49 protein-coding genes and 1 pseudogene are annotated in these 57671 nt (G+C 47.5%); 26 read left to right on the top strand and 24 right to left on the bottom strand.

Annotated elements, in window-relative coordinates; all coding sequences use genetic code 11:
* The first annotated feature begins 212 nt into the window (after positions 1-212).
* The 4 genes from MHM93_RS07710 to MHM93_RS07695 all read left to right on the top strand — a co-directional run bounded on the left by MHM93_RS07710 (position 213) and on the right by MHM93_RS07695 (position 7136).
* Positions 213-1451, top strand: a complete 1239-nt coding sequence (locus MHM93_RS07710) for an AAA family ATPase (protein WP_239448570.1) — start codon at positions 213-215, stop codon at positions 1449-1451.
* 9 nt (positions 1452-1460) lie between these two features.
* A complete protein-coding gene (locus MHM93_RS07705) occupies positions 1461-2426 on the top strand; it encodes a transcriptional regulator (RefSeq protein WP_138508203.1) in 966 nt (321 codons plus the stop codon).
* Positions 2427-2568: 142 nt separating this feature from the next.
* Complete coding sequence (locus MHM93_RS07700) at positions 2569-5613, top strand: DEAD/DEAH box helicase (RefSeq protein WP_239448569.1); 3045 nt, start codon at positions 2569-2571, stop codon at positions 5611-5613.
* A 170-nt stretch (positions 5614-5783) separates the two neighbouring features.
* On the top strand, positions 5784-7136 hold the full coding sequence (locus tag MHM93_RS07695) for a DNA recombination protein RmuC (RefSeq protein WP_239448568.1): 1353 nt from the start codon (positions 5784-5786) through the stop codon (positions 7134-7136).
* A gap of 9 nt (positions 7137-7145) precedes the next feature.
* On the opposite strand, the gene MHM93_RS07690 is transcribed toward MHM93_RS07695, so the two are convergent.
* Positions 7146-7292 carry a hypothetical protein gene (locus MHM93_RS07690; RefSeq protein ID WP_239448567.1) on the bottom strand — a complete coding sequence of 49 codons (147 nt, stop codon included), beginning with the start codon at positions 7290-7292 and terminating at the stop codon, positions 7146-7148.
* A 130-nt stretch (positions 7293-7422) separates the two neighbouring features.
* Between MHM93_RS07690 and MHM93_RS07685 the strand changes: the two genes are divergently transcribed.
* Both MHM93_RS07685 and MHM93_RS07680 read left to right on the top strand, forming a co-directional pair.
* Entirely contained in the window at positions 7423-9120 is a 1698-nt protein-coding gene (locus MHM93_RS07685; RefSeq protein WP_239448566.1) for a phosphate ABC transporter substrate-binding/OmpA family protein, read from the top strand.
* A 50-nt stretch (positions 9121-9170) separates the two neighbouring features.
* Positions 9171-9767 (top strand): hypothetical protein, encoded by a 597-nt coding sequence (locus MHM93_RS07680; protein ID WP_239448565.1) that lies wholly within the window; start codon positions 9171-9173, stop codon positions 9765-9767.
* Positions 9768-10059: 292 nt separating this feature from the next.
* Here the strand turns inward: MHM93_RS07680 and MHM93_RS07675 are convergent, their stop codons facing one another.
* A complete protein-coding gene (locus tag MHM93_RS07675; RefSeq protein WP_022943532.1) occupies positions 10060-11664 on the bottom strand; it encodes an isocitrate lyase in 1605 nt (534 codons plus the stop codon).
* Between the two features lie 216 nt (positions 11665-11880).
* On the opposite strand from MHM93_RS07675, the gene MHM93_RS07670 reads away from it, so the two are divergent.
* Entirely contained in the window at positions 11881-14064 is a 2184-nt protein-coding gene (locus MHM93_RS07670; RefSeq protein ID WP_239448564.1) for a malate synthase G, read from the top strand.
* 57 nt (positions 14065-14121) lie between these two features.
* Here the strand turns inward: MHM93_RS07670 and MHM93_RS07665 are convergent, their stop codons facing one another.
* From MHM93_RS07665 to MHM93_RS07650, 4 genes are all read right to left on the bottom strand, one after another.
* Positions 14122-14847: a YebC/PmpR family DNA-binding transcriptional regulator gene (locus MHM93_RS07665; RefSeq protein ID WP_045980020.1), complete on the bottom strand. Its 726-nt coding sequence runs from the start codon at positions 14845-14847 to the stop codon at positions 14122-14124.
* A 119-nt stretch (positions 14848-14966) separates the two neighbouring features.
* On the bottom strand, positions 14967-15569 hold the full coding sequence (locus MHM93_RS07660; protein WP_045980021.1) for an HAD-IA family hydrolase: 603 nt from the start codon (positions 15567-15569) through the stop codon (positions 14967-14969).
* A gap of 124 nt (positions 15570-15693) precedes the next feature.
* Entirely contained in the window at positions 15694-16182 is a 489-nt protein-coding gene (locus MHM93_RS07655) for a DUF6702 family protein (protein WP_239448563.1), read from the bottom strand.
* Positions 16182-18608 carry a M1 family metallopeptidase gene (locus tag MHM93_RS07650; RefSeq protein WP_239448702.1) on the bottom strand — a complete coding sequence of 809 codons (2427 nt, stop codon included), beginning with the start codon at positions 18606-18608 and terminating at the stop codon, positions 16182-16184. Before MHM93_RS07650 ends, MHM93_RS07655 begins: the two co-directional genes overlap by 1 nt.
* Positions 18609-18964: 356 nt before the next feature.
* Between MHM93_RS07650 and MHM93_RS07645 the strand changes: the two genes are divergently transcribed.
* From MHM93_RS07645 to MHM93_RS07630, 4 genes are all read left to right on the top strand, one after another.
* Positions 18965-19204, top strand: a complete 240-nt coding sequence (locus MHM93_RS07645; protein ID WP_022943526.1) for a hypothetical protein — start codon at positions 18965-18967, stop codon at positions 19202-19204.
* Between the two features lie 69 nt (positions 19205-19273).
* On the top strand, positions 19274-20491 hold the full coding sequence (gene sbcD / locus MHM93_RS07640; RefSeq protein WP_239448562.1) for an exonuclease subunit SbcD: 1218 nt from the start codon (positions 19274-19276) through the stop codon (positions 20489-20491).
* The gene (locus MHM93_RS07635; RefSeq protein WP_239448561.1) at positions 20481-24143 is read left to right on the top strand and encodes an AAA family ATPase; all 3663 of its coding nucleotides are present in this window, start codon (positions 20481-20483) and stop codon (positions 24141-24143) included. Before sbcD ends, MHM93_RS07635 begins: the two co-directional genes overlap by 11 nt.
* Positions 24144-24221: 78 nt before the next feature.
* On the top strand, positions 24222-24890 hold the full coding sequence (locus tag MHM93_RS07630; protein ID WP_239448560.1) for a class I SAM-dependent methyltransferase: 669 nt from the start codon (positions 24222-24224) through the stop codon (positions 24888-24890).
* Here the strand turns inward: MHM93_RS07630 and MHM93_RS07625 are convergent.
* The gene (locus MHM93_RS07625; protein WP_022943522.1) at positions 24859-25260 is read right to left on the bottom strand and encodes a response regulator; all 402 of its coding nucleotides are present in this window, start codon (positions 25258-25260) and stop codon (positions 24859-24861) included. The genes MHM93_RS07630 and MHM93_RS07625 overlap by 32 nt on opposite strands.
* Positions 25261-25337: 77 nt before the next feature.
* Positions 25338-25871, bottom strand: coding sequence for a hypothetical protein (locus tag MHM93_RS07620; protein ID WP_138508193.1), 534 nt, complete (start codon positions 25869-25871; stop codon positions 25338-25340).
* A gap of 168 nt (positions 25872-26039) precedes the next feature.
* Between MHM93_RS07620 and MHM93_RS07615 the strand changes: the two genes are divergently transcribed.
* Positions 26040-26552: a lipocalin family protein gene (locus MHM93_RS07615; protein WP_239448559.1), complete on the top strand. Its 513-nt coding sequence runs from the start codon at positions 26040-26042 to the stop codon at positions 26550-26552.
* Between the two features lie 124 nt (positions 26553-26676).
* On the opposite strand, the gene MHM93_RS07610 is transcribed toward MHM93_RS07615, so the two are convergent.
* From MHM93_RS07610 to MHM93_RS07600, 3 genes are read right to left on the bottom strand one after another with little or no spacing between them, the layout of a single operon-like run.
* Positions 26677-27018 carry a DUF3325 family protein gene (locus MHM93_RS07610; RefSeq protein WP_022943519.1) on the bottom strand — a complete coding sequence of 114 codons (342 nt, stop codon included), beginning with the start codon at positions 27016-27018 and terminating at the stop codon, positions 26677-26679.
* Positions 27015-28580: a PepSY-associated TM helix domain-containing protein gene (locus tag MHM93_RS07605; protein WP_045980028.1), complete on the bottom strand. Its 1566-nt coding sequence runs from the start codon at positions 28578-28580 to the stop codon at positions 27015-27017. The genes MHM93_RS07610 and MHM93_RS07605 overlap by 4 nt, the downstream gene beginning before the upstream one ends.
* Complete coding sequence (locus MHM93_RS07600; RefSeq protein WP_022943517.1) at positions 28577-28897, bottom strand: hypothetical protein; 321 nt, start codon at positions 28895-28897, stop codon at positions 28577-28579. Before MHM93_RS07600 ends, MHM93_RS07605 begins: the two co-directional genes overlap by 4 nt.
* A gap of 270 nt (positions 28898-29167) precedes the next feature.
* On the opposite strand from MHM93_RS07600, the gene MHM93_RS07595 reads away from it, so the two are divergent.
* From MHM93_RS07595 to MHM93_RS07580, 4 genes are all read left to right on the top strand, one after another.
* Positions 29168-31333 (top strand): glycosyl transferase family protein, encoded by a 2166-nt coding sequence (locus MHM93_RS07595; protein ID WP_239448558.1) that lies wholly within the window; start codon positions 29168-29170, stop codon positions 31331-31333.
* Positions 31330-34308, top strand: a complete 2979-nt coding sequence (locus tag MHM93_RS07590; RefSeq protein ID WP_239448557.1) for a hypothetical protein — start codon at positions 31330-31332, stop codon at positions 34306-34308. The genes MHM93_RS07595 and MHM93_RS07590 overlap by 4 nt, the downstream gene beginning before the upstream one ends.
* Positions 34302-35138, top strand: coding sequence for a DUF4434 domain-containing protein (locus MHM93_RS07585; protein ID WP_239448556.1), 837 nt, complete (start codon positions 34302-34304; stop codon positions 35136-35138). Before MHM93_RS07590 ends, MHM93_RS07585 begins: the two co-directional genes overlap by 7 nt.
* A 78-nt stretch (positions 35139-35216) precedes the next feature.
* Positions 35217-35780 (top strand): uracil-DNA glycosylase family protein, encoded by a 564-nt coding sequence (locus MHM93_RS07580; RefSeq protein WP_138508186.1) that lies wholly within the window; start codon positions 35217-35219, stop codon positions 35778-35780.
* Here the strand turns inward: MHM93_RS07580 and MHM93_RS07575 are convergent.
* Positions 35772-36260: a MarR family transcriptional regulator gene (locus MHM93_RS07575; protein ID WP_239448555.1), complete on the bottom strand. Its 489-nt coding sequence runs from the start codon at positions 36258-36260 to the stop codon at positions 35772-35774. The genes MHM93_RS07580 and MHM93_RS07575 overlap by 9 nt on opposite strands.
* A 77-nt stretch (positions 36261-36337) precedes the next feature.
* On the opposite strand from MHM93_RS07575, the gene MHM93_RS07570 reads away from it, so the two are divergent.
* Both MHM93_RS07570 and MHM93_RS07565 read left to right on the top strand, forming a co-directional pair.
* Positions 36338-37312, top strand: a complete 975-nt coding sequence (locus tag MHM93_RS07570) for a catalase family peroxidase (protein WP_239448554.1) — start codon at positions 36338-36340, stop codon at positions 37310-37312.
* The gene (locus tag MHM93_RS07565) at positions 37305-37832 is read left to right on the top strand and encodes a cytochrome b (protein ID WP_239448553.1); all 528 of its coding nucleotides are present in this window, start codon (positions 37305-37307) and stop codon (positions 37830-37832) included. The genes MHM93_RS07570 and MHM93_RS07565 overlap by 8 nt, the downstream gene beginning before the upstream one ends.
* Positions 37833-37838: 6 nt before the next feature.
* On the opposite strand, the gene MHM93_RS07560 is transcribed toward MHM93_RS07565, so the two are convergent.
* From MHM93_RS07560 to MHM93_RS07550, 3 genes are all read right to left on the bottom strand, one after another.
* Positions 37839-38309 (bottom strand): RES family NAD+ phosphorylase, encoded by a 471-nt coding sequence (locus MHM93_RS07560; protein WP_045980036.1) that lies wholly within the window; start codon positions 38307-38309, stop codon positions 37839-37841.
* Complete coding sequence (locus MHM93_RS07555; RefSeq protein ID WP_022943508.1) at positions 38306-38749, bottom strand: antitoxin Xre/MbcA/ParS toxin-binding domain-containing protein; 444 nt, start codon at positions 38747-38749, stop codon at positions 38306-38308. Before MHM93_RS07555 ends, MHM93_RS07560 begins: the two co-directional genes overlap by 4 nt.
* A 163-nt stretch (positions 38750-38912) precedes the next feature.
* Complete coding sequence (locus tag MHM93_RS07550; protein WP_239448552.1) at positions 38913-39767, bottom strand: carboxylate/amino acid/amine transporter; 855 nt, start codon at positions 39765-39767, stop codon at positions 38913-38915.
* A gap of 252 nt (positions 39768-40019) precedes the next feature.
* On the opposite strand from MHM93_RS07550, the gene MHM93_RS07545 reads away from it, so the two are divergent.
* Entirely contained in the window at positions 40020-41072 is a 1053-nt protein-coding gene (locus MHM93_RS07545) for an efflux RND transporter periplasmic adaptor subunit (RefSeq protein ID WP_239448551.1), read from the top strand.
* Complete coding sequence (locus tag MHM93_RS07540; RefSeq protein WP_239448550.1) at positions 41072-44176, top strand: efflux RND transporter permease subunit; 3105 nt, start codon at positions 41072-41074, stop codon at positions 44174-44176. The genes MHM93_RS07545 and MHM93_RS07540 overlap by 1 nt, the downstream gene beginning before the upstream one ends.
* A 48-nt stretch (positions 44177-44224) precedes the next feature.
* On the opposite strand, the gene MHM93_RS07535 is transcribed toward MHM93_RS07540, so the two are convergent.
* The gene (locus MHM93_RS07535) at positions 44225-44785 is read right to left on the bottom strand and encodes a short-chain dehydrogenase (RefSeq protein WP_239448549.1); all 561 of its coding nucleotides are present in this window, start codon (positions 44783-44785) and stop codon (positions 44225-44227) included.
* 132 nt (positions 44786-44917) lie between these two features.
* On the opposite strand from MHM93_RS07535, the gene arfB reads away from it, so the two are divergent.
* On the top strand, positions 44918-45331 hold the full coding sequence (arfB, locus tag MHM93_RS07530; protein WP_022943501.1) for an alternative ribosome rescue aminoacyl-tRNA hydrolase ArfB: 414 nt from the start codon (positions 44918-44920) through the stop codon (positions 45329-45331).
* A gap of 99 nt (positions 45332-45430) precedes the next feature.
* Complete coding sequence (locus MHM93_RS07525; RefSeq protein ID WP_239448548.1) at positions 45431-46471, top strand: nitronate monooxygenase; 1041 nt, start codon at positions 45431-45433, stop codon at positions 46469-46471.
* Between the two features lie 26 nt (positions 46472-46497).
* On the opposite strand, the gene MHM93_RS07520 is transcribed toward MHM93_RS07525, so the two are convergent.
* The 7 genes from MHM93_RS07520 to MHM93_RS07490 all read right to left on the bottom strand — a co-directional run bounded on the left by MHM93_RS07520 (position 46498) and on the right by MHM93_RS07490 (position 54029).
* Positions 46498-46914: a hypothetical protein gene (locus tag MHM93_RS07520; RefSeq protein ID WP_138508177.1), complete on the bottom strand. Its 417-nt coding sequence runs from the start codon at positions 46912-46914 to the stop codon at positions 46498-46500.
* Between the two features lie 296 nt (positions 46915-47210).
* The gene (locus MHM93_RS07515) at positions 47211-48236 is read right to left on the bottom strand and encodes a DUF2955 domain-containing protein (RefSeq protein WP_239448547.1); all 1026 of its coding nucleotides are present in this window, start codon (positions 48234-48236) and stop codon (positions 47211-47213) included.
* Between the two features lie 15 nt (positions 48237-48251).
* The gene (locus tag MHM93_RS07510) at positions 48252-49268 is read right to left on the bottom strand and encodes an HlyD family secretion protein (RefSeq protein WP_239448701.1); all 1017 of its coding nucleotides are present in this window, start codon (positions 49266-49268) and stop codon (positions 48252-48254) included.
* Positions 49269-49321: 53 nt separating this feature from the next.
* Complete coding sequence (locus tag MHM93_RS07505) at positions 49322-49786, bottom strand: MarR family transcriptional regulator (protein WP_239448546.1); 465 nt, start codon at positions 49784-49786, stop codon at positions 49322-49324.
* Positions 49787-50133: 347 nt separating this feature from the next.
* Positions 50134-50973, bottom strand: coding sequence for a DUF4198 domain-containing protein (locus MHM93_RS07500; RefSeq protein ID WP_239384434.1), 840 nt, complete (start codon positions 50971-50973; stop codon positions 50134-50136).
* A complete protein-coding gene (locus MHM93_RS07495) occupies positions 50970-52037 on the bottom strand; it encodes a PepSY-associated TM helix domain-containing protein (RefSeq protein ID WP_235418391.1) in 1068 nt (355 codons plus the stop codon). The genes MHM93_RS07500 and MHM93_RS07495 overlap by 4 nt, the downstream gene beginning before the upstream one ends.
* On the bottom strand, positions 52038-54029 hold the full coding sequence (locus MHM93_RS07490) for a ligand-gated channel protein (RefSeq protein WP_239448545.1): 1992 nt from the start codon (positions 54027-54029) through the stop codon (positions 52038-52040). It abuts the gene before it with no gap.
* A 120-nt stretch (positions 54030-54149) separates the two neighbouring features.
* Between MHM93_RS07490 and MHM93_RS07485 the strand changes: the two genes are divergently transcribed.
* Complete coding sequence (locus tag MHM93_RS07485) at positions 54150-55076, top strand: LysR family transcriptional regulator (RefSeq protein WP_022945249.1); 927 nt, start codon at positions 54150-54152, stop codon at positions 55074-55076.
* 33 nt (positions 55077-55109) lie between these two features.
* On the opposite strand, the gene MHM93_RS07480 is transcribed toward MHM93_RS07485, so the two are convergent.
* A complete protein-coding gene (locus MHM93_RS07480) occupies positions 55110-55559 on the bottom strand; it encodes a hypothetical protein (protein WP_239448544.1) in 450 nt (149 codons plus the stop codon).
* A gap of 188 nt (positions 55560-55747) precedes the next feature.
* On the opposite strand from MHM93_RS07480, the gene MHM93_RS07475 reads away from it, so the two are divergent.
* The 3 genes and pseudogenes from MHM93_RS07475 to MHM93_RS07465 form a co-directional block, all read left to right on the top strand.
* The gene (locus MHM93_RS07475; RefSeq protein ID WP_239448543.1) at positions 55748-56434 is read left to right on the top strand and encodes an AHH domain-containing protein; all 687 of its coding nucleotides are present in this window, start codon (positions 55748-55750) and stop codon (positions 56432-56434) included.
* A complete protein-coding gene (locus tag MHM93_RS07470) occupies positions 56431-57024 on the top strand; it encodes a hypothetical protein (protein ID WP_239448542.1) in 594 nt (197 codons plus the stop codon). The genes MHM93_RS07475 and MHM93_RS07470 overlap by 4 nt, the downstream gene beginning before the upstream one ends.
* Before the next feature lie 187 nt (positions 57025-57211).
* Positions 57212-57412 (top strand): annotated as a pseudogene (locus MHM93_RS07465) (group II intron reverse transcriptase/maturase); the annotation flags it as partial.
* Positions 57413-57671 lie beyond the last annotated feature (259 nt).

Genomic DNA, 57671 nt, shown 5'->3' with positions numbered 1-57671 from the left:
GATAACAGTAAGTTACCTATCTATTTTGCAACCTTAGCCTATTACTACCTATATATTTAGACCTATTTACCCTACTTATTACCTTAAGGGATTTATTCTTAAAAAATTTCTTTGATTTAATTTCAACCAAAAAATAGAATGTCGTCTAAAATATATGTTTACATGTAAAGTAGTGGACATTATACTAAAGCCTCAAATTTAGGGAAGCTAGTATGACAATCAAACAAAGTGCGCTAAAAACATATCAGTTATTGAAAGCCACCGCCGATGTAGCTGAAAAGTCATTAGAAGGGCGAATACAACATTATCGCGCTCACCTTAAGTCAGAAGAAAAAGAGCTGCGGACATACACCCAAAAAGCGGCCGCCGATTTGTTAGGCTGTAATAACCGAACCTTAAAGCGACGTCATGATCAGGGCGATTTTGATCATATTGAAATACGCCGAGGTGCAAATGGTCATTATGCTTATACGTTGTCAAACATCTACGCCATGGCCGAAGTCATGGGCATTGATGCCGACCACCGTGATAAAGATGATAAATTGCAAGTCATTGTTATCAACTCCTTAAAAGGAGGATGTGGCAAAACCACAAGCATGGTGAATATAGCTGCTGCATTGGCCACCACTAACATTAAACGATATCGAATAGGTATCATCGATCTTGACCCTCAGGGCTCCTCTTCTAGCTTCTTTCCCCCTAGTGAGCCAGATCCCATTACCGTTGGCGATCTTATGCGCAATTGTATCGATTTAGAAGAAAATGAAACCTGGGAACAAATCGTCAGCGATGCGTTTCTACCAACGCACATCCCTAATATTCGTGTCCTGCCATCAGGTATGGATGACTTCTATTTTGAGCATGAAATAGCCACTATTTTGCGCGAAAGTGCCAACTACGACCAAACGCGGCATTACCATAAATTGCTTGAAAAGGTTATTGAGCCGGTAAAAGATCAGTTTGATATCATCCTAATTGATACCGCTCCATCACTTAACTTTATGTTTTACAACGCGTTAATGGCCTCAACCTCCATGCTTATCCCGGTCCATCCTGAGGCTGTAGACTTTGACGCAAATAATAAGTATCTCAAGCGCTTAGGTGAGATTTATCACACTGTCGCGGCGCTCGGTCACGATGGCTGGGACTTCATGCAGTTTTTGGTGACCAATTACGTCAAGGGGAACCATTCGCAGCGAGATATTGTTAAGGATGTTCGCTCGGCCTTTGGTCGTCAGGTGATGAGCTACCCCATTAACCACAGCAGCGCCATTACTGCTAGTTCATCATCGTTCAATACCATATTTGATCAGAAAACATCAGATAGCTTGGCAAGTAGAGAATCGCTAGTAAAAGCGCAGGAAAACATTAAAGATGTGGTCGATGAATTAGAGATGTTAATACGCTCTAATTGGCCGTCCACTCAGTCTCAGTTAGAGGCGACTAAGTAAGGCACTGTCATGGCAAAAAAACGTAAAAATGATACTCGAATAGATCCGTTCGCAACAGCGGTAGAAAATAGCAGCCTTGATCAACTTTTAGAACAAGCACAAGCCGGTGATGTTATTAGCATGCCAGCACCGAGCGATCCGCAGCGTACAATTCGCTTAACGTGTGAGGTGATCCCCCACGCTGAAATAGAGCAGCGTACCAAAGTTTATGGTAAAAACCGCCGAGTTCAGGCCCTGCTGACCGAGAAGTCTGTGGCTGACATTTTACCCGCGATTGCAGAAGATGGACGCAACCAGCACCCGGCTTTGGCTTGGGAGCATGATGACGGTTTATTTGTGCTGGCGGGTTCTCGTCGCCGTAAAGCCTGTATTCTCGCAAAAGCTGACTATTTGGTATTAAGCTCTGCAGACTTCAACGATGAGGACGCCAAAATACTCGCGGTTTCTTCAGATCAGTATATTGCGCCAAGTTTGTGGGAGTTGGGGCAAGCATATGTATACACCCGTGATGAGTTACAGCAGCAAGGTAAAAAAGGTTCTTATCGCGAAATAGCGGCCCTCGAGGGAGTGTCACACACCGCTATCGCGGATGCCATAAAAGCGTATGAGTGTCTTCCTCACGATGTTTTGGCGCTCTACCCTACTGCCAACTACGTCGGTCGCGAAGTCGCTAAGAAACTGATTCAAGCCAAAGAGAAAGACGCAGAAAGCTTTAATGAGCGTGTTAAACAATGCAGTAGCCATTTTAGCGACCAGCATTTTGACAGTGACGATAAGGCGGCATTAGCCGTTACTAAGTATTTGTGCGATGTTGAGCAGGCTGGAAAACGTACGCAAGATATTGATTTAGGGAATGATTTTGTGCGTGTACAAAAGCATACTAAAAGTGGTGATGTAACCATAAAAATCGATAATAAAGTGCTAACAGATAAACGCTTTGCACAGTTGGCGAAAATGCTAGAGAGCTTTAATTAGCCATCATTCTTTATAAGTAAGCTCCAATCGGGGCTTACTTTTTTAAACCTTTGTACCTATTTTGTTGGTTCCTCACTAGTTCATACTTTTTCCTTCCCTTTAAAGGCGATATACTGGCATATTTGAGTTCCCGAGTAGGTCCATGGCGTCGTCGTTAACCAAAGAGGATTTATTGGCTGTCTTTGCTGAAGTGAATGAGCAACAGCAGTTTACATTTCCACTTTCCGAATTGGCATTAAAACGATTATTCACCAAAGGTGTGTATAGTCGTGCTCAGCAAATGTTGCGAGATGAGCAAGTATTGTGGGTAAAGGCAAACGATGACTACACGCAAATCGATGCCCAAGTGATGGACGACGATGGAACAACTTACGATCAGCAGATTCGTCTCAATGTCACAGCCCAAGTCGTTGATGTTGAAGCGCACTGCAGCTGTGATGCTAAAGTCCGTTGTAAGCACGTGGCCTCGGCGTTACTGCAGTTGAAGTTACAAAGCCAAGGTGATTATGCTCATCAATACCGTATCGAAGACTGGTTTAATGAGATAAAACGTGATGGCTCTGCGTCTGATGTGCAAAATCACGGAATTGCCTTTGAACTACATCCTCATCATCAGCAATTAACTTTGACGGCTAAAATCGCGGCACTAAATGAAGATAATGAATACACCCAAGGGCGAGCGTTAACCGAACAACAAAGCCACGCCCAAGTGACACCTAAAGGGGTATGTGAGCAAGACTTTCGGCTGTTTTCTTGGATCCGCTCACAAAACCAGCCTGGCAAGTTAACCCTTCACTCCCAGTGGGGTGAAAGAGCACTTTTGCAGCTACTGAGTAACGCTCAGCTGTTTTTTGAAAAGGAGCGTCAGCCGTTACAACTGGGTAAGCCTATAGCGCTTAGTTATCAATGGCAGGTTAAGAATGATATTGCTCAGCTGCGCGCAAATCATCCTAATTTCAACGCCGAGCGGGTATTACCGACTTCCCCACCTTATTACGTTAATACTGCGGAACACCAGGTACATGCTTTGCAAACTCATCTTAGTGCAGAGCAAATACAGGCGTTAGCACGCTTTCCTCAGGCCGAAGCCAGTGAAGTCGACGAGCTGGCTAAACGGCTAATGAAAACGCTTCACCTGAGAACTTTGGTGAATCAAAAAAAAAAGTTAACTCCTTACTTTAATCTGCAATTTTTAACTGCCCAGGTGCCCTATAAAGTCCGTCTAGTGGCAAAGGAGAAAACGCCAGCGGCAACCGCACTGCAAAATTTAGGATTGCAACCATGTAAAGCCCCTTTACAAGATGAGTATTTATTCATTCCGCGTTCGCGCTTACATCAACAGCAGTGGCTGTTTGAATTGAATAGCCAAGTGCAGGCGCTGGGCGGTACAGTGACAGGCCTTCCCAAAGCTGATGTGAAGAACACCAACTCAGCGCGCATTATCGCGCAGGTAAACGCGTTGCACGGCCATCGCTTAGAAGTGCAGTTTGTTATTAACCATCGCGCTAAGGACTATCCATTGACCTTAGCGCAAATGCAGTCGGTGTCAGCCTATACCACCCAGCATTACTTTATTGCAGTAGAGGAACGTTACTTTACTATTACTGCTGCCACTGCTGAATGTATAAGGCAGTATCTTGCCCGTTTTGCTCGTGGCAAACATCAGCCGCACTGTACGCTTCCTCGCAGTCTTTATCAGCAACTACAACAAGAACAATCATTTGAGTTGCAAGTGGATACTCAGTTGCAAAAGTTGCTCGCTCCGGCCACCTTGAAGTCGCTGAAAAAGCCGCAATTACATCACAGCGTTACTTTGCGAGAGTACCAACACTCAGGCGTTAATTGGCTGCAATTGCTCGCTGCACAAGGTTTAGGAGGGGTATTAGCCGATGATATGGGGCTAGGTAAAACATTGCAGGTTATTGCCTTCCTGAGCACCTTAGAAAATACTGAAAAGCCCCACTTAGTCTTGTGCCCAACGAGCTTAGTCGCGAATTGGTACAACGAAATTCAACGCTTCTGTCCGCATATGGATGTCGATGTGGTTATCGGACACAACCGTACCGCACAATTACAGCAGCTAAATTTTAAGAATGTTATTGTCACAACCTATACGCTATTTAAACGTGACTTTGCGTTTTATCACGGTGTGCGATTTAACACTGTGGTGTTAGACGAAGCGCAGGCGATAAAAAACGCGCAGTCGCAGTTAAGCATCAAGGCCAAGCAGTTACAGGCCCAAACACGAATCGCACTCAGCGGCACACCCTTTGAAAACAATTTGCAAGAGCTCAAATCGGTATTTGACTTTGCTTTGCCCGGGCTGTTAGGCAGCGACGCTCAGTTCAAAAGTAACTTTCTCGAAGCCACTGATGGCCTAGTAGCGCTGCAAGAGGCCATAAGACCTTATTTGCTGCGCCGAGCGAAAGCTGATGTGCTCTGCGAACTACCTAGCAAAACTGAGCTGGTAAAACAGCTCGATATGTTACCCGCACAAGCTCAGGTTTATCACAATTATCACCGCGCTTTACACGATAAACTCACCCATTTAGTGGCGCACCAAGGGGTGGGAAAAAGTAAGTTACAGTTCCTTGATGCACTGTTGAAACTTCGTCAAATTTGTTGCCATCCGCAGTTGGTTGATGACGCGCACGAAGCCAGCAGTGCGAAGCTACAGTGGTTAGCCACGCATTTACCGCATATGCTCGCTCAGGATCATCATGTCATTATCTTTAGTCAATTTACCTCAATGCTGCGTTTAATTGCCAAGCAATTGACCGACTTAGAGATTGATTACGCGATGCTCACCGGTCAAACTCGTGACCGCCAGCACCAGGTGGACGAGTTTCAACAAGGACATAAACGCGTGTTTTTAGTCAGCCTTAAAGCAGGCGGCAGTGGCTTAAATTTAACCCGCGCCGATACAGTGATCCATTTTGACCCTTGGTGGAATCCCGCTGTAGAGCATCAAGCAACGGACCGCGCTTATCGCATGGGTCAAGATCGATCCGTCTTTGTGTATAAGTTAATTATCGCCGACTCCGTGGAACAGCAAGTGATGTCTTTGGCAGATAAAAAGCGTCACTTGGTTGATGAGTTCTTAAATACGAGTTTGTTGGTAGATAAAAAAATTGATGATAATCAACTACTTGAGATGCTTAACTTACAAAATGAAGAAAAAGCATAATTTCTTTTGAACTTTTGGCTGTCGCCAGACTCTATTATTATGCTTGTTAGACAAGCACCCTATGTTGATTTCCCTGATTATTATGAATTGGCCAGCTTTGATTTAGCTGGCTTTTTTTTGTCTGGGATTTGCTATTATCAAGCCAACAGCATTATTTTTGCGAGAAAGGTATGTTCGCGTCACTTTCCACTACAGCATTATTGAGCCTAGGTTCCCTCGCCTTTGTTATTCCTCTTTGCTTGTTCCTAGGAGTCAGGGTATCACACTATAAAAAGCGCAATGAGCACACACAGCAACAGCTTTTAGCGCAACAGCAATATCATCAGCAGCAGCTTGGCGAACGAGATAATCGTTTAGAACGAGAGCGTCAGGAGGCGCAGCAACTGCAGCAAAAGTTAACCCTTGTTCATGGCCGTTATGAGTCATTGAAAGCGACGCTAGAGCAAAAAGAAGCGCACTTTGAGCAGCAACTGCAGTTAGTCAAGGATTCTAAAGACCAACTAAAACAAGAATTTAGCGCGCTCGCGCAACAAGTCTTTGAGGATAAATCACAGCAGTTTAAAAGCCTTAATCAGCAGAGCATGGAGCAGATATTAAAACCAGTACAAGGCGAGTTAAAAGGTTTCAGAGATAAAATGGAGCATATCCACTCGCAAGAGCTGCAACAACGAGCAGCACTTAAAGCCGAGTTAGTACATCTACAAAAACTCAATCAATCTATTACCGAACAAGCTGAGCGTCTCTCTACGGCCTTACAAGGGCAAAAGAAAACCCAGGGTAACTGGGGTGAGTTAATGCTAGAAAACGTCTTAGACAGCGCTGGACTGCGTCTCAATGAGGATTATCGACGCGAAGCGAGCTTTGATACTCCAGAAGGTCGCTTCCGTCCCGACGTGGTGGTCTATTTGCCACAACAACGCCATATTATCGTCGATGCCAAAACGTCTCTAAATGCGTATACCCGCTACGTTAACGCCCAAAGCGATATTGAAGCTCACCAAGCCTTGGCTGAACATGTGCAAGCGATGAACGAGCGTATTAATGAGCTTGCAAGTAAAGATTATCATCGTTTGGAGCAACTGAACTCCCCGGAAGTGGTGATTATGTTTGTGCCCATCGAAAGTGCCTATGTTGAAGCGTTGAAGTATCAGCCTGATTTGTATCAACGCGCCATTGAACGCAACATCTTGGTTGCGACACCGACAACCTTACTTACCAGCTTGAATATCGTTAAACAGCTTTGGCGTTTTGAAGATCAATCCAAGCATACGCAAGAACTGGCCAAACGTGCAGAGCGGTTTTATGCGAAACTCAACAGCTTTTTGGTATCAATGGACGGTGTAGGTAAACAGCTCGACAAAGCCAAAGAAACTTATGATAAAGCCTTTTCTCAACTTTATAGCGGAAAGGGGAATCTTATAAAACAAGCCAATGAATTCAAAGAGTTAGGCGTTGCTGTTCAAAAAGAGCTACCTGCTGAGCTACGTGAAAAGGCTGAGCTTGAGCTACAACAAGCTCAATAAAGACAGGAGTCAGTGTGACGCTTTTCTGATTTGTGTAATTCCTAAAGCGATAAAGGCTGCAGATACTGCAAACAAAGAGAGAATATTGCCAATGAATGCGGCGCCAGCAAAAGCGATTGCGCTGGCGATAAATAAGTATCCAGATATCTTCATCATAACACGTCCCTATATGGCTGAAGTAAGTGATAACAGTGACACACAGCGTTCGTAAACCCCCTTTACAATTCATGAAACTGTCATCTTAGAACCCTAAGCTATGCGCAAAAAATAATGACTTAGGGTTTTTATGACATCGCATCATTCTCAGGGCTTTATCGAACGCCTACAGCAATTACAAAGCTTAGCGCAAAATAAGTATGGGATCGAAATAGCTTCGGAAAAATTTATCGCTGATGAGAGTTATCGGAAGCTGGTACTGAATGAATTAAGCCTATTGGGAGATAGTGAGTTAAGTGCCGTCATATCCGCTATGCAAGATATGCAACAGCAGCAAGGGGCATCACCCACTACTGGCGCAAGCGAACAAATCAGCAAAGATAAAGCCACCACGCCGCTGTCACTTATTTTTGCTGGGGTAGCTGTAATCCTTGCGCTCGTCGCCACAGGGTATACCTTTTACGTCAACCAAGAGCCTGACATCGCCATGGCCTCGAAGCCAGCGGCACCAACAGAAGTCACCACAGCTCAACAGCCTACCGACAATGGCAGGCCTCAAGAGAAAGAGCAACAGCGAGCGCAACTCGCATTTCGTATTCACGGTTCCAACACCATTGGTGAAAAGCTTGCTCCAGCCTTACTCGAGGGCTACCTAAAGGAGCTCGGGGCAAAGCAGTTTAATTGGCGTCAAGGCGAAGTCAGCGTCGAAAGAGAGCTGCACTATCAGCTCGATAGCAAGCCATATTACATCGAGTTGCATGCGCATGGCTCAAGCACTGGTTTCGCAGACATTGAAGCCGGTAAAGCAGATTTAGCAATGGCTTCACGCAAAGTTAAAAGCAAAGAAGTCGATAAGCTTAAAGCGCGTTTTGGTGATTTCAGCCAAATAGGCAATGAGCACATTATTGGCCTTGATGGATTAGCCGTTATCGTTAACCAAAATAACCCTGTCAGCCACCTATCAACGCAGCAATTAGCTGCGGTTTTCTCCGGTAAAATAAGCAATTGGCGTGAGCTTGGAGGCCCTTCTGAGGCCATTAATCTATATGCTCGAGACGCCAAGTCTGGCACCTGGGACACCTTTAAGAACTTAGTGCTTAAAAAGCATCAGGCGCAGTTAAGCCCGCTTGCCCAGCGCTTTGAGTCAAGCTCAGTGTTATCTCAAAAGGTTTCACAAGATGAGTACGGCATCGGCTTTATAGGGCTGAACTACATCCTTCACAATAAAGCAATAGCGGTCTCTGAGGGAGCTCAAACAGCGCCTATCTACCCTACTCGCTTTACTATCGGTACTGAAGATTATGCGCTAGCACGTCGACTTTACGTGTATACACCGACCACGGCATCGATGTTTATCAAGAACTTTGCTCAGTATGTCATTTCTTATGCCGGGCAAGAGATAGTCTCCGATACGGGTCTTATTTCGCAGAATATTCATGTTGAGCAAGTACAGCCAATGACTGAAGCGCCCTCGGTATATAAGCAGTATGCTAAACAAGGTCAGCGATTATCACTGACGTTTCGTTTTGAGCATGGAAGCGGTCAGTTGGATAACAAAGGTAAGCGCGACCTCCAACGTTTGCTCGATTACCTTGAAAGTCATGCCCAAAAGCGCGTAATACTAATGGGGTTCTCTGATAACTCCGGGGATGCAGGGCGCAATAAAACGTTATCTTTGCAACGTGCCCGTTCTGTAGAGCAGGAGCTCACCGCTCGCGGTGTGGCGGTCTTCGACACCCAAGGTTTTGGTGAGGTTTTGCCTGTTGCCAACAACCAAAGCAAAGAAGGTCGAGAACGTAATCGTCGCGTTGAGGTGTGGGTGTTGTAATTATTCTGTCATCGATAGCTGCTACTTTAGTTGCTGATTTAGGAGGGGATATGTTTGCCATATTAACGGATCACTATAATCTTACCGGCGCCTTTGCCCGCTTAAGTATGGTTGAAGCCATGCGTGTACAACGCAATTTAGATCAGGTTTTTACCGACTTAAAGCTACCTTCCGATGCGCTTCTTAACCGTATGCGCGAAGAAGGGTTACTCAAAGACGCGATAGCGGGTGTTAAAAAACCGCATACCGACGCGAGTGAATCCGTGATTCAGAGTCACCTCGGACAACTCTTTTTAGACTATCACAAACTCAAAGCCACCTTAGCCAAGCTTAGCTTGGCTGAGCAGGTTGCTTGCAAAGAGACATTTACGATTGCTGCTAAAGCTTTAAATCTGCCCTCTGCAGATTTAGCTGCGATGATGGCACAAGAAGGTGTGTCGGTAGAAGCTATGGTGCCTAAAGACCCTCAACAAGAGCGTATTAACGCTGTCCGTGAGCGATTAAATCAAGCTGCGTCACAGCAACAGAGTGATGCTCAGCGCGTGCGTGATCGTTTGAACTCATTGATTGAGGAGCAAAAAGACCCAAAGGATGAAGTCGTAGATGAAGGGGCTCAAGTCGTGCCACTGCGTCGCCAACAAGCATAAGAACAGGCCTGTTAACTCAGTTTTGCACCGCCTTTTAGGCGGTTTTTTTATACCTAGAGTTAGTAAAAAAGTGATTTGTCCCTGTCGTTTAGTTAGTAAAAATGTGGTCTGTGATAAAAATAAAGCTCAATACAGTTGGTAAAAAAGTGGTTTATACCGCTGTAAAGGCCCAGTAACCTCTTTAATAAAGCTTCCCTTGGGGAGATGAGCTCCGCCTTGTTTGCACTAAGTAAAATGCTGATCCAAAAAAAGGGCCGATAACGGCCCTTTCACTGGCAACACACCTTTTGGTTTAGAACTGGTTCATGGTATTGGCTTCGCCGCCTGCTTTGAGTGCGTTTTCGCCGCAGAAGTATTCCTTGTGGGTATCACCAATATTTGAACCCGCTAGGTCTTGGTGCTTCACTGAGGCTTGCTCTCGACGGATCTCCTGACGTTGTACATCGCGCACGTAGGCAAGCATACCTAAGTCGCCAAAATACCCTTCGGCAAGAATATCGGTGCTGAGCGCTGCTGTGTGGTAGGTGGGTAAAGTGATCAAATGATGGAAAATACCCGCCTCACGTGCTCCGTCACGCTGGAAGTTTTGCACATGATGATCCGCTTCTTTGGCTAGTTCTGAGCCATCGAGGCTCGCATCCATAAGCACTTTAGGATCTTGGCTTGGGTCTGGATAAGCACTTAGGTCGCGGCCATCTTGTTGCCATTGGCTATACACCTGCTCACGGAACTTCAACGTCCAGTTAAATGAAGGCGAATTGTTATACACCAATTTGGCGTTGGGAACCTGCTCGCGAACGCGGTTTACTAGCTCCGCAATTTGCTCTACATTCGGCTTCTCGGTTTCAATCCATAGCAAATCGGCACCGTGTTGTAAGCTTGTGACACAGTCTAGTACTACGCGGTCTTTTTCCGTACCGGCGCGGAACTGATATAAGCCGTTGTCTAAGCGCACCGGTTTACATAGCTGACCGTTGAGCTTAATGGCTGTTTCACCCTCTAATAGATCATCCCCCCCAGAAATAGGTTGGGTATCTAAGAAGCTCAAGTATTGGCTAGCCAGATCTCCGGCTTCCTTGCTTACTGGAATTTTCTGGGTCAAGCTCGCACCTAATGAGTCGGTGCGCGCAACGATGATGCCATCATCAACACCTAGCTCTAAAAAGGCATATCGAACCGCATTGATTTTGGCCAAGAAGTCCTCGTGGGGCACCGTTACCTTACCGGCCTGGTGACCGCACTGTTTAGCATCGGATACCTGATTTTCAATTTGAATTGCACAGGCACCGGCCTCTATCATTTTCTTCGCTAATAGGTAGGTGGCTTCCTCGTTACCAAAGCCGGCATCAATATCGGCAATAATGGGCACCACATGGGTTTCAAAGTTGTCGATTTGTGCGGTGATAGCTGCAACATCGCCACCTTGGGCCTTGGCCTCGTCCAGTGCCTTGTATAGATGATCAAGTTCACGGGCGTCGGCCTGTTTTAAGAAGGTATAGATCTCTTCAATAAGCATAGGCACCGCCGTTTTTTCGTGCATACTTTGATCCGGTAATGGACCAAACTCAGAGCGCAGTGCTGCCACCATCCAGCCACTAAGATAGACATAGCTGCGCTTAGTGGTTTTTTGATGACGTTTAATGGCCATCATCATCTGTTGCGCGGTAAACCCATGCCAACAACCTAAGGATTGCGTGTACTGGCTTGAATCCCCGTCGTAAGCGGCCATGTCCTCGCGCATCACCTTAGCGGTGTATTTAGCGATATCGAGACCGGTTTTGAAGCGGTTTTGAAGCTGCATACGCGCTGCATATTCCGAATTAATCCCTTGCCACTGCGGTAGGTTGCTCTGACGAAGGCTGCTTAACGTGTCGATGTGTGCGTTGTAGTTTGTCATTATAGGTATCCTTTGAACGGGTAACTGTTTAATTGCTCCAAAGCCAATGTGAGAGTGCTCGGTGCGTTGTATTTTTACCCTAGGACGAATTGGGGTGATTTATTAAATTTATAGTTATTATTGTGGCTATATTTTCAGTGAATGGTGTTTGGGTTCACATCAGCGCTTTTTCAGTTACAGTGAAATGACTAACTTCTTCGTTTAAAGGAAACGCACATGACCCAGCGCATCTCTCACAGCGGCTTGGCTATTGATGCTCAGCTTTATCAATTCATAACTGAGCAAGTCCTGCCGCACACTGAACTCGATACTGAACGCCTGTTCGCGGGTTTGGCCGATATCATTCAGCGCCTTACTCCCATCAATAAGGCATTACTGGCGAAGCGGGATAGTTTGCAGAAGCACATTGACGGTTATTATCAGAAAAATATTAAAGATAACCATGATGAATATACCCTGTTTCTAAAAGACATCGGTTATTTGCTAGAGCAACCACAGCAGGTTAGCGTAGAAACCGAGGGTGTAGATGATGAAATCGCGCGCATGGCTGGACCGCAGCTTGTGGTGCCAGTGAGTAATGCACGCTTTGCCCTAAACGCCGCCAACGCCCGTTGGGGCTCCTTGTATGATGCACTGTATGGCAGCGATGTGATCAGTGAGGAAGAAGGCGCAGAGCAAGGTAGCCAATACAACCCTGTGCGCGGTTTTAAGGTCATGGCCTATGCGCGACAGTTCCTAGATAAAGCGTTACCGCTCAAAAGCGGCTCACACATTGAAAGTACCGAATATGCGATAAACAATGGCGAGCTTGTGGTTATTTTGGGTGACTCTCAGCAAGTAACCCTCGCTGAGCCCTCGCAGTTGATTGGCTATCAGGGTCAACCTGAGCGCCCGACTGCGTTGCTATTTTGTCATCATGGCCTGCACTTTATTATCGCCATCGACCCACACAACCGCATCGGCCGCGACGACAAAGCTGGCATTAAAGACATCGTACTCGAGTCTGCTCTAACCACCATCATGGATTGTGAAGACTCTGTCGCTGCCGTTGATGGCGAGGATAAAACACAAGTTTATCGTAACTGGTTTGGGCTGATGATGGGAAACTTGAGCTGCGAATTTTCCAAAGGTGGGCAAACTCAAACACGGCGCCTTAATAGGGATCAACATTTTACTAAGTTAGATGGCTCGTCGCTGACCCTTCATGGCCGAAGCTTGATGTTTGTGCGCAATGTCGGTCACCTGATGACAACACCCGCGATACTAGACAGCGATGGTAACGAGGTATTTGAAGGCATATTGGATGCGGTCTTTACTAGTTTGTGCGCACTTCCCGAATATCACAGCCGCTCCGAGTTAGCTAACTCGCGCACTCAGAGTATTTATATCGTTAAGCCTAAAATGCACGGCCCCGAGGAAGTGGCCTTCACCGCACAGCTATTTAGTGAAGTGGAGGTTTTATTAGGTCTTCCTAACAATACCTTGAAAATGGGGATTATGGATGAAGAGCGACGTACTTCGGTGAATTTGAAAGCCTGTATTGCGCAAGCGAAACAGCGAGTGGTCTTTATTAATACCGGCTTTTTGGACAGAACCGGCGATGAGATTCATACCGCTATGGAGGCCGGTGCGGCATTGCCAAAATCGGCAATTAAAGCTCAGCCTTGGATAGATGCCTACGAGAAACGCAATGTTAGTATTGGCCTAGAATGTGGCTTAAGTGGTAAAGCACAAATAGGTAAAGGCATGTGGCCAATGCCAGATAAACTGGCGTTAATGATGGAGCAGAAAATCGGCCATGTGAAATCGGGTGCCAACACCGCCTGGGTGCCCTCCCCGACTGCCGCAACCTTACATGCCCTTCATTATCATGATGTTGATGTATTCGCGCAGCAAAAGACATTATCAGCACAAAGCCAGCAGTCCTTTAGAGACTTACTCACACCGCCGATTGATAATCAGCAACAACTCAGCAGCGAAGATATTCAGCTCGAACTCGATAATAATGTTCAAGGTATTTTGGGGTATGTTGTGCGTTGGGTAGAGCAAGGCGTTGGTTGTTCAAAAGTGCCCGATATCAATAATGTCGGCTTAATGGAAGATCGCGCGACATTACGGATTTCTAGTCAACATATTGCTAATTGGCTACACCATGGTATTTGCACCGAAGAGCAAGTCCTGAAAACCATGAAGCGTATGGCTAAGGTGGTTGATGAGCAAAATGCGGGCGATAGCCAGTATAAAAATATGGCTGATAGTGAACAAAGTTTGCTTGATAGCTTAGCGTTTCAAGCTGCGACAGATTTGGTTTTCAAAGGTAGATCACAGCCCAATGGCTATACCGAGCCGCTTTTGCATCATTACCGCCGACTGTTCAAAGAACGCCAAGCGTCGATGTAAAGGGCCTTTACAGCAATAAAAAAGCCGGCATATTAGCCGGCTTTTTTATTAACGCTATTAGTTATTAACAATGGCGTTGTGATAGACATTTTGTACGTCATCACAATCTTCCAACATGTTCATAAACTTCTCAAAGTTGGCGATATCATCTTCGTCGGTGATTTCAATGTGTGTTTGTGGCACAAAGGTAATTTCGTCAACATCAAAGTTAATGTCTGCAAATGCTTCTGTAAGTGCTGTTTTCGCTTTGAAGTACTCGGTATGCGGGGCAAATACAGATACTTTGCCGTCTTCTACTTCGACATCTGTGACGTCAACATCAGCCATCATTAGCGCTTCCAACACTTCTTCGTCATCATCACCTTCGAAACCCAAAATGGCGAGGTGATCAAACATGTGCGCAACGCAACCTGGGTTGCCGATCTTGGAGTCGGTTTTGGTAAACGGTAAGCGTACGTCTTTAATGGTTCGATTAGGGTTATCAGTAAGGCAGTCTACAATAACCATGCAGTTACCTGGACCGTACCCTTCATAACGTGCCGCAGAGTAATCTTCACCCGCACCACCGGCTGCTTTTTCTATCGCCTTATCAATTACGTGAGCGGGTACTTGATCTTTTTTAGCTTTATCAATCAAACGGCGTAGAGAAAGGTTTGCATCTGGGTCAGCACCGCCATTTTTTGCAACGACGTAGATCTCTTTACCGTATTTTGAGTTTACTTTTGTTTTTGCCGCGGCTGTTTTCGCCATGGCGTTTTTACGAACTTCAAACGCTCTGCCCATTTTCAATCTCTCAAGTTTGAATTTATTTCCTCACTGGATTTTAACAACTCGCAGCACATTGGGCTAGTGCCATGTTTACATAAAAGTGCTGCTTTGTTGGTCAAACTTTTTAAATGAGGTTATTTAACATAACTTGGGAAGAGGGAAGGCAACTCACTGAAACAGCGAATGATATGATCAGCTTGATGTGCATAATCAGGAAGCGCTTGGGGCGCATATAAGCAAGCACGCATATTGGCGTTGCGCGCCGCTTCAATATCGTATTTATAATCACCTACGTACACCAGCTCGGTTGGTGCCATTTGCCATCGTTCGGCTATGTGAAGCAGTGCACTGGGGTCCGGTTTTGCGGGAGCATCATCACGGGTCAAAATCAGCTCAATTGGCAAAGGGTTGCGTTTTACTTTGATGGCCGTTGCTTGCTGACAGTTACGGGTGACGATGGCCATCGGAATATTGGCTTGGTGTAGCCTTTGCACTGCTGCCTTAACCTCTGGTAATAATTGAGATTGCTGCGCATCGGCAAGTTCGTGGTCGAGTATCACTTGCTCTGCTCGTTGCCGCCCTTCGCTATCCAACGTACTAACAAAGTCTAAAATATCGATATCAGCGTGGCAGTTGAGTTGTTCACGGATGCGAGCAAAATTCAGTATAGAGCTGAATAGTGTGCCATCCATGTCAAAAATGACGCCATTAAGAGAATGAGGCTTGCTGCTTGGCATTGTATTTCCTGTAAACTATATGGTTGCAATGATACGACCTTGCACCGCTATAAGCGCAACCATAGCAGGAAAAAACGCGCACATCGACATCTTCCCTGATGTGCACGCTGGTTGGGGGAAGCGCTTAGAAGGTGACGCTATGCCACTGGTTCTGGCGTTCAAAGTACAAAGTTCGCACTTTGCCTTTGCCCTCTATATTGACCATATTAATTTGCGCAGGCCACAGTTCATGTAGTGCCCCGTGCGTCATTTTCAGGCCCTTCAGCGGCTGCTTTGGCATCGCTGCCTCTTGGTACACCCAAAAAAACTTACCATCCACTTCAAAGCCAACATTGCTCAACTGCAAAGGCTGATCGTTGGGGTCGGTTATCGCCACTTGTTCGGCTACATAGTCGGCAAATTTTTGTTGGTCATTTGCATGCTTTAACATATCGGCTTGATTGCCAAATAGGTCTTCGACGGCATGCTCTGTGTCATGAAGATAAAATCGATGCATCAGCTCAATATGTTCAGTGCGTTGATTGAACAGCACGGTGGTCACCGAGTTTTTTAATTGGTGAGCCAAGCTGGCGCTGCTAAATAGCAGCACCGATAAAAGCACGATAATACGCATTATGGCTGTTGTTCCTCTTCGTTAGCCTCTTTGAGCTCGGTTTTAACATCGTGCATGATGTCACGACTGACCTTGGCCTTGCTCTTCTTGCGCTTGTAGGTCTCGATACGCGATTCCATGATACGTCGTGGGTAATAGTTATTAGACACATCTACATCTGCGGTTTCCCAGCCCGGGTCGACGGCTATACTGGCAATTTCTTTACCCTTGTCGGTCACTATCAGCTTTTCCACCTGTTTGGCATTACGGCGCCAGATTTCGGCTGGAATGTAACGTTGCTCTGTGGTGCCATCGGTGTAGCTAAGCTCGAGTAAAATGGGCATAACCAGGCCGCCCATGTTGCTAAATTGCATCACGTAATAGTTGTTGTCCTCGGCTACTGCTCTGTCTAAGGTGCGACGTTCCCATGGATCTAGCTTGCTGAGCATCTTTTGATAGTCATTACGCTCTTTATTGGTCACGGTGAAGCGATCGTTACTGTCGTAAAAGTCGCGTACATCGGGGTTTTTATCTATCCACAAGTCACGGCCCTCACGCTTGTTGCGCTCAACAAACAATGACGTCGGCTTATTTTTCTCAATCTCACGCAGGCGGTTAAAATCGACATCTGGGTTCATGGTGTCCAAACGCAGCTTGTATACCTTATCTAAAGCGATATCGACGTGATCGGTGCTATAGAACCAGCCTCGCCAAAACCAGTCTAGGTCGACACCTGAGGCTTCTTCCATGGTGCGGAAAAAGTCAGCGGGAGTGGGTCGTTTGTATTTCCAGCGGTTGGCATATTCTTTAAAGGCAAAGTCAAATAACTCGCGCCCTAAAATTACCTCGCGGAGAATATTAAGGGCCGCTGCTGGCTTAGTGTAGGCATTGGGCCCAAGGCGCAGCACACTGTCTGATTGTGTCATAATCGGCACTTGATGTTCAGATTTCATGTACTCGACAATATCGCGAGGCTCTACTCCCCAAGGAATATCTGGATCCCACTCGCGTCCAGCAACTCCGTCAAGGAAACTGTTTAATCCCTCATCCATCCAAGTCCATTGACGCTCATCTGAGTTAACGATCATGGGGAAATAGATGTGCCCAACTTCGTGTATAACAACACCAATGAGAAAACGTTTCTCTGCTTGGGAGTAAGTGCGAGAGCCGTCATCGCGCAACTCCGTGCGTGGCCCGTTGAAGGTGATCATCGGGTACTCCATGCCGCCCACAGGACCATTTACTGATTGGGCGACCGGATATGGATAATCAAATGAATAGCGAGAGTATACCTCCATGGTATGGATCACCGCTTCGGTGGAGTATTTTTTCCATAGGTCGCCGCCCTCTTTTGGATAAAACGACATCGCCATCACCAGCGGTTGTTCGTCGCCACCTTGATGATAGCCTTTCGCATCCCACATAAATTTTCGTGATGATGCCCACGCAAAGTCGCGTACATTATCGGCCTTAAAACGCCAAGTCTTGGTCTCTTGTGTGGCTGATTTTTCGTTCTCTAAGGCCTCTTCTTCGGTCACGATAAAGACCGGACGCTCAGCATTTTTTGCCTGTTCTAAGCGTTGGCGCTGGGTGCGGTTAAGGACCGAGCCTGGGTTATCCAGGGTACCAGTCGCGGAGACAATATGATCTGCCGGCACGGTGATTTCAACATCATAATCGCCAAATTCTAAGGTGAATTCGCCACGCCCTAAAAATGCTTTATTGGTCCATGCTTCATAATCGGTGTAAGCCGCCAAACGCGGAAACCACTGCGCTAACAAAAAGATGTCATTGCCGTCTTTTTCAAAGTGTTCATAGCCATTGCGAGCGCCCACGGCGTCTTCTTCAACAATATTAAACGCAAAGTCCATGCTCAATTCGGTACTTTGTCCTGGTCTCAGAGGCTGGTTTAAATCGACGCGCATAAGGGTGTCGACAACAGTGGCTTTGAGATCATCCCCGTCCTCATCTTTGATATTGCTGAGCACGAACCCCGGCTCATTGTCGGCGAGAAATTGCATGCGTCGCAGGGCCGACAAGCTCAGCTTACTGGGTTTACCTACAGGCTGAGCCTCAAGCCCAGACTTGAAGGTTTTACTGCGCTCAGCAATTGAGTCTGCCTTATATATATTTTGATCTAGCTGGAGCCACAAGTAACGCAGGGTGTGCGGAGAGTTATTGGTGTACTCGATACGCTGACTGGCACTCAAACGTCGTGCTTTTTCATCTAGGGTGACGTCTATATCGTAATCCACTTGCTGCTGCCAATAATTTTCCCCCGGGGCGCCAGCGGCACTTCGGTAGCTATTTGCAGTAGGCAGGGACTCGTCTAGTTGGCGAAACTTATCTTCGAAATTCCCCTTGGTTTGCATTACATTGGCCATCACCCCTTGGCTAATCAAAGTGAGCGCCCCAAGCAGAACTAAGGTTTTATTATTTTTATTCATCATAAACACAGTGTTTTTTGCTATTTGTGACACTGTTGCAAAAGTAGCCAAATGCTGCAACTGAGACGCGATGAAGTGCATACAAGCGCGACCAATCTAATGCTAAAAGTGGTATAAAAAATGCTGTAGTTATTATCTGTAAAGGGGGTTTCCAGTTTTTTTCGTGGGATTTTCCCATTAAAGGTTGCAATTGCATTTTAATTAATTTTAGAATCCCCCACTTTTTTAATTCGTGAACAATAAAAACAAGGATTATCAGCCTAACAAGTCGTGCTTTGACTGGGCTGAAACATAAAGTAAGCGATAGGAAGTTCACTCAATTCGCTCACATAGCAAGGTATAAAATTGGTGGTGCTATGGATTTTTATGTCCTCAAAAAGAAAGACGAGTTAATAGCCATTCCTGCAAATGAGCAGCATTGTAAACAATACTTAGACAATGGGTATTTTTACATTGATAAAGTGGCAGCATGTGATGAAAACACCGCAATTCGTCGTTTAAAAGCGAAATACCAGCGAAATATGCGTTTGCCTTTAACCGCATTAGCGATAGTAATACCGGTTATTATAGTTACTTGGTGGCAAGTAACACACTGACACAAGCACGCTTAAACGCGTGCTGTTCCATGCTATAGTGGGCGCAATAGCAAATAATTTAACGTACTGATGCGCTTACTCCATACCTCTGATTGGCACTTGGGTCAGCTTTTTTATGAGCATACTCGAGTGCAAGAACATCACGCCTTTCTAACCTGGCTTATTGGTGAATTAAATCGCCAAGCTGTTGACGTACTGTTGATTAGCGGCGATATCTATCACACTGCCACTCCGCCAACACAAGCGGAGAATCAGCTTTATGAATTTGTTAAAGCGGCTAAGGCGGCCTGCCCTACCCTACATATAGTGATTATTGCCGGTAATCATGATAGTGCGAAACGCATTACCACAGCACAGCCATTACTGGCACAGTTTGACACTCATGTAGTCGGTCGCTTTGATTTTCAGCGGCCCGAGTTGAGTGTCATTAACATTACTTGTGGTGATCAGCACTGTGCGATTCTTGCCTTGCCCTATCTGCGAGCCAGTGATATCCCTGATGCACAAATGAGTTATGCTCAGGCGGTCAAAGAGGCCTACCAACTTATGCTTGAGCAATGTCAGCTTGAGGACGACTCCAATGTTATCGCCATGGGCCATCTACATGCTCGGGGTGCCACTGTCAGCGAAGACTCAGAGCGCGCTTTAGTTATTGGCGGTGAAGATGCCATTGGCGCTGATGTTTTTCCGCCCCAAGCCTGTTATGTTGCCCTCGGCCACTTGCATAAAGCGCAAAGTGTTAATGCTAAAGAATACATTCGTTACAGTGGCACGCCCTTCGCGATGTCGTTTTCGGAACGTCAATATCATCACCAAGTTTTGCTGTTAGAGGTACAAGATAATGCCTTGCAAAGTGTCAACCCCCTTTACATTCCTCGGCATCGGCAATTACACCTTGTTCCCGAGGCTACCCTACTGCCGCTAGCTCAAGTATGTGAGCAGATTCGGCAGTTACCCGGCCCTGATGATGAGCAAGGGTACATTCGCGTTCGCCTCTCGAGTAAAGAGCTTGCCACCGACTTTCGCGAGCAAATCGAGCTTGCACTTCAAGGCAAAGATTTACTTTTTTGTGGCGTGGAACGGGTGCGCTCGCAACGGGAGAGTAAAAACGATGAACTTGAACTACAAGACTTATCGCAAGTAGAGCGCCTAGACGCTGCGCACTTATTGAGTGAAGCCGTCAACGAGCATGATGAGCTTGAAGATCACGATATTACCAATGAGGTTAGAGACTTGTTTGCGCAGTTAGTTGAGGATGTTGAGCAGGAGGGGAATAATGAAGATTAATCGCCTGCAAATTCATAATTTAGCATCATTATTAGACGCAGACATCGATTTCAGCCGCCCTCCCCTGCGTGACGCTGGTTTGTTTGCCATAACTGGTGACACAGGGGCTGGAAAAAGCACTATATTGGATGCGCTGTGTTTAGGCTTATATGATAAAACCGCCCGGTTGAGCAATGAAAGCACACAAAAAGTAGACTTTAATGGCGACAATGTGCGCCTCAATGATCCGCGCCACCTATTGCGTCGTGGTACCGGTATAGGATGGGTCAAAGTTGATTTTGTGGCTATCGATGGCGCTCATTATCGCGCTCTCTGGCAAGTGAGCCGAGCACGTAAAAAACCAAACGGTAAATTACAAGCACCCACTCATGCACTTTACCTTATGCCGCAAGAGCAGTTGGTGAGTGATGGTAAGCTCGAGACAAAAAAAACCATTGAACGGTTAGTTGGGCTTAACTTCGAGCAGTTCACGCGGGCGGTGATGCTAGCACAAAATGAGTTTTCTGCTTTTTTACGTGCGCAAGGCGATGAGCGTGCAGTATTGCTTGAGCGTTTAAGTGGTACACAAAAGTACTCCGTTGTAGGTCAACGCGTGTATTCTGGTTACAAAGCCAAGCTTAATGACGTCGAGGCATTTAAGGCTTCTATGGATACGGTTGATATTCTCGATGAGCAACAATTACAGGAGCTTAACGAGCAGCAACATCAGTATATCGAGCAGCAGCAACAATGCCAAAAACGACGAGAACAAGTTGCTAAACACCTCCAGTGGTTCGCAGCTGAGCAACAATTACAACATGAAATCGCTGACCTTCAACAGCGTATACAAACTACGAGTAACAGCCTAGAGCGATTAGAACCCAGGGTGAGAGAGGCTCAGCGAGTTAAGCAATGTTGGCAAATTGAAGATAACCTTACTTCCACAGCACGATTGCAACAGCGTTTGGCGCAGCAGCAAACTCGCCAAGAAGAGCTAACACGCAGTGATGCTAAAAGTGTATGGCAACACGGCGAACAGCAGCAACAATTAGCACAACAACAGCTGCGCCATGCGCAACAGCAATATGCGCAGCGCAAAGAAAAACTCAATGCCGCCGTGGCACTGGATGTAAAAATTGCACAAAAGAAGGAGGTGCTCGCGGCAAAACGCTCTGAGTTCGAGCAGACGAGCGCACAGCAGCTGCAATTGACGCAGCAAAGCCAAAACCTCGCTGCACAAGTGGATGAAAGCAATAGACGCCTTGATGAATACACGACGCAATTAGAATCACAACCTTGGCTCGCTGAGTTAGTAAAAAATTGGTCTCATTACCATCATCTTTGGCAGCGTATTAATAGTTATGATGCTACATATAAAGAAAAAAACGAGCAGTTACAGGCATCTAATAACGAGCTTTCGAAGCTTGATCAAAGCCTTGCCACACTCAATGAAGAAAACACCACATTCCAGCAGTCGATACAAGCACTTGAGCAGCAAATAGTAAGTTTACAGCCGCAGCCTGAAGCCTTTTCTGCAACTGAGCTTCAGCGCCAGTTAGGCACATGGCAACAGGCCTTGGAGCGTTTTCAACAATGGCATAGTAGTAACCGTCAGCTTGTAACTGTGCGTCATCAACAGCAATCTCTTCATGCAGAGCTTGAACAAAAGCAACAACAGCTGCATGAGGCTTCGCAACATCACTCAGTTTTAGAGCAGCAATTGTCGCATGCACGCCAGGCTTATGAGCAGGTTAAACTGCGTGCAAGCGAGCAGATCACGCATTTACGTACTCAGCTTAAGAGTGGTGATCCTTGTATGGTGTGTGGTTCTGAACATCATCCTTTTGCAGAAAATGATGACAATAATCATGCTTTTGCTGCGTTATTAGCTGACTTTGAACAGGCTTACGCAACGGCCCAAAAGAATCTGGATCAGCATTATACTAAGCGGCATGCTTTGCAAACCGAGATCCAGTTAGCACAGCAACAAATTGATAATGTCAGCGCTACTGAGCAACAGCTGAAGTCGCAGCTACAACAATTCGCGCAGCAGTTAGAGCCCTTTATTCAAGGTAAATCCCTTGATGAGCTTAGCGATCAGGATTTTACTAAGCCCATTGCGGATATCCAACAGCAATATCAGCAGTTGGAACAGTTAGAGCAACAGTTAGTAAAATTACGATCTGAGTTAAAGGTTCAGCAACAAAATAGCGGCGAATTGCAGGGGCAATTACAAAGCTGTGAGCAGCGACGTCAGCAACTGCAGCTACAAACGCAGCGTCTTGCTTACGAACTTGAAACTGAGCAGCAGCAATGCCAGCAGAGCATCACAGAGCTACGAGAGCACTTCAGTGAAGCGCCATGGTGGCAAGATAGTCTGCATCAGCTTGCGCGACTTTGGCAGCAATTGGTTGAGCAAAAACAGCAATTTGAGCAGCTGCAAAATGAGTACGCCCGAGCCCAACAACAGGCTACGCAGCTTAATCAGCAGCGAGATCAGATTTTTACTAAGCTAGAGTCACTGCAATCTCAGCAGCAAAAGCTGGGCGAGCAACTGCAAATGCAAGAACAAGAGATCACTCATTTACTAACCGAGCGCAGTACTCTTATAGCTCATGGGCAAGATCCCAAAGCGCAACTAGAGGAGCTGGAAGAGTCCATCGAAAAGGCTCAGCAGACACTAGACACGCAACAAGCAGCGTGTCAGCAGCAGCAGCGCCGGTATGAGCAAGAGCAAAGTGAATACCAGCACTTAGTAAAAAATTGTTCCCAGTTACAACAAGACATTGAAGAGTTAAAAAAAGCCTTTGATGTCTGGTACCAGGACTACAGAGCCTTTGATGAGGCCTTAACAATTGAGCAGATCAAAAATTTACTAACTCAAGACAAGCAACAAGTACAAGCAGTACTCACTGAGCATGCAACATTAGAGCAAACCCAAGTGCGTTTTCAGGCTCAGCTAGAACACAGTGAGAGTCGCTTACAACAGTTAGTAAAAAGCCGTCCGGACAAAAATTTAACAGAGCTTGAAGCGCAAAAGCGGCAATTGGATAAGCAGTTCGATGACAGTCAGCAAGCCTTAACCTTACTCGGTGCACGACTAGAAAATCATCGGCAAAACGTCGAACGCTTAGCCGAGCAAGGAGAGCAGTTGAAAGAGCTACAACAGCAACTTGCTACTTGGACTACCTTAAACAGCGCACTAGGTGATGCCCAAGGGAAGCGATTGCGAAACTTAGTGCAAAGCCAAACTTTGGCTATATTGCTTGGCTACGCTAACCAACATTTACACGCCTTGTCGAAGCGCTACCGTCTCACTCGTATTACGGGCACGCTCGATATAGCTATCATTGATCACGATATGGCTGATGAGCAACGCAGCGTGAATACCCTCTCCGGTGGTGAATCTTTTTTAGTGTCATTAGCTCTCGCCTTAGGGTTGGCGTCGCTATCGTCCAATAAGGTCAAAATTGAGTCCTTGTTTATTGATGAGGGGTTTGGCACATTGGACAGTGAAACATTGAGCATTGCTATGGATGCACTTGATAACCTGCAAGCGCAGGGCCGCAAAGTCGGGGTGATATCGCACATACCGCAACTTACTGAACGTGTCGCAACGCAGGTGAAGGTACGCAAACGCCCCGGTGGTTACTCTGTGGTGGAGTGTGAATAATCATTCTTAGTTCATGTGCTTGCGCTATGCTAATGAACACAGTCATCGCTGTAGTCGATATTAAATCAAGGAGGTATTATGCCTAGTTTTCAAGGTGAAGAAGCGACTAATTACGACGAGCGTATAAGCCGTCTAGTGCCCGGTTATGAGTTGTTGCATCAGCTCACACAAGCGCAGTGCCAAGCTCAGTTAAGCTCGTCGGCGTCCGTTTTAGTCGTGGGTGCGGGCACAGGCAAAGAAGTGGTGGCGCTTGCCAAAGCAAACCCCAATATGCACTTTGTGGCTCAGGATATTTCCGCTGATATGTTGGCAATAGCTGAGCAGCGCTTTGATGAAGCGGGAATAAGCGCGCGGGTAACATGCCATTGTGGTGATATTGGCCAATTAAAGCAACAATTTGACGGTGCGTTGTGCCTATTGGTATTACATTTCTTGGCAGATAATGGTGATAAAGCAGCGTTATTAAAATCGATACGCCAGCAATTAGCTCCCCAAGCATGGTTGTGGCTTGCCGATTTGATGAAGCCTGAAACTCAGTTTGAACGTGATGCGCAGTTCATTGTTTGCCAACAATTAGGGTTAAGTGATGCGGGTGTCGAGCGTATGCGCCACAATCTAGAGCATGAGTTTTACCCACTGGATCGTATGCGTTTGGCTGAACTACTTGAACAGTGTGGTTATGGTATCGCCCGCTGCTACTTCAAAGCGCTAGGCTTTACTGGTTATGCAATACGTTGTCAGTCGTAGTGTGATGTAGCTTTTTAAGGCGCTCAAGCTGTTTTTTCAGCGTGTTTAAACAAAACGGCTTAATGATGAAACCATCAACCTTAGCGCTAATCATATCAGTCACTACCTCTTTCTTATCTTCGCAGGTCACTACGATGACTGGAATATAACCCCAGTCATCGTGTTTGCGAATAGTAAGAAATAAGTCTTTGCCATTGACCTTTGGCATGTTGAGGTCGGTCAGTACTAGGTCAAACTGGGTTTTTTCCAATAACGACAGTGCCTGCTCACCATCGGTGGCCTCTACGATATCGTCGTAGTCCAGTTTACGCAGCATATTAATAAGTACATGGCGCATTAACGGCATATCATCAACGACTAATATCTTCACTTGGTATCTCGCCTACATGGTAACTTCTTACAGTGTAGTCAATTTTTATACTTTCGTGGTGTCGCCTAAGGACCATCCTATAACTTGATATGGGTGTGGATGAGCTCACAAAGAATATCGATTTTGGCGTTATTGAGTTGTCGGTAATCAAAATAGGGGCACACGATAATACGTTGTGTGGGCGATATAGCGAACTCATCGTTAAGCCAGATCAGATTTATACCAAGTTGTTCATTTGCTGCGAGCTCTTTAGCATGAGTTTTTCCGGCAATAATATGTAGCGCTGCGTCAGGGTCGGTTACGTCAGGCTCGCTAAAGAGCAACGCCGTTTGTGAGTGGTTTTGCAGTAGTGTTTGATCTCTAAATTGTTGCCATGTGTCTACACTTTTTAAGGCCAAACAACTAGGAGCTAGTTGATATAGCCACTTTGCATAGACATTAAATACTTTTCGCCAACCGTTCCCTGCCTCTGCGTTTATTTGTGCTATTTGCCCTGCTTGCAATGGCAAGGTATCGCTTAAAGTTTGAAACTGAATCAGGTTTGGGCGGTTTTTTACATACACTCTGATTGCCGCATCGCTTTGCCCTAGGCCTATCGCTTTTATTGTCACCTAATACTACCTATCGCTTGAAGCACTTAGTAAAAAACTGATCTTAAGCAAGATAGTAAATTATTGCTATGATTTTTAAGCGGTTATAAGCTTTATCTCGTACAGAGGTCATTACTGTATTGTTCGGTTATACCCGATTAAAGACTATATTTACTTGGAGCTCATGCTATGCGCGCACAGATCATAATTTTACTAACGGTTGTATTAACTGCTTGTACTTCTGTACCTGACAAGGTGTCCCCAGTTAGCCCTTTTAATTTAGAGCGTTACATGGGCACATGGTATGAAATAGCCCGTATGCCCCACCCTTTTGAAGAAGGCTTAAGTCGCGTCACTGCGACGTACAGCCAGAATGATGATGGCAGCGTCAAGGTCATTAATCGCGGCTTTAACGCAGAAGAGCAACAATGGTCTCAAGCTGAAGGTAAAGCCAAGTTTGTTGGCGATACGAATACTGGTCATCTTAAAGTCTCTTTCTTCGGCCCCTTTTATTCCTCATATGTTGTGTTTGGATTAGACCAAAAAAACTATCAATATGCTTATGTGAGTGGTTATAACACCGACTATGCATGGTTACTCGCGCGTGAAAAAGAAGTTGATGAGCAGCGTTTAGAAGACTTTAAAGAGCAACTTAGATCATCGGGGTTTGCGGTAGAAAATTTGATTGAGGTGCAGCAATAATATACCTGCGATAAGTTCGCTGCTAACTGATAATTCAGATATAAAATGTAAAGGGGGTTTACAGATCAGTATTTTACCTACTTATTAGTAAAATACTGATCTAGAAACTTAGTAAAAATTCGGTTTATTGACTGGCAATCAGAATAGTTGTAAGCACTGCTAGTAGTGAAGCCGTGCAGCAAAAGGTCAGTGCTTTTAGCCATTTCGGGCTGAAACTAAGACACAGTGTGATGGCCAATACACTGACCGCCATAAACCCGCAGAACAGTAGTACCCCATAACTACCCAGCGCGGCAATCGCTATGGTCATGCTTAGTAAAATACTGATCCAAGCACAGATCAAAATTTTACTAACTAACCGAGCATTGGGGCGCACACCATATATATCTCGGTAATGGGTTGCTTTGGCATGCGCAAAGCAACTAAAAGCGATGATACACAGTATAAAGCAAAGCAGTTCTATCATACGCTTAACTCCTCTAACGAGCCCAACCAAGTGCGCTGCTTGCGGTTACCACGATAGGCCGCGTAGGCGAAGCAGGTTGCTGCAAATAAACAAACTAAATCGAAACCCAACAAAGTCCATTGCTGGCTACCAATAAAGTGCAGCAAACTGCCCTGCGTGGTCATGCTGTTAATGGCAACAAGACCGATACAGGCGCCAGCAATGATGGCATTTAATAATCGCCAACTATAAGGCTTGAATACCGCCCATGCTTGCACCGCTGCCCAGGTTAAAAAGAAAGCGAGTATTTCTTTGTCGGCGCGCTCACTCACATTCATTGGCAATAACCGATTGGCATAAAAAAATGCCAAGGTTGCTAAAGGCAAGCCCATAAACGTACCCAGGTTAAGGCTATCAACTGTACGTAGACCTATCGCGGGGCGCTGCTTTTTATTGCGTTGGTGTAAGCGTTTTGCCCACATGATTGCGCCGCTCGCTATCATGATACACCCTGCTAAACCGCATAATACGTAAAGCCAGCGCAACACGGGCTGTGCCATGCGCGCCGCATGCAAGGCTATCATGCCATCGTAGATGGCTTCACTAACGCTTCTATCTACTTCATTAATGTCTATCACCTCGCCCGTCGTGGCGTTAAACGTGATGCTTGGCGGCCTGTCGACAATGGCCTTGCCGCTATCAATAATAAAGCGTACCGATGCACTGCGATCGTTAGGGTGGTCAATACGTACTTGCCTTATATCTGCATCCGGCCACTTAGTATAAAGTTGATCCAGCAGTGTATTAACACCCACCATGGCTGTGGGCTCGTTGGCAGGCTCGGTGCGCTGAAAGTTAAATACATCGGCATAGAAGCCGCGTAAACCATCGTCGTAGGCGGTCATCGTCGGGTAGGGGAAGAGCATAAAAATAAGGGTAATAAGCCCTGTATAGGTGATCATGATATGAAAAGGCAGCGCTAGCACAGACGATAAGTTATGGCTATCAAGCCAGCTGCGTACGCCTTTATTGGTGCGCAAGCTAAATAAATCCTTAAAGATCCGTTTATGAATGACCACCCCAGTTATTAGCGCAATAAGCATAAACAAGCTGGCAAAACAGACCAGCCAACGTGCTGTTCTGACGTCGAGGTAATGCAAATCAAAGTGCAGGCGATAAAAGAAATGCCCACCTTTGGATTCTCTGACTGTATCGACCCCCTCTAGCGTTTTAGGATTGACATAATAGTCTTGCCAAGGCGCACGTTTACCGGGCTCACGTGGCTCTTGGTAAGAGTAGGTAAGCCAGTCTTTACGCTCATCAGCCAAGGAAATATTCCAGCGTTCGGACTTAGGTGCCTGTTGCTGTAAGTATGCAAATCCTTGGGTTATCTGAGCTTGCTGCGCGGCAACACGCTGCTGGGGCTGTTCAAAATGATGTATCTCAGGTTTAGCCCAAAAGTTGAGTTCCCAACGGAAAAACGCAAGCGTGCCGGCAATAAATATGAGAAAGAGTAACCAACAGACCAATAAACCTACCCAGGTGTGTAGCCATGTCATTGAACGAAAGAAGGTGTCCTTCATAGCCATTCCTCCATGAATGCCAGCAGAGCGGTGAGCGCTGCACTAGTTAGTAAAATAGTGATCCATACCTTAGCGACAGAGCGCACACTAAAGGCATAGATGAAGATACAGGCATATATCAATATCGATAAGCTTACAGCCAGTAATACCGCGTCACTAGGTTGTAATGGCAGGGCGACCCCTAAAACAGCTGTGCTTAAGGCAGTTAATAAGTAGCCTCCAACAATGGCGGCAATAAAGCGATAAACCACAAGGGCGCGATAATGAGAGCTGGCGATACGTAACTTGATAAGCCAGGGTGATAACTGAAAATCCATAGTCTGCAGGCTGTTGTACCAAAAACGAGCCATTATATAGATTATAAAGCTAAAAGATAGTGATTCGTATTTGCTTAAATGAATTGAAAATGAACCGTTAGTTAATTGTTGGCTCACGGTTAACACGATGTTTTTTATTAAAACCCTTATAATTCATAATATTACACGTCATTTCAATGGCCTTTTTTGCGTTCCTATTTATGCTTTTTTGCTATAAGATCGCTCACTCTTTTTTACTAGTTTTGTGTTGTTCTAGGAAGTGCTGTTGTTGTGGATGTGTTGTATTGGTTCGCGAGTTACCTCTTTGTACTTAAATATGTGGTATATGCGTTAAGCGTTTTACTGCTTATTTTTGGTTTAGACGATCTGTTTATTGACCTCGTGTACTGGGGGCGGAAATGCTACCGGCGATTGGTCATCTATCGCAAACACCCCAAGCTGCACTATTCAAAGTTGAAAGAGAAAGCCGAGCAACCGCTCGCAATTATGGTACCTGCATGGCAAGAACACGGAGTTGTAGGACCGATGGCGGAACTGGCGGCATCGACATTAGATTACGAGAACTATCATATATTTGTTGGTACTTACCCTAACGACGACAAGACTCAAGCTGATGTTGACGCCGTATGCGCGCGATTTCCTAATGTCCACAAAGTGGTGTGCGCGCGCCCTGGGCCAACGAGTAAGGCGGATTGCCTCAATAATATCATCGCCTCTATATTTACCTTCGAATCGCAAGCAAAATTTGCCTTCCAAGGGTTTATTCTTCATGACGCAGAAGATGTACTCAGTGCCATGGAAATGCGTTTATTCAACTACCTCGTTGAGCGTAAAGATCTCATTCAACTGCCAGTATTTCCATTCGAGCGACAATGGTATGAGTTTACCAGTGGCAGCTATCTAGATGAATTTGCAGAAATTCATGGCAAAGACGTGCCCGTGCGAGAAGCCTTGGTTGGGCAAGTCCCAAGTGCTGGCGTTGGCACTTGTTTTAGTCGCCAGGCAATTCAATTGCTTATCGAGCAAGGCGATGGTATCGCCTTCGATGTACAAAGTTTAACTGAAGATTACGACATTGGCTTTCGCCTCAAGCAACACGGCATGTCAGAAGTCTTCATTCATTTTCCTGTGCTGACCGACACGCACAAGCAGCAGATCAATAAGGGGAGCCTGAAATCTGCAAGTTATAGCAGCGTAGTTTGTGTACGGGAGTACTTCCCGAATACGTTCACCACAGCCGTGCGGCAAAAATCGCGATGGATCATTGGTATCGTATTTCAGGGTATGAAATCCCATGCATGGACGCGAGATTGGAAATTAAATTACTTTCTTTGGCGGGACCGTCGCGGCGGTCTCACTAACTTCATTGGCTTTGTCGCGCTACTGGTGTTATTTCAGCTCGCCTGTATTTGGGGTTACCAACAACTCTCCGGCAGTGCTTATAACTTTCTCTCAATTTATGGTGATGAGCCCTGGCTAAGTGCGGTGTTGTGGGCTAATGCCGTGCTGCTAGCTAATCGCATGCTACAACGCTTTGTATTTGTTACGCGCTATTACGGGTGTATTCAAGGGGTCCTTTCGATCCCACGTATGGTGTGGGGCAATATTATTAACTTCTTTGCCAATATTCGTGCTGTGAGACAAATTCTCGAAATGGGTGATGTTAAACGCGTAGCTTGGGACAAAACCAGTCATGACTTTCCATCATTAGGGGAAACACGGGCAAGCTATCGACCTCTGGGTGAAATATTGCTCTCAGCAGGGGCTATTAACAAAGAGCAACTGCACAATGCGCTCACGCAAGGGCAGGGCAGAGTAAAACTTGGGCGTTATTTAATGCAGCAAGGCGTGCTCAGCGGTGAGCAATTAGCGCAAGCGATAGCCGAGCAGGCGGGCGTTGAATATCGCTCTTGCCCGCCCCTGTCTACGCCAGAGCAAAGTGAGCTCGGTATTCATAAAGCGGTCGCTGTGCGCTACGCCATTATTGGATTGTTCCTGGAAAAAGGTGTACTACATATTGCGAGTGAACAGCACTTGTCGCCGGTGGCCTTAGGGGCTATAAGCCGGAAAGTCGGACATAAAGTTAGGTATTATATTGCCCAGCCGGGACAGGTCACCGTGGCGCTCAAAATGCATTTTAGTGATGACTCGGCCTACAGCTATGCGAATCTTCAGCGTCGTGCTCGTCGTTCGGATTGGCCGCATTTTGTAAATGCCCATTACAGTGAGTTTGAAGCAATTAGCGAAGTGGCTATGCTCAGCCCCTCCGTTGCTAACCAAGTGATGATTGGCCAGGAAAATAGCGACTCAGGGGTGGGTGACTATCTTATTGCCAAAGGTGTCATTGATGAGCAAACCCTTGAACTAGCGCAGCGCATTATGCGCAGACCTTTGGCAAGTGACAAGCCAGCGAGTTCATCAGAGGTGTCGTTATGAAACTTCTGTGGCTTTTTCTATTGACCTCAATGACAGCGTTATCAGCACCTAGTTTTGAGGCCGGTAAAGGATACCCTGAGCATACTCAGTTCTTACTTTATCCTTATGTCGATATGGCGTACCGCTATATTGATGAGGGTCGTTATGAGCTCGCTAATGAAGAGTTGAATAAGGCATTAGCTGTAACGCCGAATAACCCCTATGTAGTGGAGCGATTGTTATTTGTTGCGGCCCAGCAGCAACATTGGCCTCAGTTATCTAAGCTTATAGACCAGTACCAACAAGTGCTTATGGGGCAGCGGAAATGGCGCGAAGTATTGTTACACTTTCAGCAACTTGGGCTTAAGCATCAAGCAGAGTTGTTTATTGTGTACACCGATAAGCTTTTGGCAGATGAGCGCTTTAGTATCACCCAGCGCACCGAATTAGCTGCGTTAAGTGCACAAATGATAAGCGAACGAGCTCGCGCGCAGTTCATCCATCGAGTGATCTCTCGTTACGGGCTCGAAGAAGTTCGCCCAGCCTATTGTTTCGCACTGCTAAACGAAAAAAAGTATGACGCAGTTGCCAGTTGTATTAATGATATAACTCATCCAGAGCAGCAAGCCAGTGTGCGTAAACACTTGATACAAGCGCTTTTAGGAGCGCAGCATTTCAAGGTGGCTAGTGAGCAGTTTAGCCTCTATCAGCAACACGCTGTTTTGAGTGAGCAGGAGCGTCGCCAATGGTTGCAAGCGGCGATATACAACAAAGATTGGCCACTTGCTTTGACGCTTAATGCCGCGCTACCAAGGGCTATCTCGCGCCTATTGCAAAGAGCCGATATTGCCATGCAAGCTCAGCAACCTGAGGTTTTATCGCGGACCATAGCGGCATTAAGTGAAGCCGAGTTAAATATAGAACAAGAGCAGCAGTTACTTGTGCTCATGGCTTATGTCTCGACTTACTCTCAGCAATGGCGTCAACGCCTGTATGATTACTCATTGCAACACGCCGAAAATGATGAGTTTTGGCGCTCAAGAGCGGTACAAGTGGCGCAAGCAATGGAAGACCACAGTCAGTGGCTGGCGATATTTGAGGCGCAGCAGAGTCTGAGTGAGGCGCAGCAGCGGCAACTTGCCATAGGTTATGAAAAAGTCGGTAATGAAGATAAGGCCTATCAGCAGTGGCTGTTATTAGCGCGCCTTTATCCTCAGCGCTTGAGCTATGCTAAGCAGGCATCGCATATGGCGATACAGCGTCGGCAGTATGAGCTAGTTACACATATATTGGCGCCCTTTTGGCCTTTTTCACAACAACAAGATCAAGATGCTGAGCTGACCTATCGTTACTTACAAAGCCTCAAGAAAACTCAGTCGGATACGCTCAGTGATGCGCTTGCTTTAGCGCAATCAAGACAAGCATCACCAGCTCAGCGACAGACGTTAATGAGCTTCGCCTCAGCTATTGGTGAGTGTCAGTTAGCTGCGCAATGGTTGGTTGAGCCTGCGAAAGAGCAAGCTTTACAGCAATTAGGATATTGCTTTATTGAGCGCGATAAAGAGCGAGCGTATGCGTTGTTCCAAGCGGCCTTAGCAACAAACCCAAGCAGCACTGAAAGCCGGCTTCAACTCGCTCACTTGAGTGAAGTGCTTGGCTTGCATGTGCGGGCGTATGAGTACTGGCTAGAGCTTGACTCGCAGCTGACAGAGCAGTCGTACTTTTTTAATGCTATTGCTAGTGCGTTGAAAGTCGACGAATACACGCAAGCGATGACATGGTTGCACCGCTTAGTGCGTTTGCATGAGCCTAAAACAATCAGCTTTTATCAATTACAACTGCAGCTTGCCCGGCATGTTAACGATCTACATACGCAAGAGAAGAGCTTAGTGTGGCTGCTTGAAAACCACCCCGATGTTTCCGAGCAAATAGCTCTGGCTCGCCTATACTGGCGCCAAGGTAAAACGCAGCAAACGTTCACACTGCTCAGCGATATCGAACGCCAACCTACCGAGGCGTTGGCGCTACACACCCAAGCAGAGCTTGCATACTTGTATATTGACGTAGGTCGCGCTGCAAAAGCGGCTCCGCTAATGCAGCATTACCTGGCCAATCAACTCGACCTTTACCCTATGCACCAGCAGCTTGCCTATAGTTATGTTGTGACTAATGAGTTAGATAATGCCCTGCATCATGCCACTATCGCGGCGACTAACATGGAGACCATGGAGCTTGCTCAGGAACCTAAACAACAACTCAAGCGCTTACGGCGAGATTTATTGGCGCAATCACGTTGGTTGCTGCAAGCACAATTTGGTGAGCAGTTGAGGCCCATCGATATAGGCGCTACCTCACAAAGCTTGAGATACGGTGGGTTTATAGAGCTGCGTTACAGCAAATATTTACAGCACCACTGGCGTGCGCAGGATACTCATCAGTGGTACGCACGGGCTTTTGTACAAAAAGATAGCCAACAACATGACAGCACTCTCGCGCTAGGATACAGCTGGCAGCCATTGGCTTCGCTCGACCTCCAGTTTGCTATCGAGCCGCAGTGGCAGCTGCGCAACAACGATGTCGATATCTTGCTTAAGGCCGCTACGGACTTATTCAGTCTAGGTGGCAATACGCGGGATTGGCAAACTGATGCACAAGGGTGGCTGCAACAAAGTTTGTATTTGGAAGCCGCACATTGGCTTAAGTCTGGACGTGATGCGCAGTTCGCACAATACCAAGGTGGTTATCACTTTAAATTGCATACTCAAAATCAGCAAGCGCTGACTTGGCAACCTTATGTGAACGGTCAATGGACGCGCTCGAGTGAGCGTCAAGATACCCGCGTAGGTGCAGGTGTTGGGGTGCATTGGTGGTCAGGAGGTGATGATATAACCGCATATCGCCGCCAGGCCTCGCTAAAACTATTAGTACAGCATGTTCTCAACGGTGAACGAGAGGGCGACAATGTGGCAAGTTTGAATCTGGAGTGGTCATGGTAGGGCGATATACAGCAATGATAGCGTTGCTGCTATGCAGTATAGCTGTGCAAGCGAGTGTGGTTATTTATCAGCCATTAAATAGCGACAGCGAGCTAACAAAGGGCCAATGGCAAGAAATAATGCTGCAGTTACGAGAGCGTCAAATTGATACCATTGCCCTGCAATGGAGCCAGCATGAGCATAGCCAGTTCATTGATGAAGAGGGCCGCTCTCGACTACAGCAACTTTTTCATCAAGCCAATGCTCAAGGATTAAAAATAGTCGTTGGGCTGTATCATGAAAATAGCTACTACCAACGCATTCAACAGCAGCCTCGAGCACTACACTTTTATCTGCGCGGCTTGTATAACCGTCATCTCGACGTTGCCGGACGCTGGCAAGCGTTTACTAAACTGCCAGCATTTGCTGGTTGGTATATCAGTGATGAAATCGATGACCTTAACTGGCAAAGCCATGCAAAACAGCAATTGTTAATCGATTACCTCAGCGCCTTGAATGATCAATTAGCTACTCTTGCTCCTACTAAGCCAGTGTATATCTCAAGCTTCTATGCGGGGCATAGTTCACCGCGACAATACGCATATTTACTTGAGCGATTAGCGCAGCACACCGACCTGGAATTACTGTGGCAAGATGGTGTGGGGACTCAAGTTTTATCAAGCGATCAGCGTCAGGGAGTGCAAAAATATGTTTGCCAAAAGGGCGGTCATATTCACGTTATTGCAGAAATATTCAATGAATCTGTGGAGCACAGGCTAAGCGATGAGTGCCGACCAAGCTGGTTTTTTTCACTGCGCTACATGCTACCTAACTACTTTGCTAATGAATGACTCGGTAAAGTGTAAAGGGGGTTGCCACAATATGTGGCTAGCCCTTAGGCTAAGCAAAAACAACATACCTCAGTGAAGATGCAACTAGCAGATAAGATTCGTGCTTGCACTTTATGTGCCGAGCATTTGCCTTTGGCGCCTAAGCCTATTATTCAACTTGATAGTGAGGCACCTATTCTAATTGCTGGTCAAGCACCCGGAGTGCGAGCTCACCAGGCTGGCAAACCGTTTGCCGACGCCAGTGGCGATCGCCTCAGGCAATGGTTAGGAGTCAATGAGCAGCAATTTTATAACCCGCGCTTATTCGCTATCGCGCCGATGGGGTTTTGCTATCCTGGCACCGCTCAGTACGGAGATTTAGCTCCGCGAGAAGAGTGCGCTGTAACATGGCGAGAGCAGGTGTTAGCTGCCTTACCTAAGCGGCAGTTGACTCTTGTCCTTGGTCAGTATGCAATGGCTTATCATCTACCCAAACGTTATAAAACGCTCACCGCTGCGGTGCAAGACTGGCGCAGTTACTGGCCACATACCTTAGTATTACCTCACCCAAGCCCTCGTAATAATCGCTGGTTCAAGCGTAACCCGTGGTTCGAACAAGAAATACTGCCGCATCTGCAACAGCGAGTGGCCGATTTACTCTAAGCCCACTTGCTGTAAATAGGCTTGTAAACCCGATAGCAGCTGCTGATGCTGCTCACGGCTGAGCCCAGCTAGCAGTGCTTGCTGGGTCTCTACATGAGCCTGGATCACTTCTTTACTAAGTGCTAAACCTTGCTCTGTAAGCTGAACCCAACATATCCGCTTATCCTGTTGATCTTGCGATCGAGTGATCAGCTGCTGTTTTTGCAGCTGGTTTAGGCGGCTGGTCATACTGCCCGAGGTTACCAGCATTTGCGCTAACAGTTGATTGGGTGTGAGCCGATAAGGCGGGCCCGAGCGTCTTAACGTCGCAAGCACATCAAAGCCTGCTTCGGAAAGCCCGTAGCGGCGAAATGTTTTGCTCATTGCTAAGGTCATATGCTTGTGGGCGATTTGCAAACGACCAATTAATGCCATGGTGGCAGTATCTAATTGTGGCATCTCCCGAGCCCACAGCGCTTGTATATTATCTAAATTTTGCATCTTTAGTGAACCAAAACGGCATTTCATACATATTATCTTTAATTCAAGATATATCTGTAACAAGGGGAAAGCAAATTATGAGGTCAGGTTATTTATGGGCGGCGTTGCTGTTCGCGCCATTGCTGCATGCCGGTGATAAAGTATCGGCACAGCAGTTTGTGGATTTGCAACAAGGGGATTCAGTTCATCCGGGCTTTCGCCGAGCCCATGCTAAAGGGATTTGTGTGCAAGGCGAGTTCCGTAATAATGGCGCGCTTGCGCAATATTCTTCGGCCCAGATATTTGCCACTTCGGTGACACCGTTTGTGGGTCGCTTTTCGCTTGCTGGCAATAACCCTACCGCACCGGATTTAAAGGCGCCAGTGCGCAGTTTGGCGTTGAGCTTCGCGACCAGCGCAAGCGAGCAGTGGCGCATTGCCATGAATACTCCGCCGGTGATGGCGGTGAGCAATCCCCAGGATTTTTATCAGCAGCTTGTGGCTATTAAATCGGGCCCCAAGGCTATTCAAACCTTTTTCGCCGAGCACCCCGAAAGTGCTGATTTCTTGGCGTGGAAAGATAGCTACCAACCCAGTGGCAGCTTCGCAGCCGAGACCTATCACAGCATCAATGCGTTTTATTTAGTCGATGACAACGAGCAGCGCCAGCCTGTGCGTTGGCATATGCAGCCGACGGTGTCAGTCACCGATGATGGGCTGAGTGGGCCTAACGCATTACATCAAGAGCTTAAGGCGCGGTTAGCAAAACAACCTGTGGTATTTGACTGGTTATTTACCTTGGCTAGCGCCCAAGACGACGAGCGTAATCCGGCAATTCAGTGGCCAGCAGAGCGTCCGCGTATTAACGCTGGGAAAATAGTGATCACTCAGTGGCAAGCGCAGCAGGACGCGGCGTGTCACAGCATCAACTTTGACCCTTTGGTGCTGCCATCGGGTATCTCGCCCACCGCAGATGCCATTCTTCGGGCGCGCTCGGCCGCTTATGCGGAGTCGTACCGCCGCCGGGCTGTGGAGCAATTGCGTGGTCAAGCAAAGGAGCTAAGCAATGACTAACGGAGCACGATTTACTCTTTCTATGCGTTTATTGCATTGGGCGATGGCGTTATTAATCATTGCCATGTTAGCAGCGGGTTTAGTCATGGTGCGCTCGCTTGAGCCATGGCAGTATGAGCTGTTGTGGCTGCATAAAAGTTTTGGCATAGCGGCTGCGCTACTGGTGTTGGTGCGCTTGTTAGTCCGCTGGCGCAGTACAATACCCGCTTTACCCAGTGATTTACCTTTTTGGCAAGGCTGCGCGGCTAAGGCGTCTCATTGGCTGTTGTATACGCTGATGGTGTTAATGCCACTATCAGGGCTATTGATGCAATATTTTGCAGCGCGTCCCGTGAGTGTATTCGATATAGTGCGCTTGCCGGCGGCGTTAACGGTGGATATTGAACTGTTTTCCTTGTTTCGAGAGCTGCATGGCTGGGCCGCATGGGGATTTATAGGGCTGGTGATAATGCATATTGCAGCGGCGCTATACCACCATTACTACCGCCGAGATGACGTGCTGCGTAGTATGTGGAAGTGAGTGTTATTAGCCCCGAGCGAGCAGCCTCGGGTCAAAGCGAAAGGGCAGGGCCTCAATATTGGGCTCTGCTTTAACAAAAGCAGGGTGGCTTGGGTTAAGTAAATAATTATACTCTCGAGGGACTATGGTCGAGGGCACGCTCAATGCCAAGCTGGCTTGCGTTTGCAACCACTGATCGCCAATCAAAGCCGTTTCTTCCGGGGCCGGACTCTCTTGCCAGTTTTCAGGCCAATCTTGCTCGTCAAGGGTGAGCACATCACGGCGTGCAAAGTTAATTTTAAATAGTCTGTAGTCGCTGAGAATGGCACTGTGATTAAGGTGTACCAGAATCTCTAGAATCGCCAGTGACTCGCTGGCGGCGAGGTAAACACAGCGTTGTCCGGGACTATTCCAGCGCCCGCCAAATAACCGCGCACCTTCGCCATCAAAGGCCTTGTCCGCCCACTTTTTCTTAACAATACGGTAGCCACTTATCACGCAAATACACCGTGTTCCATGCGCCCGATAAGGTTAATCACCGCTTCTGACTCAGCCATGGTTGCCAGCATATCCAACGGCCGTTTTTGCCCTAGGCCACGATTCGCTGTGGTTAACCATGTGCGGGTGGCATCACCATCGCCTTCGAACAGATCGAGCGCCGCCTTATACACTTCGGCAAAGCGATACAAGCGGTCGCTTTCTTGCTTATTAAAAAGCCCCGATTTTGCTCTGCGCCTTAGGGTTGCGGGGGCAATAACGGCTGATTGGGCAATGGTGCTTTTATCTACTCCCGATAGTTTGGCTAAGCGGTCATAGATATCAAATGACAATCCTTGTTCTAACGCTTGATATAAACGCTCGCCACGCGCTGGCATGCCAAGCTGCTGCCAAAATCCATCCGGGTGCTTTTGTGGCTTAAAGGATGCAATTGCATTCATGATTTTCTCCACCAAATGATTACTACAAAGTATATCACTTGATAGTAAAAGTGATAGTGTTAATTATGCTATTGGCCTCTATCGAGTAGGAGCAGGGCGAGCGGTCAAAATGTACGGTTATCGCCGGGCGATGAAGAGGGAGTAACCCCTCTTGCTGTTATTGTTATTGACCTCGGCTCAGGTACTTTTCGTTAACCACCAGTGCGGCCATGATGATAGCGCCGCCAATACTCAAACGCAGCACATCGGCATCGCGGTTCCAAATGAGCACGTTAACGAGGATCCCCGCAGGAATAAGAAGGTTATTCATCACCGCCAAGGTGCCAACATTGACCTGGGTTGCGCCTTTATTCCACGCGAAGTAGCCCAGCCCGGAGGCAACAAGGCCTAAATAAATCAATACGCCCCATTGCGTGGGTGTACTTGGGAGATTGTCGGTATTGGCAAAAAGAGCGAAACAGCTTAACGCGACCACCAAAGCACCCATAAAAAAGCAAGCAAATACATGATGTTGAGAAAGGTGCTGATGCTTGAGCATCAGTCGTTTATACAGCACTTGGCCACTGGCAAAACACAGGTTTGCGGCTTGGACGATAGCAAAGCCAGTCATAAAGCCTTGGTTGATACCGTCGTAACGAATGGCCACCGCACCAATAATGGCCAATAACGCAGCGCAGAAAAAGCCAAGATTAAAGTGGCGATTTAGTGCGTCATTGAGCAGGGTAACATACAGGGGAGTCATCACCGTAAATAGCAGCACCTCGGGGACGCTGAGATATAAAAAAGAGTGATAGTAAAAGCCATACATCAGCCCCAGTTGAACGCCACCAATGGCCATCAGCCGCCAGGTTAACGACAGGCTTAACTGGCTAATCTTCAAAAACGGTAGTAGCACCAGGGTCGCTAGCGCGATACGGGTTAACACCGAGAACCAGGGGTCTACTTGCCCGGCTAAATAGACGCCAATAAGGCTAAATGAAAATGCCCAAAGCAGGGTGGTTGCGAGCAAATAACTCATACACATCAATACAACTTAGAAACGAATTCCCCCATTATGACGCCTGCACAGGTATGAGCCAACTATCAATACCTTCGCCGCTATTGAGTTGTTCGTGTAAGCGCCTATCGCAATAAATAGAAATGATTTTTATTTGTGATAACCTCAAGCGCTCAAGAAAAGGTTTCCATATTTGCCTTTTCGTCATTATTAGCAAAGCTTTTAGCTGAGCATTACGTAAAGCCAGTAAAAGTGTGAGTAAAAGGAATGAAGATGATCAGAGCATGGTGCATCTGTTTGCTACTAATAAGTGGCTGCTTATCTGCGCAAGCGGCAGTGAATGTGGTTGTTAAAGAGGTCAATACGCAATCTATCGAGCGTACCCTGGCGTTGACAGGAACATTGCGCGCAGCGCGTCATGCGCAACTGTCGAGCCTAAGTGACGGGGTGGTTACGCAAATCCATGCCCAGGCTGGTGATGAGATTGCAAAAGGCGCACGTCTGTTATCTTTGGATGCGGCGTTGGTGCAGGCGCAGTTACAGGCATTGACGGGTGCCAAGCAACGCGCTCGTATCGCTGTTGATGACGCCCAGCGCCGCTTTAACGAGGCCCAATCGTTATCGCAACAAGCTTTGATGGCAGCTACGGAGCTGGCCGATAGGCAAGCCGCATTGCAAAGCGCCAAGGCTTCGTTGACAGAAGCACAGGCCAACGAACGGTACCACAAAGAATTGCTGGCGCGCCAGCAACTGCACGCCCCTTTTAACGGTGTGGTAGCTGAGCGTTTTGTTGATGTTGGGGAGTGGGTGACCCGTGGTCAAGCAGTGTTTGAGCTCGTTAGTAGCGAACAACTATGGCTGGATTTGCATATGCCTCAGGAGCATTTTGGCGCTATCGATCTTGCCAAGCAAGTTCGCTTTGAGGTGCCAGGGAAAGCGTCAAGGGGGTTTACAGCTAAGGTTATTGCCAAAGTACCAGTGATAGATAGCGCCAGTCGCAGCTTTTTACTGCGTTTAGCCGTACCACCCCAAGCAGGGCTGCAAGTGGGGTTATCGGCAAGCGCAGAGATTGTGCTAAACAAAACCGATGAGCAAAGTGTTGTGGTGCCTACTGATGCCTTACTGCGCCATCCAGATGGCGGCTACAGTGTGTTTGTTATCAGCGCCGATAAAGCACAGCGGCGTTTTGTGCGCATTGGCGAGCGGATTAACGGCCATATTGAAGTGCTTAGTGGCCTTGAACCAGGCATGAAAGTAGTTACCCAAGGCAATGAATTATTACGCCAAGGGCAAGCGGTCACTGTTGTTCAGGCGAGGGAGCAATAATGTTAGCGGCGTCAGTAAAGCATGCGACTTTGGTCGCCGTTGCCGTGCTCATCTGCGTGATTTTGGGCGTGGTCGCGGCTTTTAAAATACCCGTGCAGATGATCCCTGATCTTGAAGTGCGCACCATTACCGTGGTTACCAACTGGCCTGGAGCAACGCCACAAGATGTAGAAAAAGAAATTCTTATTGAGCAGGAGCGCTATTTACGATCATTGGCAAACTTAAAAAGAATGTCCAGCTATGCCAATACCGGTGAGGCAGAAATTGAACTGGAATTTCCCTTTGGCGTGGACGTTAACGAGGCGCTGATCAACGTCAGTAACGCGCTATCTCAGGTGCCTAATTATCCAGAAAACGTCGACCAACCGGTATTGTACAGTAGTTCGTTTTCGTCCAATGCGTTTATGTTTTTTACCCTCAAACCACAGTCTGGCAATCCGCTCAATATAGATGTTGATATGTTGCGTGATTATGCCGAAGACTTTGTGCGCCCAGAAATGGAGCGAGTCAGTGGTGTTTCCCAGGTAAATGTGCGTGGTGGGGCTTTGTATCAAGTACAAATACTCATCGACCAACAGCAGCTTGCGAGTCGTAACATCAGCTTGGTGGCGGTGCGTGATGCTATTCGCAGCCGCAATCGCGACGCCTCGGCGGGCGATATCGACGGTGGTAAGCGACGCTATTTGCTACGCATGGTCGGGCGCTTTGAATCGGCCCAGGCGTTAGCGGAGCTGGTGATAGCTCAGCGTGATAACACCACGATTCGTCTTAAAGATGTGGCCACTATTAAGCTCGACCATTATGAGCTACGTGATGTTGATTATAACGATGGCGAGCGCGCCCTGATGCTTTCGGTACGTCGTGAAAGTGGCTCAAATGTCATGGCCATTAAAGAGCAAATGATGCAGGTCGTTGAGCGCATCAACCAAGATATGTTGGCCAACAATGGTTTGCAATTAACCTTGCTCAGTGACGATGTGCGCTATGTTAAAGGCTCAGTAGAAAATGTATGGACGAACTTGGCCTTAGGCGCACTGCTGGCAACACTGGTGATGTTTTGGTTTTTGAAAAGTCCACGCTCGACCTTAATTGGTGTGCTAGGCATCCCGATATGTACTATAGCCGCATTCTTAGGGTTGCTGCTGTTTGAGCGCACCATCAACGTTATTTCTCTTGCCGGGGTCGCATTTGCCATAGGTATGACCGTGGATAATACCATTGTTGTGCTGGAGAACATTGAACAAGCTCGTCGGCGTGGCCTCGATAAGATCAATGCGGCCATAGCCGGAGTGCAAGAAGTGTGGCCGGCGGTGGTGGCTTCAACCTTGACTACGGTGTTAGTGTTTGCGCCGATTTTATTTATTCGCCAAGAAGCAGGACAGTTGTATTCTGACGTGGCCATCGCAATTTCTGCAGCGATTATAGCGTCAATGCTTGTGGCGCTGATGGTTGTTCCCGCTGCATGTGCAAGGTTTACGCAGCACAGTGCGCAACGCGGTGAGAATCTGGCCAAACCCATGGCACTGCCACGGGCCATAGTGACTATGCTCGCGCATCCTACTCAGCGCCGACTGTGTATCGTCATAGGCGTATTCGCGCTGCTTGGCGGAGCTTGGCTGCTAATGCCCAAAGCGGAGTATTTACCCGAAGGGGAAGAGCCCAAGGCTTTTTCCATGATGATTGCACCGCCGGGTTACAACCTCAGTCATATGCAGAAAATTAGCGATGAGCTGCTGCCTTACTTTAACCGCCATCTTAATGACGATGGTACTGCTTACAGCGCCGGGGAAACGGCTATGCCGCCGCTAAAGTATTACTCCATGTCGGTGGGGGTAGGCAGTATTTGGTTTTTAAGTGAACCTAAAGACCCGCAACATATTGAGGCCATGATGGCGGCCATCACCGATAAATTCAAAAGCTACCCAGGAATGCGCGCTTTTTCCTCCCGGGGCTCAATTATATCCAGCAATGATGGTGGCACCCGTGCTGTGGCCATTGATATTAGTGGCCCCGAGCAAACGGCGTTATATCGCGCTGCCGATGCCGTGTATCGCCTTGCGAGTGAGGTGTTTGACAACCCCCAAGTTGACTCCGAGCCGTCATCGCTGACCCTGGACCAACCGCTTATTGAAATCAAACCACGCTGGCAGCGCCTGGCTGAGGTGGGTGTAAGCGCCGAGGAACTCGGTTATACCGTAGCCGCACTGAGTGACGGTGCCTATGTTGATGAGTTGATCCTTGATGATGATAAGGTCGATGTGTTTCTTTTCTCCGAGGCTGGCAATCGCCAAAGTTTGGCGCAATTAGCCCAATCACCGGTAGTGACGCCACAAGGGATACTGCCATTGAATGCCTTAGCGGATTTAGAGGAAAAAGCGGACAGTGACAGTTTACGCCGTGTTGATGGGCGGCGCACGGTCACCGTGTATATTATACCGCCTCGCGATGTGGCCTTGGAAACAGCACAGCAACGAGTGCGCGAACAACTGTTAGTGCAGTTAAAGCAGCAAGGCGACTTATTACCGGGAGTGAATGTGAGTATCGGTGGCGCAGCCGATCAGCTCGACAAGACCCGAGCTGCACTAAGCAGTAACTTTATCGTCGCGCTGGCGCTATGTTACTTGCTGTTGGTCGCTATTTTCAAACACTGGGGTTATCCACTGTTTATTATGGCCACCGTCCCTTTAGGTATGGCCGGTGGGCTACTGGGCTTGGTGATGATCAACGGTCTCGGAGGGCTATTGGCGGGCTTTCATCAGCCTTTCGATATGATCACTATGCTGGGCTTTTTAATTCTCCTTGGCACGGTGGTGAATAACCCTATTCTTATTGTTGACCAAAGCCGACGCAACATAGAGTCTGGCGCCCAGTCGGTGCTTGAAGCGGTTACTAACGCACTGCAAACGCGCTTAAAACCTATTGTTATGTCGACCATGACGACTTTGTGTGGTTTAGCTCCGCTGGTGTTTATTCCCGGCGAGGGGTCGGAGTTGTATCGTGGTGTGGGGATGATCGTGCTGTGCGGGATTGCGGTATCAACATTGGTCAGCTTAACTGTGTTGCCAGCGCTGTTGGTAAGTTTGCTGAGACATAAGCAACGCTAAAGCAAAGCCCACCGTAGAGTGGGCTTTTTATACCTTAATAGAGGCCTATTATTGCCCGAGTACCGAGAATAGTTTTTTCAGCTGCGGCATGTATTCTTCTACCAAAGCAATATTAGTGTCGCTGACATCCTCACTTGCTTGGTTTGCACTGCCCATGGCACCGAGCAAAGAGTTGGTCTTGTTGCTACTACCAGAGAGGCTTTGTAAGCCGCCCATAACCTCATCAACACGGGCCTTATCTTCGGCAGATAAATCGCCTTTAACATTGGCTAAATACGCTGCAGTTACTTCGCTACCGACACTGATCAGTTGCTCAGGGGTAAAGCCGTAGCGGCTGATCACATCGGCAAACTGTTGGTAGCTGTCGGTATTTTTCAACATCGCAATGGCGCTATCACTCATTGACTTGTTGTTTTGCTCGCTACCTTGGGCGCTGAGTAGGGCGGCACTATCAAACTGCTGCCCTTGCTTATCTGCCCAATTGGTCACAGCGGGTGCTGCCTTAATAAAGTTTTCGACGTCTTTTTCTGTGAGCTCTAGCGCCAGAGCCTGAGCGCTGGTAAAGGCCGTGGTAGCAGCCAGTGTAAGCGCCATCAATAAATTCTTCATTGTTCTCTCCATGCCTGTATTGTGTAGGTGGTGTCGTTATTGTCTAAATTCACTGAGTTGGGCCTTGGCGCGCTCAGTGATAAACTCAATGTCATCAATGATAGTTCAAAGTCGTTAAGGCAAGATGAATAGATGTTGCAGATATCTAATACGGTGACCATAGACGAATGGGAAGTGGAGCTGTCTGCCATCCGCTCGCAAGGGGCCGGTGGTCAGAACGTCAACAAGGTGGCAACGGCGATCCATTTGCGCTTTGATATTAACCGCTCGAAATTACCCGACTTTTATAAACAGAGGCTACTGGCCTATCGCGATAGCCGTATCACTAAAGATGGGGTAGTGGTGATCAAGGCACAAAGTCATCGCACTCAAGAGCTCAATCGGGAAGAAGCGCTGAAACGTTTAAAAGAGCTTATTTTAGCCGCCACTAAGGTTGAGAAAAAGCGCCGCCCAACCAAACCTACACGCAGCGCTCAGCGTAAACGTGTCGACAAAAAAGTGCAGCGTGGGCGTACTAAGCAATTGCGCAAAATACCCAAACTTTAAAGGTGATAAAATGCCTTAATTAGGGTGGCTTATTGGCATCGCACCAAGTAATGTGGTGAAAGTAACTGCAGCCACCTTACAATGAGCCACGGAGGCACAATGGATTTGCTCAGCACACTCAACCTAGCATACCCAATTATTCAGGCGCCTATGGCGGGAGTACAAGACGAAAAGCTCGCCATAGCCGTTGCTCATGGCGGTGGTTTAGGCTCTCTTCCTTGTGCCATGCTCAGTGCAGAGCAAATCATGGCGCAAGTCAGTGAATTTCGCCAACACACTCAGCGTGCCCCAATTAATCTTAACTTTTTCTGCCACTCGATGCCGAGCCTAAATCAGGCTGAGCAAAGCCGCTGGCAGCAATTGTTAGCCCCCTATTATCAAGCACTTGAATGCCACCCAAACGATGACCTAGGAGTGCTCAGGCAATCGTTTTCTGCGCAGCATGTTGCGGTGCTGGAGCAGCTGCGCCCGGAAATCGTAAGCTTTCATTTTGGCTTGCCTGAAGAAAAACAATTACAACGTGTAAAAGCAACCGGTGCTGTGGTGTTATCCTCAGCGAACACATTAGCCGAGGCGCGCTGGCTCGCCCAGCATGGGTGTGATGTGATTATTGCTCAAGGTATTGAAGCGGGAGGCCATCGTGCGATGTTCTCATCAACGCTTGCTGAGCAGGGGACAACGGCGCAATTGTGTCAGCAAATCCTGGCTGCCAAAGACATTAACGTGCCAGTGATAGCTGCGGGCGGCATTACTCAGGCTGAGCACGTGGAACATTATTTGAGCATGGGAGTTATTGCTGTACAGGTAGGCACCAGTTACCTGTTGTGTGATGAGGCCACTACCAGTGCTGTGCATCGTCAAGCGCTGCGTGCAGAGCACCGGCAAACGGCAATAACCAACTTATACTCTGGTCGCCCAGCGCGGGGGATTACGACCTCTTTTATGCAAGAGCAAGGCTTTATAAGCGACCAAGTCCCTGCTTTCCCCTACGCCAGTGCCAAGCTAGCACCGTTACGTGCTAAGGCGCAAACCTTGGGCAAAGATGATTTTACGCCGCTATGGAGCGGCACCGATCGCAGTGGCTGCCACGCCATAAGCGCAACCGAACTGACTCGGGATTTAGCCGCACAACTCAAATAGCCGCGTCAATGAGCGGCTAATTATCATTAGGTAATAATCTGCGCATCAGGGATGGTGCGCTTGATGTAGGTTTTTAAGTCGTCCACGTAGTGGCTATCAAATACAAGGCTGACTTGGCCTCCGCCGTTGTAAGGCAATTGGAACAGGCCTTTGTCATCACACGTGTCGATAACGACTTTACGGATCTCATGCACCGGAAATAAGGCTTCGCCAACACTGAGTAGCTCTTCTTCGACCTTGATGTGCTCGAAAGGATTAACGAGCTGTTCGCCCATACCATAACGATAGCGATGCCACAGCAGGGGAACATTAATTAAACCCGCAGCTCCCCATAGGCGGTAATCATCGCGAACAAAGCCAGCAACCAATAAAGTGATGGCTAACAAGGCGAGTACCCACATCCACCATCCTGTTTTTCCTAATTTGCTAAATGCGCTATGCATGGCTAATCCTTCTGCTTACTAGAGATATTCATGGTAACGGGATTGGCGAGTAAGGAAAAGCCCTGTGCTGCTACGAAGAATAAGCCGATGTATCACTTAATTTGCGGGAGCGGCAGCAACCACAAACCAAGACCCACTGATAGATATCCCAGAAAGATACATGGCCCGGGTCAGCTTCGCCTGTTTGTGCAACACAGGGGGAAAGTTCACTGTTCAAGGGAACATTGGCAATGTTATGTTATAACAATTTTATTTTCAACCCCCCAATTGGAGTAAAGTCTTTGAACTGTTGAGTTTTAAGAAAAGGTGTGATGGCGCGTGGCTGCAAAGCGATTCAAAATATGGTGGATAACATACACCAGGCATAAACTGGCGGTGATCGCCACACACACAGAGCTGAAGCGGTACAATGCGCTGTATACTAAGTCTTGGTTAGGCGCGAGTGATTGTCCGAATAAAATGCCAAAGGTGGTGATAACGCCAAATCCAATCCCCGGCATACCACCTCCTAATACATGATAGCGACTAAAGACAAAGGTGAGGATCCACAACACCAATATTGGAAACACCAGAATCTGGCTGTAGGTAAACAAGAGTAATTGCGCTGCCAGCGCCAAGTTGCAACCGATTAACGTGCCGATAGCGCGTTGCCAACCCGCCATTGATGCCGCTTTCCAACACAGTGGAAAGAGAATCAAAATAGAGGCGGCTTGAGCCGATACCGAATCTTGTAAATCCAGTATCTGAAAAACCATAAAAGAAAGGGTGGCGACGGTGGCACATAACAGCACCTCATGGCGGACACTGGCTGCATCTTTAGCGGCGCGCGAGATGGGCGTGCGCGCGCTCACATCAGGAAATAACCAATGCATAATATAGGCACTGACTAGGCTCACAGTTACTGCCAAAAAGTTACTAAAGATCAATGGGTATAAGCCCAAGCCGGTGGCGCTGTAACTGGCAAAATGTAGTTGAATGGATAGCCCAACCACACTCATGGCGCCGAATAGGAAGTGGGCACCGCGACTCATTTGATAAAATAACAATGCAAACATGGCAAAAGCCAGTATCGACATCAGGATTGGATGAAAACCAAATAACCCTTGTAGCACCAATACCGCAAAGCCACAAAACAATGCACTAGCGATAAACTGGCGGACAATATGCGCATTTATGATCGGCACTAAGCCCAACAACAGCATAGGGTAGACAGTAAAGAAAATACCATTGGGCCAATTAAACAGCTTACTCAAGCTAAACCCGAGCGTTGCGCCGGTGGCGATGCGGAGCATTTGGCGAATGTCGTTGGCGGTTAGGCTCATAGCGCAGCTCCTTGGTTAATAGATATAGTGCATTAGGCTTACGGCCTGAATTTGTGCGTTGGCGAGTAACTGCTCCACTGGGTCATCGGGCACGATTTGCACTGTGGCTCTCGCGCCACTGGCAAGGTGAGTTGAGGTAAACTCATCATCGAGTTGCAAGTGCACGCGTTGGCGTTGGGCATCACGGACCCAGCGGTTAGAGGTTTCGACCTCAGCCAAAACGCCATTAGCGCTGAGCTGCCCGGCGCTTGAGCCTGCGGCGAGTTCGCTGACATGAGCCGCAAACACTTGCCCGGGTAGAGCATCGAAGCTGACTAAGGCGCGGTTGCCGACACGCACGTGATACAGCGATTTTTCACGAAAATCAGCGGCCAAGTCTAGTTGCTCGGTCACCAGCCCCGTCATCGCCATTCCTGCTTTGGCATAGGTCCCTGTGGTCACTTGTAGATTACTAATAATGCCATCATGAGGCGCCACCACTTCGGTATAACTGAGATTCAGCTGTGCCTGCTGCAGCTGATTACGGGCCTGTTGCCAAGCAATATTGTCCTCACCGTGCGCGCCGCGCTTTATTATCATCGCTTGCAGCTTGGCTTTCACGGCACTGACCTGTGCCTGGGCACTGGCCAGAGTAGCGCTGATCTCATCACTGCGCTGCTGCGAAATAGCCTGCTTACCAAGCAGGGCACGGCTGCGCTGATGCAAACTTTGCTGCTCATGTAACTTGGCTTGAGCCGCCGATAAGTCGGCGCGCAAAGCCTTAATATCAGCATCGAGCTGTTGGTTTTGCTGTTGCACTTGTGCCAAGGCCAGTTCGGCTCGTTTTACGGCAAGTTGGTATGGGCGAGGGTCGATACGCATGAGTACCTCGCCTTGGCGCACATGTTGATTATTGCGAACCGCCACAGCAACGATTTTGCCATTAACCTGCGGGGTGATTTGCGTCACTGGGTGGTAAACGCGTGCCTGTGGTGTCATTGGCATGTATAAATCAGCAACAATAAAATAGCCAAAGCACAGGATAAACAGCATGATGGCGATTTTAACGTACCGTGCGAACTGCTGATCGGGAGTCGGTTGCTGGCTCACTCTTGGTCCTCCATAAATTGATTGGCATTGTCTTCTAAGGCCACTAGGCCAAGCGCCATCATATTAAGCTGCTCATCGCTCAACCCTCGGTATAATTGAGTTTTGACCTCGCTGATCCGCGCTTTGAGCGCCGATAATTGCTGCTCACCTTGCACTGTGAAATACAGGCGCCGACAGCGCTTATCGTGCTCATCGACACGGCGCTCAATAACCTGTGCGTGCTCCAGTTGTTTCAGGGTGCGGGTGAGACTTGGCATTTCTATATCTAAGCTTGTGGCCAGTTGGTGCTGTGTACAGCCTTCGCCAAGATGGTGCATATGCATCATTGCCGTCCAACCCGGTTGTGTGAACCCTAGTGGCTCAACGGCGACTGACACCGCTTGACGGCAGATACGGTGAACGCGGCCAAGCTTGCCACATAAGCTTAAATCGAGGGTTTCATGAAAAGGAATATCAGCCATGGTGCAGCGCTCTCATTTAGTTAGCAGGCTAAGTATATTACAATAGTTAGCACGCTAAGTAAATATTCGTGGTTATTCGCCAAGGCTATGTCGGCGGACTCAACCTGGGTGTGAGCCCTTAGAAGGATGATGTAGTTAGCAATAAAAAGGCAATTTGTTGACTGTTAAGCAGCGCGCATTTATGGGAGTTTGATGTTGGTTGCGCAGCTGTCATCAATGTCGCGATAGTGTGAGTAAAAAGAGATTATCAAAGCGCTCCGAGTGCCCCCGTTGGGCTTATATTTCACTTAAAAAAAAGGGGCCACAGCTTCACTGTAAACCCCTTTTACACTGTCTTGATGTGCTAGTTACAGCGGCAATACCTCGAACACGGCCACATAACTGCCACGGCGAGTTTGCGCCGGAGCTTTGGCTTGCTGGTCTTCATACTCGGCTTCAAACCAGTACATACCTGGCTGCGTAAATTGCAGCTCAATTTGACCATTATCATCGGCGGTTAACTGTGTGGCGATGTTGCTATCACGATACCGCTCGCCTTGGCGAACTAAGGTTACCTTTGCGCCAACTGCAGGCTGGCCGTCGATCAGTAGCTGCATAGGCGCACTTTCATCAACGTATAAATCGTTCGGGTGGGTTAGGGCATTAAGCTCGAGCCCTTGGCCGCTAGGGGTGATTGCCGTGTCATTAGGAGCCCCAAGGGTGACGAAGGTCTCCATGCGGCGGGCAACATCGCTCACTTGCAACTCTTTGGCATCGCTGGGGACTTGCTGTTTGAACTGCGCTAAAGTGCCGGTCTTTCCACGGCCAGGCCAATAATGGCGCTCGCCCTCTGCATCCACCCAGCGGGCGACAATAGAGCGGCTGGCGTTAAATACGCGGTAGGTTCCTTGCTGCTGTAGGTGCAGATCAAACACACTGCGATAGCGAAGCTTGGCGCTATTTTCTAACGCTACAGATTGGCCATCGGGGCCAATTGCAGTCAATCGCTCAAGCGGGTAAGCATAATGGTCGGGATTAAAAATGCCGTTGGCGATTGCGGCGTCAAAGGTGATCCATTCATCATCACCTGAGACCACTGTGGTACTTGGTTTAAGCCACACTCGGTGGGCGTGTGCTGATTGGCTAATAACGGCTGTGGTTGCAAGGGCGGTGCATAGCGCCGCGCTGATAATTGTTGCTAGCTTCACGTGTTAGGCTCCATAGTTAATGTAATTGTGCCGAGCTCATGCTGGCCTTGCTCGGTATGGTGTTGTGATTGGGTTATCGGTAATGTCAGGGGAATGCGGATCAACTCGCGCCCGCCTAATTCCCTTGCCGCTTCTACATTGAGGGTGTACTCACCATCAGGGAGGGCGGCTAATTGCGCGGCGAAAGGGCTTAAATCAAGAGTGGCCACGCCAGGGCGGCGCGTCGCGCCGGTGACGCCATCGACAGGGAGCTGCAAGCTGCGACCACTGCGACGCCACCATAAACGCAAATCTTTTAACCACTTCTCACCCTCACGGTCAGCGAGCTTGGTGTCATACCAGATGGCTAAATCAAGCACCGCTTTGCGCTTGCTATTGGCTAACCACACGGCCACATAAGGGGGGTGATATTCGGCCACGCTTAAGCGGGGAATTTCGACTTGTAACTGGTTCGCTGACGCCGCGTGGGCAGGTAGCACCAATACCAAAGCGGGTATACCTAATCCCGCCAGTACCAGTGGCCACGTTGATTTGCGGCCTTTGGCATAACGTTTTAGTAATAACAGCCCGGTGATCGAAAAAACGATGCAGGCCACAGAGAAAAGATCAATAAACATACTCCACCACATACCGGTATTCCGGCCCTTATGTAAGTCATTTAGATAGGCTATCCAACCACGGTCGGTAGCTTCTTGATAAAATTCGCCGGTATCTAAGGTCACGGTAAACCAGCGGTCACCCCCGGCTTTGGGCATGGCCACATAAAGCTCAAAGTCACTCCACTCAAGCTGTTTATAACTGGCAATAGACTGTTCGGTTTGACCTTGATACCAACGCTGAAAACTCTTTGGTAGCTGCTCGTTGTTGGCAGCGGCTTTCAATTGATTGAGGATGGCATCGGGCACTTGCGCTTCAATTTGCTGCACTTGTGCGCGGGACTCAATGCTCGCGGCATGGTTTAGGGTGATCCCTGTAACAGCAAAAAGCAGCATGCCAATAAGGCACACTGCTGAGCTGATCCAATGCCAAGCTTTGAGATCCCAAAGCTTACTACGTTTGGCCATTTAGAAACTCCAGGCTAGCGACGCCCAGTAGCGACGTCCGTCTTCGATGTAGCCATATTCATCTTCACGAATTTCCTTATCAAAGAGGTTGTACACCCCAAAACCTAAGCGTACAGAATCGACGACTTGGTAGTTGGCGCCTAAATCAGCAGTGGTGTAAGACGGCGCAATGAGGCTCGACTGCGAAGGGCCGGTTGTCGGTTGGCTTTCCTCACCGCGATAATGCACGCGCAACCAAGTGCCTAAGGCATCACTGGCTTGCCAGTTGAGCGATGCTTGTGCCAGGTGCTCCGGTAATTGATTCAACGGACTGCCGGCGTATTCACCGGTTTTTTGCTCCGAATCGGTGTAGGTATAGTTAAGCGCCATCTTGACCGCGCTGGCGAGCTGGTAGTCTAGTGAGACTTCTACCCCTTGAGTGGTCGCCTCATCAACATTGGTATAGGTTGTTGGCAGTGAGCCAAACTCATTGGGGCCGTCGGTGCACTTTGTTAACGGGCAAGCTACGCGAGAGATTTTATCGTCAAACTCGTTATAAAAAACCGTGGTCGATGCGCTTAAGCCTTGCTCGGTATCGAGGTAAATCCCCATTTCATAGTTGAGCGAGGTTTCAGGGCTTAAATCAGGGTTACCATAAATGTTGCCACCCCGGCTAACTTGGCCCCAAGCAGCGGTTGTTTGTCGTAGGTTCGGTGCTCTGAAACCACTGGAAATACCGCCTTTAACGGTCAGAGTGTCATTGGCGTTATACACCGCATACAACCTTGGGCTGGTATGGCCGCCGAATTGTTGGTCTTTGTCGTAGCGCAGCCCCGCAGTTAAGGCTAGCTTCTCGGTGGCTTGGAACTCATCTTCTGCAAATACCGAGTACATATCGTTATCAATTTGCGTGAGCTCACTAATACGGTTGCTGGTGTTATCTTCTAAATCTTCACGTTGGTAGGCCACGCCGGCACTCATTTTGTTGCGCTCATTAATAGGCAAGGTCCACAAACTTTGCACATCAATGTTTTCAACAATCATATCCCGTGACTTGTTGTCGTACTTATCGTATTGCGCATAGCTAAATGACTGGCCAAACTCCCAATAACCGGTGTGTGAGAGTGAAATGGTTTGATTATCGTACTCGGTTACGGTTGACTCTGGGCAGCCACGACGGCCGCAGCTTTCCCCTGGGGCCAGTGGCTCTACGGTTTTGCCCAAGGTGGCATCCAGAGTTTGCGATGCACTGGCAATGTCGAGTAAAAAACTGTGGGCATCACTGGGTGTGAACGATAACTTAGCTTGGTAATTCTCCGCTTCTTTACCGCGAAAGCCGCTGTAAATATCGTCTTCATCGCGGTTGCTGAATTGGCCATACACTTGCAACCCCAGCTTTTCAGGGATCAGTGCACCAGCGGCAAAGAAGTTGGCTTGGTGAATATCACCCGATTCACTGCTTTCTTGCATGGTGGTATCCAAGCGCAGTTCACCGTACCACTGCTTGGGCGTTTTACGAGTAATAATGTTGATCACCCCACCGATGGCATCGGAACCATACAGAGATGACATGGGCCCGCGTACCACTTCGATACGCTCTATGGCGGCCAGTGGCGGTGTCCAGGCGCCCTCAACCCCCGGGCCATCGCTATTCGGGCGAGTTTCCCGTGAGCTTTGGCGTTTGCCATCAACAAGAATCAGGGTGTATTGGCTGCCCATACCCCGTAGGCTGATGTCTTCACGGTCGCCGCCACCGGTGACAACCACCCCAGGGACGTCGGTCATCGCATCGGTTAAGTCGCGGTAAAAGCGTTGCGAGAGCTCCTCGCGATCGATTACGCTAATAGAGGCGGGGGCATTTTTAATAAGCTGCTCGTAACCCGAGGCGGTTACCACGATTTTTTCCATGTCGTTATCAGGTGCTTGGTTAGCATGAATACTGGTGCTTAAAGTAGCGAGCGCAGCGGTGATAGCGAGGGATAACGGGGCGATACGACGTTGCACCGTGAACATTGGGGAACCTCCGTGGTATAATTAAAGTAAATGATATTAATTCTTATTTGATGGTATGCTGTTGCACCTCTGCGAGCAACGCGCTTTTTCTTAAAGGTTGTTTAAGGAATTCTTAAAAGTATGAACACCAAGCTAACGCGCGCCCTCAAGGTGTTTGCGAAAACGGTGGAAACCGGCAGTATGAGTCAGGCGGCTCAGCAATTACATATGACCGCTTCAGCGGTCAGTCAACAAATCACTAAACTTGAGCAAGACATTGGCCTGAGTTTATTTAACCGTAATACGCGCAAGCTCACTCTCACTGAAGCCGGTGAGATTTACTACGCCTCGTCGGTAAAGCTACTCGCCACGGCAGAGCAGGCTCAGCGACAACTCGAACAGCTTCAGCATACACCTTCTGGGCAGTTGAAAATTGTTGCCCCAATTGGCTTTGGTGGTGGCTTGTTAAGTCAGCCTATAAAGCAGTTGACCGAGCAGTTTCCGAAAATTGAAATTCAGCTTACCTTGACCGATGAGCCCTTTGATATTATTGCTGGTGGGGTTGATTTAGCCATTTGTATTGGCCCTTTAACGGACTCGGGGTTAATAGCCAGGCACTTGGCCGATTGGCAGTTGATCCCTTGCGTTAGCCGTACTCATCCATTGGCTGAGCTTAACCCTCAAGACCCGGATGCGCTCGCGGCGCAAACCTTTATTGGCCACACCGGGGCACAGCGCATAGGTCAAAAGCTGACCCATCAGCACAGTGGGGACACCTTCACACTCGGTCAACCTAGGTTATTAGTGAACAATATGCAGGCCGCCATTCAGCTCACTTTAGATGGCATTGGTTACGGTTTATTACCGGAGCCAGAGGTGCGACACCTGCTTGCTTGTGGTCGATTACAGCGCATATGCCCGCAATGGCAGCTGCCTCATTACAGTGTCTATGCGGTGACCCCGCATCGCGACACTGTTGCGGCTAAAACGCGCGCCGCGATTGATAGTCTGCGTGCTTGGTTTGAGCAGGTTTCCACAAACCCTGAATTGTTTGTAGGGGAGCCTTAGTTGCGAGCCTGCGGCGCTAAATAACCGCACCTATTAGGGCTGCTCGCTTTTCGCTGTTGAGCTTCGTACGCGGCGCATAAGCACGAAGGCAAGTGGCAATATGAATAACGAGCCAATCATCCCCAAAATCATATGCAACTGATTGGGCGTATCAAGTGTAGCGAGCGCATTCACGTCGCTGCGATGGACCAAAAATGCCACAACGATAGCCGCGAAGAGCACGGGTTTAATTATGTTGTTACCGGCCAGCTTGATAAGCCCATAAGCAAAAGGCAGTGCCAGTAACAGGTTGAGAGCAAAATCATGCAGTGCTAATACCCCGTAAAATACCATGGCATGGTCGCGTATCACCGAGGAAAAATGGTTGAGTACCCAATCCATAGGGTTGTATGCGTACCAAAAGAGTAACGGCAGCGAGAAAAGGTAAAGTAGCCAACATACAGGGAGGGCGAGGTAGACTAACACGTTATGATGTTTATCCATAAACACACCAACTTTTAATTATAATTTTATTGTATGCTTTTTAACCTAGCAAAAATCTTTAGCAATAACAACAAGCTTGGCGATTGTGTAGCTGTTTAGTGATGTTCACAGTGCAGCTGTTACAGTGCTTTTGACTTTCGCTTGCCAAAAGTCTAGTTTACACACTCGAAGATATTATGGACGATATTATGAGACAACATGAGAGTTACCCTCAACCTAGCCGACCTTCTGAACCATCACCTCTTGAACTCGCTATTTATAATTTTGAATTAAAAGCAAAATCTTATTATGACGCCCAGCAAAAATCTGATGACTCAGAACAGTTAAAGAAAAGGCTAAATCAAGATTATAATCATCTGCAACGTGAAAAAAGACGTATAGAGTCTGTAGCGGTTGCTCAAAGTTATTTACAGCAGTACAGAAGTGATAATGAAAAATTAGATGTAGAGCAGTTATTACAAGAGCCTCATCATCCCACAGCTAAACTTGCTAAATTTCTTTTTGCAACAGGAGAGCCACAACCAACTGTTGCCCATGAAGCTCACCATATCATCGCTGGTAAAGGACGCTATCTTCAACCAAGTATGTTAGCAGCCAGATTAAATATGCACTTAGCCGGTTTAGGTATTAACGGAACGTGGTTAATTAATTTTGAACGCAATAAAGAGATCGACTGGGCTACTCAAAATGCCCCTGCTCATAGGAAATTGCATCGGAAAAATTATGAAGCGTGGATCAGTAATAACCTTGGCGCAGCGCAGGGGTATAGCCAAGCAAAATTTATAACAAAGCTTCGCACCATTAAACAGCATATTAAGACAGGAACGATGCCTAGCTCTATTTTTTCAACTAAGGAATTATGGAAGGGACTATGAAATCGTATCGATTAGAATTACCTAAAGAAAGTACGACAGCGTTGATTTTTGATTCAGACATACTGGCCAAACAAATGACTCAACAATCTAAGCTTAGTGTCAATGAATTATTAATTAAATTGCAGAGATTACCTTATGAAAATCAATCTCTTTCTTCCTTATGGGATGGCGAGCAATTGAGTTTCACATTCAACCCTGAATCAAACGATGACTTTGATATAAATATTGTAGGCACGTATCTATTACTTAAAATGTCGGCCTACTCCGTTTTAAAAAGCTTCATGGCTGACTTCGGCGAGTTTATAAAAGTTACTACCGATCGCGGTGAAATGATGTTATTCAATCTACTCACTTTCGCTAAGGAAGATTTAAGCCTGACAGAAAAAGCTTACCTGGATGGCTTTGAAGATGGTCTAAAATCTCTTGTATTTGATGAAAACGATACAAGAAATAAAAACCTTTACAAATCAAAACTTGAAGGCGGAAACTTTGTATATTGCAATGAGCTATTTTTTAATGCGGTGAAAAATAACAAGCTTACAGGGATTACTTTTTATACGGATTTATTAAGCACATTCCCCGAAAATTGATTTTCACTCAATAACGGCGTTGTTTCCTAAATAGTTGAACCTTCCTGCCAACCTGTGATCAGATCATCAATATCCCTAATCCGTACCATAACAATGAACAGAATCACAAATTGGTCACATTACAATCAAGCCCTCGTTAACATAATTATAAAGCAATTAGGTGTCTAGAGAAGGCTGGTCGATTCATAAGGTGCAGAACTTACTTAAACGAGGTGTCAGGATCCAAGCTGCCGTTGCTTGTGGGATCACAAGTAAAGGTCCTTGGCGTAGCTCGAAAACCCCAGGCATACAACAAGCACTGAGTAACGAGTACCTAATGAAAGCAGGATTGTATTCACTAAGAAATGGATGGATTGCCGTTCACTATCCTAACCAGAAAACAGGTTAGGTGTTCTAGATGAACCGCCCTGTGCGGAGCCGCATGCAGGGTGGTGTGGGGGCTGGAGGCTAGATACCTCCGGCTACCCGATTAGAGCTTTTTATTGCGAAACAAGTTTTTGTATTCACTAACTATACGGTCAGAGAAAACACTATTATTTAATATGTCCACGCGAATTCAAGTCCGAAGTGCACCACTCGCTAAATTAGGCTGCATTGCGTAATTCATTGAACACAACGACAGGCTGCTTGTAACCGAGACACTTCCT

This window comes from Pseudoalteromonas sp. MM17-2 (assembly GCF_022347945.1).
Taxonomy (GTDB): domain Bacteria; phylum Pseudomonadota; class Gammaproteobacteria; order Enterobacterales; family Alteromonadaceae; genus Pseudoalteromonas; species Pseudoalteromonas ruthenica.
Note: the sequence above shows the minus strand (reverse complement) of the source record. Positions and strands in the feature narration are given on the sequence as shown.

Excerpts from the sequence above, each read along its gene's own strand:
- MHM93_RS07710 (WP_239448570.1), top strand. The coding sequence starts at position 213 with ATGACAATCAAACAAAGTGCGCTAAAAACATATCAGTTATTGAAAGCC.
- MHM93_RS07705 (WP_138508203.1), top strand. The coding sequence starts at position 1,461 with ATGGCAAAAAAACGTAAAAATGATACTCGAATAGATCCGTTCGCAACA.
- MHM93_RS07700 (WP_239448569.1), top strand. The coding sequence starts at position 2,569 with ATGGCGTCGTCGTTAACCAAAGAGGATTTATTGGCTGTCTTTGCTGAA.
- MHM93_RS07695 (WP_239448568.1), top strand. The coding sequence starts at position 5,784 with ATGTTCGCGTCACTTTCCACTACAGCATTATTGAGCCTAGGTTCCCTC.
- MHM93_RS07690 (WP_239448567.1), bottom strand. The coding sequence starts at position 7,292 with ATGATGAAGATATCTGGATACTTATTTATCGCCAGCGCAATCGCTTTT.
- MHM93_RS07685 (WP_239448566.1), top strand. The coding sequence starts at position 7,423 with ATGACATCGCATCATTCTCAGGGCTTTATCGAACGCCTACAGCAATTA.
- MHM93_RS07680 (WP_239448565.1), top strand. The coding sequence starts at position 9,171 with ATGTTTGCCATATTAACGGATCACTATAATCTTACCGGCGCCTTTGCC.
- MHM93_RS07675 (WP_022943532.1), bottom strand. The coding sequence starts at position 11,664 with ATGACAAACTACAACGCACACATCGACACGTTAAGCAGCCTTCGTCAG.
- MHM93_RS07670 (WP_239448564.1), top strand. The coding sequence starts at position 11,881 with ATGACCCAGCGCATCTCTCACAGCGGCTTGGCTATTGATGCTCAGCTT.
- MHM93_RS07665 (WP_045980020.1), bottom strand. The coding sequence starts at position 14,847 with ATGGGCAGAGCGTTTGAAGTTCGTAAAAACGCCATGGCGAAAACAGCC.
- MHM93_RS07660 (WP_045980021.1), bottom strand. The coding sequence starts at position 15,569 with ATGCCAAGCAGCAAGCCTCATTCTCTTAATGGCGTCATTTTTGACATG.
- MHM93_RS07655 (WP_239448563.1), bottom strand. The coding sequence starts at position 16,182 with ATGCGTATTATCGTGCTTTTATCGGTGCTGCTATTTAGCAGCGCCAGC.
- MHM93_RS07650 (WP_239448702.1), bottom strand. The coding sequence starts at position 18,608 with ATGAATAAAAATAATAAAACCTTAGTTCTGCTTGGGGCGCTCACTTTG.
- MHM93_RS07645 (WP_022943526.1), top strand. The coding sequence starts at position 18,965 with ATGGATTTTTATGTCCTCAAAAAGAAAGACGAGTTAATAGCCATTCCT.
- sbcD (WP_239448562.1), top strand. The coding sequence starts at position 19,274 with ATGCGCTTACTCCATACCTCTGATTGGCACTTGGGTCAGCTTTTTTAT.
- MHM93_RS07635 (WP_239448561.1), top strand. The coding sequence starts at position 20,481 with ATGAAGATTAATCGCCTGCAAATTCATAATTTAGCATCATTATTAGAC.
- MHM93_RS07630 (WP_239448560.1), top strand. The coding sequence starts at position 24,222 with ATGCCTAGTTTTCAAGGTGAAGAAGCGACTAATTACGACGAGCGTATA.
- MHM93_RS07615 (WP_239448559.1), top strand. The coding sequence starts at position 26,040 with ATGCGCGCACAGATCATAATTTTACTAACGGTTGTATTAACTGCTTGT.
- MHM93_RS07610 (WP_022943519.1), bottom strand. The coding sequence starts at position 27,018 with ATGATAGAACTGCTTTGCTTTATACTGTGTATCATCGCTTTTAGTTGC.
- MHM93_RS07605 (WP_045980028.1), bottom strand. The coding sequence starts at position 28,580 with ATGAAGGACACCTTCTTTCGTTCAATGACATGGCTACACACCTGGGTA.
- MHM93_RS07600 (WP_022943517.1), bottom strand. The coding sequence starts at position 28,897 with ATGGATTTTCAGTTATCACCCTGGCTTATCAAGTTACGTATCGCCAGC.
- MHM93_RS07590 (WP_239448557.1), top strand. The coding sequence starts at position 31,330 with ATGAAACTTCTGTGGCTTTTTCTATTGACCTCAATGACAGCGTTATCA.
- MHM93_RS07585 (WP_239448556.1), top strand. The coding sequence starts at position 34,302 with ATGGTAGGGCGATATACAGCAATGATAGCGTTGCTGCTATGCAGTATA.
- MHM93_RS07580 (WP_138508186.1), top strand. The coding sequence starts at position 35,217 with ATGCAACTAGCAGATAAGATTCGTGCTTGCACTTTATGTGCCGAGCAT.
- MHM93_RS07575 (WP_239448555.1), bottom strand. The coding sequence starts at position 36,260 with ATGCAAAATTTAGATAATATACAAGCGCTGTGGGCTCGGGAGATGCCA.
- MHM93_RS07570 (WP_239448554.1), top strand. The coding sequence starts at position 36,338 with ATGAGGTCAGGTTATTTATGGGCGGCGTTGCTGTTCGCGCCATTGCTG.
- MHM93_RS07565 (WP_239448553.1), top strand. The coding sequence starts at position 37,305 with ATGACTAACGGAGCACGATTTACTCTTTCTATGCGTTTATTGCATTGG.
- MHM93_RS07555 (WP_022943508.1), bottom strand. The coding sequence starts at position 38,749 with ATGAATGCAATTGCATCCTTTAAGCCACAAAAGCACCCGGATGGATTT.
- MHM93_RS07550 (WP_239448552.1), bottom strand. The coding sequence starts at position 39,767 with ATGAGTTATTTGCTCGCAACCACCCTGCTTTGGGCATTTTCATTTAGC.
- MHM93_RS07545 (WP_239448551.1), top strand. The coding sequence starts at position 40,020 with ATGATCAGAGCATGGTGCATCTGTTTGCTACTAATAAGTGGCTGCTTA.
- MHM93_RS07540 (WP_239448550.1), top strand. The coding sequence starts at position 41,072 with ATGTTAGCGGCGTCAGTAAAGCATGCGACTTTGGTCGCCGTTGCCGTG.
- MHM93_RS07535 (WP_239448549.1), bottom strand. The coding sequence starts at position 44,785 with ATGAAGAATTTATTGATGGCGCTTACACTGGCTGCTACCACGGCCTTT.
- arfB (WP_022943501.1), top strand. The coding sequence starts at position 44,918 with ATGTTGCAGATATCTAATACGGTGACCATAGACGAATGGGAAGTGGAG.
- MHM93_RS07525 (WP_239448548.1), top strand. The coding sequence starts at position 45,431 with ATGGATTTGCTCAGCACACTCAACCTAGCATACCCAATTATTCAGGCG.
- MHM93_RS07520 (WP_138508177.1), bottom strand. The coding sequence starts at position 46,914 with ATGCATAGCGCATTTAGCAAATTAGGAAAAACAGGATGGTGGATGTGG.
- MHM93_RS07515 (WP_239448547.1), bottom strand. The coding sequence starts at position 48,236 with ATGAGCCTAACCGCCAACGACATTCGCCAAATGCTCCGCATCGCCACC.
- MHM93_RS07510 (WP_239448701.1), bottom strand. The coding sequence starts at position 49,268 with ATGCTGTTTATCCTGTGCTTTGGCTATTTTATTGTTGCTGATTTATAC.
- MHM93_RS07505 (WP_239448546.1), bottom strand. The coding sequence starts at position 49,786 with ATGGCTGATATTCCTTTTCATGAAACCCTCGATTTAAGCTTATGTGGC.
- MHM93_RS07495 (WP_235418391.1), bottom strand. The coding sequence starts at position 52,037 with ATGGCCAAACGTAGTAAGCTTTGGGATCTCAAAGCTTGGCATTGGATC.
- MHM93_RS07490 (WP_239448545.1), bottom strand. The coding sequence starts at position 54,029 with ATGTTCACGGTGCAACGTCGTATCGCCCCGTTATCCCTCGCTATCACC.
- MHM93_RS07485 (WP_022945249.1), top strand. The coding sequence starts at position 54,150 with ATGAACACCAAGCTAACGCGCGCCCTCAAGGTGTTTGCGAAAACGGTG.
- MHM93_RS07480 (WP_239448544.1), bottom strand. The coding sequence starts at position 55,559 with ATGGATAAACATCATAACGTGTTAGTCTACCTCGCCCTCCCTGTATGT.
- MHM93_RS07475 (WP_239448543.1), top strand. The coding sequence starts at position 55,748 with ATGAGACAACATGAGAGTTACCCTCAACCTAGCCGACCTTCTGAACCA.
- MHM93_RS07470 (WP_239448542.1), top strand. The coding sequence starts at position 56,431 with ATGAAATCGTATCGATTAGAATTACCTAAAGAAAGTACGACAGCGTTG.